General features: G+C 66.1%; 54 protein-coding genes and 1 tRNA gene (1 of these 55 only partly in view). 37 read left to right on the top strand and 18 right to left on the bottom strand.

Annotated elements, in window-relative coordinates:
• The 3 genes from ACFOD4_RS11805 to ACFOD4_RS11795 all read right to left on the bottom strand — a co-directional run.
• Positions 1-308 carry the 5' end (the start) of a 1-deoxy-D-xylulose-5-phosphate synthase N-terminal domain-containing protein gene (locus tag ACFOD4_RS11805; RefSeq protein WP_379596651.1) on the bottom strand. The gene continues 2086 nt to the left of window position 1, outside the view, so 308 of the gene's 2394 nt are visible here — the first part of the coding sequence; the start codon lies at positions 306-308; its stop codon lies beyond the left edge, outside the window.
• Positions 309-377: 69 nt separating this feature from the next.
• Positions 378-1790 (bottom strand): malonyl-CoA decarboxylase, encoded by a 1413-nt coding sequence (locus tag ACFOD4_RS11800; protein ID WP_379596650.1) that lies wholly within the window; start codon positions 1788-1790, stop codon positions 378-380.
• A gap of 53 nt (positions 1791-1843) precedes the next feature.
• Complete coding sequence (locus ACFOD4_RS11795; protein WP_379596649.1) at positions 1844-3328, bottom strand: NAD(P)H-hydrate dehydratase; 1485 nt, start codon at positions 3326-3328, stop codon at positions 1844-1846.
• Between the two features lie 184 nt (positions 3329-3512).
• Between ACFOD4_RS11795 and ACFOD4_RS11790 the strand changes: the two genes are divergently transcribed.
• Both ACFOD4_RS11790 and ACFOD4_RS11785 read left to right on the top strand, forming a co-directional pair.
• Positions 3513-4334 carry an ABC transporter ATP-binding protein gene (locus ACFOD4_RS11790; RefSeq protein WP_379596648.1) on the top strand — a complete coding sequence of 274 codons (822 nt, stop codon included), beginning with the start codon at positions 3513-3515 and terminating at the stop codon, positions 4332-4334.
• Complete coding sequence (locus tag ACFOD4_RS11785) at positions 4324-5199, top strand: ABC transporter permease (RefSeq protein ID WP_379596647.1); 876 nt, start codon at positions 4324-4326, stop codon at positions 5197-5199. The genes ACFOD4_RS11790 and ACFOD4_RS11785 overlap by 11 nt, the downstream gene beginning before the upstream one ends.
• Before the next feature lie 11 nt (positions 5200-5210).
• Here ACFOD4_RS11785 and ACFOD4_RS11780 read toward each other — a convergent pair whose 3' ends face one another.
• The gene (locus ACFOD4_RS11780) at positions 5211-6554 is read right to left on the bottom strand and encodes a methyl-accepting chemotaxis protein (protein ID WP_379596646.1); all 1344 of its coding nucleotides are present in this window, start codon (positions 6552-6554) and stop codon (positions 5211-5213) included.
• A 166-nt stretch (positions 6555-6720) separates the two neighbouring features.
• On the opposite strand from ACFOD4_RS11780, the gene ACFOD4_RS11775 reads away from it, so the two are divergent.
• The 12 genes from ACFOD4_RS11775 (at position 6721) to ACFOD4_RS11720 (ending at position 20349) form a co-directional block, all read left to right on the top strand.
• Entirely contained in the window at positions 6721-7758 is a 1038-nt protein-coding gene (locus ACFOD4_RS11775; RefSeq protein WP_379596644.1) for a TRAP transporter substrate-binding protein, read from the top strand.
• A complete protein-coding gene (locus ACFOD4_RS11770) occupies positions 7748-8284 on the top strand; it encodes a TRAP transporter small permease (RefSeq protein ID WP_379596642.1) in 537 nt (178 codons plus the stop codon). Before ACFOD4_RS11775 ends, ACFOD4_RS11770 begins: the two co-directional genes overlap by 11 nt.
• Positions 8281-9606 carry a TRAP transporter large permease gene (locus ACFOD4_RS11765; protein WP_379596641.1) on the top strand — a complete coding sequence of 442 codons (1326 nt, stop codon included), beginning with the start codon at positions 8281-8283 and terminating at the stop codon, positions 9604-9606. Before ACFOD4_RS11770 ends, ACFOD4_RS11765 begins: the two co-directional genes overlap by 4 nt.
• A 96-nt stretch (positions 9607-9702) precedes the next feature.
• On the top strand, positions 9703-10860 hold the full coding sequence (gene pcaDC, locus ACFOD4_RS11760) for a bifunctional 3-oxoadipate enol-lactonase/4-carboxymuconolactone decarboxylase PcaDC (RefSeq protein ID WP_379596640.1): 1158 nt from the start codon (positions 9703-9705) through the stop codon (positions 10858-10860).
• Positions 10861-11033: 173 nt separating this feature from the next.
• Positions 11034-12380, top strand: coding sequence for a 3-carboxy-cis,cis-muconate cycloisomerase (pcaB, locus tag ACFOD4_RS11755; protein WP_379596639.1), 1347 nt, complete (start codon positions 11034-11036; stop codon positions 12378-12380).
• 80 nt (positions 12381-12460) lie between these two features.
• Entirely contained in the window at positions 12461-12949 is a 489-nt protein-coding gene (locus tag ACFOD4_RS11750; protein WP_379596637.1) for a hypothetical protein, read from the top strand.
• On the top strand, positions 12946-13452 hold the full coding sequence (locus ACFOD4_RS11745) for a hypothetical protein (protein ID WP_379596635.1): 507 nt from the start codon (positions 12946-12948) through the stop codon (positions 13450-13452). The genes ACFOD4_RS11750 and ACFOD4_RS11745 overlap by 4 nt, the downstream gene beginning before the upstream one ends.
• A 54-nt stretch (positions 13453-13506) precedes the next feature.
• Positions 13507-16032, top strand: a complete 2526-nt coding sequence (locus ACFOD4_RS11740; protein WP_379596964.1) for a ligase-associated DNA damage response DEXH box helicase — start codon at positions 13507-13509, stop codon at positions 16030-16032.
• A 48-nt stretch (positions 16033-16080) separates the two neighbouring features.
• Positions 16081-16803 carry a ligase-associated DNA damage response endonuclease PdeM gene (gene pdeM / locus ACFOD4_RS11735; protein WP_379596633.1) on the top strand — a complete coding sequence of 241 codons (723 nt, stop codon included), beginning with the start codon at positions 16081-16083 and terminating at the stop codon, positions 16801-16803.
• Positions 16800-18251, top strand: a complete 1452-nt coding sequence (locus ACFOD4_RS11730) for a cryptochrome/photolyase family protein (protein ID WP_379596631.1) — start codon at positions 16800-16802, stop codon at positions 18249-18251. The genes pdeM and ACFOD4_RS11730 overlap by 4 nt, the downstream gene beginning before the upstream one ends.
• On the top strand, positions 18248-18985 hold the full coding sequence (locus ACFOD4_RS11725) for a metallophosphoesterase (RefSeq protein WP_379596630.1): 738 nt from the start codon (positions 18248-18250) through the stop codon (positions 18983-18985). Before ACFOD4_RS11730 ends, ACFOD4_RS11725 begins: the two co-directional genes overlap by 4 nt.
• Positions 18986-19137: 152 nt before the next feature.
• Positions 19138-20349 (top strand): alpha-hydroxy acid oxidase, encoded by a 1212-nt coding sequence (locus ACFOD4_RS11720; protein ID WP_379596629.1) that lies wholly within the window; start codon positions 19138-19140, stop codon positions 20347-20349.
• A gap of 4 nt (positions 20350-20353) precedes the next feature.
• On the opposite strand, the gene ACFOD4_RS11715 is transcribed toward ACFOD4_RS11720, so the two are convergent.
• Both ACFOD4_RS11715 and ACFOD4_RS11710 read right to left on the bottom strand, forming a co-directional pair.
• Positions 20354-21919, bottom strand: a complete 1566-nt coding sequence (locus ACFOD4_RS11715) for a cryptochrome/photolyase family protein (protein ID WP_379596628.1) — start codon at positions 21917-21919, stop codon at positions 20354-20356.
• Positions 21916-22530: a DUF6134 family protein gene (locus ACFOD4_RS11710; protein ID WP_379596626.1), complete on the bottom strand. Its 615-nt coding sequence runs from the start codon at positions 22528-22530 to the stop codon at positions 21916-21918. Before ACFOD4_RS11710 ends, ACFOD4_RS11715 begins: the two co-directional genes overlap by 4 nt.
• A 125-nt stretch (positions 22531-22655) precedes the next feature.
• On the opposite strand from ACFOD4_RS11710, the gene ACFOD4_RS11705 reads away from it, so the two are divergent.
• The 5 genes from ACFOD4_RS11705 to ACFOD4_RS11685 all read left to right on the top strand — a co-directional run bounded on the left by ACFOD4_RS11705 (position 22656) and on the right by ACFOD4_RS11685 (position 27761).
• Entirely contained in the window at positions 22656-23189 is a 534-nt protein-coding gene (locus ACFOD4_RS11705) for a SixA phosphatase family protein (protein ID WP_379596625.1), read from the top strand.
• A gap of 62 nt (positions 23190-23251) precedes the next feature.
• On the top strand, positions 23252-24715 hold the full coding sequence (locus ACFOD4_RS11700; protein WP_379596624.1) for a CHAD domain-containing protein: 1464 nt from the start codon (positions 23252-23254) through the stop codon (positions 24713-24715).
• Between the two features lie 34 nt (positions 24716-24749).
• A complete protein-coding gene (locus ACFOD4_RS11695) occupies positions 24750-25328 on the top strand; it encodes a thermonuclease family protein (RefSeq protein WP_379596622.1) in 579 nt (192 codons plus the stop codon).
• A 151-nt stretch (positions 25329-25479) separates the two neighbouring features.
• The gene (gltA, locus tag ACFOD4_RS11690; protein WP_379596621.1) at positions 25480-26787 is read left to right on the top strand and encodes a citrate synthase; all 1308 of its coding nucleotides are present in this window, start codon (positions 25480-25482) and stop codon (positions 26785-26787) included.
• A 227-nt stretch (positions 26788-27014) separates the two neighbouring features.
• Positions 27015-27761, top strand: a complete 747-nt coding sequence (locus ACFOD4_RS11685; protein WP_379596620.1) for a hypothetical protein — start codon at positions 27015-27017, stop codon at positions 27759-27761.
• A gap of 21 nt (positions 27762-27782) precedes the next feature.
• Here ACFOD4_RS11685 and ACFOD4_RS11680 read toward each other — a convergent pair whose 3' ends face one another.
• The 3 genes from ACFOD4_RS11680 to ACFOD4_RS11670 form a co-directional block, all read right to left on the bottom strand.
• Entirely contained in the window at positions 27783-28871 is a 1089-nt protein-coding gene (locus ACFOD4_RS11680) for a hypothetical protein (RefSeq protein WP_379596619.1), read from the bottom strand.
• A 321-nt stretch (positions 28872-29192) separates the two neighbouring features.
• Positions 29193-29268 (bottom strand) — tRNA-Glu (locus ACFOD4_RS11675).
• Between the two features lie 91 nt (positions 29269-29359).
• Complete coding sequence (locus ACFOD4_RS11670; RefSeq protein ID WP_379596618.1) at positions 29360-29671, bottom strand: hypothetical protein; 312 nt, start codon at positions 29669-29671, stop codon at positions 29360-29362.
• Between ACFOD4_RS11670 and ACFOD4_RS11665 the strand changes: the two genes are divergently transcribed.
• Together ACFOD4_RS11665 and rpoH are read left to right on the top strand one after the other, a co-directional pair.
• On the top strand, positions 29658-30665 hold the full coding sequence (locus ACFOD4_RS11665) for an RluA family pseudouridine synthase (RefSeq protein ID WP_379596617.1): 1008 nt from the start codon (positions 29658-29660) through the stop codon (positions 30663-30665). The genes ACFOD4_RS11670 and ACFOD4_RS11665 overlap by 14 nt on opposite strands.
• A 229-nt stretch (positions 30666-30894) precedes the next feature.
• Positions 30895-31785: an RNA polymerase sigma factor RpoH gene (rpoH, locus tag ACFOD4_RS11660; RefSeq protein WP_379596616.1), complete on the top strand. Its 891-nt coding sequence runs from the start codon at positions 30895-30897 to the stop codon at positions 31783-31785.
• A 70-nt stretch (positions 31786-31855) separates the two neighbouring features.
• Here rpoH and ACFOD4_RS11655 read toward each other — a convergent pair whose 3' ends face one another.
• Both ACFOD4_RS11655 and ACFOD4_RS11650 read right to left on the bottom strand, forming a co-directional pair.
• Positions 31856-33145 carry an adenylosuccinate synthase gene (locus ACFOD4_RS11655; RefSeq protein WP_379596614.1) on the bottom strand — a complete coding sequence of 430 codons (1290 nt, stop codon included), beginning with the start codon at positions 33143-33145 and terminating at the stop codon, positions 31856-31858.
• Between the two features lie 2 nt (positions 33146-33147).
• Positions 33148-34293, bottom strand: a complete 1146-nt coding sequence (locus ACFOD4_RS11650; protein ID WP_379596613.1) for an ATP phosphoribosyltransferase regulatory subunit — start codon at positions 34291-34293, stop codon at positions 33148-33150.
• Between the two features lie 128 nt (positions 34294-34421).
• On the opposite strand from ACFOD4_RS11650, the gene ACFOD4_RS11645 reads away from it, so the two are divergent.
• The 3 genes from ACFOD4_RS11645 (at position 34422) to ACFOD4_RS11635 (ending at position 37633) form a co-directional block, all read left to right on the top strand.
• A complete protein-coding gene (locus ACFOD4_RS11645; protein ID WP_379596612.1) occupies positions 34422-34964 on the top strand; it encodes a hypothetical protein in 543 nt (180 codons plus the stop codon).
• A gap of 729 nt (positions 34965-35693) precedes the next feature.
• Positions 35694-36854 (top strand): OpgC family protein, encoded by a 1161-nt coding sequence (locus tag ACFOD4_RS11640; RefSeq protein WP_379596610.1) that lies wholly within the window; start codon positions 35694-35696, stop codon positions 36852-36854.
• Entirely contained in the window at positions 36854-37633 is a 780-nt protein-coding gene (locus ACFOD4_RS11635; protein WP_379596608.1) for an SGNH/GDSL hydrolase family protein, read from the top strand. Before ACFOD4_RS11640 ends, ACFOD4_RS11635 begins: the two co-directional genes overlap by 1 nt.
• Positions 37634-37643: 10 nt before the next feature.
• Here the strand turns inward: ACFOD4_RS11635 and ACFOD4_RS11630 are convergent, their stop codons facing one another.
• The 5 genes from ACFOD4_RS11630 to ACFOD4_RS11610 form a co-directional block, all read right to left on the bottom strand.
• The gene (locus tag ACFOD4_RS11630; protein WP_379596606.1) at positions 37644-38852 is read right to left on the bottom strand and encodes a Zn-dependent hydrolase; all 1209 of its coding nucleotides are present in this window, start codon (positions 38850-38852) and stop codon (positions 37644-37646) included.
• Positions 38846-39292: a CorA family divalent cation transporter gene (locus tag ACFOD4_RS11625; RefSeq protein ID WP_379596604.1), complete on the bottom strand. Its 447-nt coding sequence runs from the start codon at positions 39290-39292 to the stop codon at positions 38846-38848. The genes ACFOD4_RS11630 and ACFOD4_RS11625 overlap by 7 nt, the downstream gene beginning before the upstream one ends.
• 261 nt (positions 39293-39553) lie before the next feature.
• Positions 39554-40327 (bottom strand): SDR family NAD(P)-dependent oxidoreductase, encoded by a 774-nt coding sequence (locus ACFOD4_RS11620; RefSeq protein WP_379596602.1) that lies wholly within the window; start codon positions 40325-40327, stop codon positions 39554-39556.
• A gap of 4 nt (positions 40328-40331) precedes the next feature.
• On the bottom strand, positions 40332-41294 hold the full coding sequence (locus ACFOD4_RS11615) for a 3-hydroxyacyl-CoA dehydrogenase family protein (RefSeq protein ID WP_379596600.1): 963 nt from the start codon (positions 41292-41294) through the stop codon (positions 40332-40334).
• Positions 41291-42967 (bottom strand): thiamine pyrophosphate-binding protein, encoded by a 1677-nt coding sequence (locus tag ACFOD4_RS11610; RefSeq protein ID WP_379596598.1) that lies wholly within the window; start codon positions 42965-42967, stop codon positions 41291-41293. The genes ACFOD4_RS11615 and ACFOD4_RS11610 overlap by 4 nt, the downstream gene beginning before the upstream one ends.
• Positions 42968-43107: 140 nt before the next feature.
• Here ACFOD4_RS11610 and queA point away from each other — a divergent pair, with 140 nt between their 5' ends.
• The 13 genes from queA to otnK all read left to right on the top strand — a co-directional run bounded on the left by queA (position 43108) and on the right by otnK (position 54412).
• Positions 43108-44193, top strand: a complete 1086-nt coding sequence (gene queA, locus ACFOD4_RS11605; protein WP_379596963.1) for a tRNA preQ1(34) S-adenosylmethionine ribosyltransferase-isomerase QueA — start codon at positions 43108-43110, stop codon at positions 44191-44193.
• Entirely contained in the window at positions 44190-45314 is a 1125-nt protein-coding gene (gene tgt / locus ACFOD4_RS11600) for a tRNA guanosine(34) transglycosylase Tgt (RefSeq protein WP_379596596.1), read from the top strand. The genes queA and tgt overlap by 4 nt, the downstream gene beginning before the upstream one ends.
• Positions 45311-45775, top strand: coding sequence for a preQ(1) synthase (gene queF / locus ACFOD4_RS11595; protein WP_379596594.1), 465 nt, complete (start codon positions 45311-45313; stop codon positions 45773-45775). Before tgt ends, queF begins: the two co-directional genes overlap by 4 nt.
• 118 nt (positions 45776-45893) lie before the next feature.
• Positions 45894-46952 carry a tRNA epoxyqueuosine(34) reductase QueG gene (gene queG, locus ACFOD4_RS11590; protein WP_379596593.1) on the top strand — a complete coding sequence of 353 codons (1059 nt, stop codon included), beginning with the start codon at positions 45894-45896 and terminating at the stop codon, positions 46950-46952.
• A gap of 86 nt (positions 46953-47038) precedes the next feature.
• Positions 47039-47359: a hypothetical protein gene (locus ACFOD4_RS11585; RefSeq protein ID WP_379596591.1), complete on the top strand. Its 321-nt coding sequence runs from the start codon at positions 47039-47041 to the stop codon at positions 47357-47359.
• Between the two features lie 46 nt (positions 47360-47405).
• Positions 47406-48110: a 7-cyano-7-deazaguanine synthase QueC gene (gene queC, locus ACFOD4_RS11580; protein ID WP_379596589.1), complete on the top strand. Its 705-nt coding sequence runs from the start codon at positions 47406-47408 to the stop codon at positions 48108-48110.
• Between the two features lie 59 nt (positions 48111-48169).
• Positions 48170-48724 carry a VUT family protein gene (locus ACFOD4_RS11575; RefSeq protein WP_379596587.1) on the top strand — a complete coding sequence of 185 codons (555 nt, stop codon included), beginning with the start codon at positions 48170-48172 and terminating at the stop codon, positions 48722-48724.
• A gap of 279 nt (positions 48725-49003) precedes the next feature.
• Positions 49004-49804: a RibD family protein gene (locus tag ACFOD4_RS11570; protein ID WP_379596585.1), complete on the top strand. Its 801-nt coding sequence runs from the start codon at positions 49004-49006 to the stop codon at positions 49802-49804.
• A complete protein-coding gene (locus tag ACFOD4_RS11565; protein WP_379596583.1) occupies positions 49804-50784 on the top strand; it encodes a zinc-dependent alcohol dehydrogenase in 981 nt (326 codons plus the stop codon). The genes ACFOD4_RS11570 and ACFOD4_RS11565 overlap by 1 nt, the downstream gene beginning before the upstream one ends.
• A 50-nt stretch (positions 50785-50834) precedes the next feature.
• Positions 50835-51236, top strand: a complete 402-nt coding sequence (locus ACFOD4_RS11560) for a 6-pyruvoyl trahydropterin synthase family protein (protein WP_379596581.1) — start codon at positions 50835-50837, stop codon at positions 51234-51236.
• Positions 51233-52276 carry a glycosyltransferase family 4 protein gene (locus ACFOD4_RS11555; RefSeq protein ID WP_379596579.1) on the top strand — a complete coding sequence of 348 codons (1044 nt, stop codon included), beginning with the start codon at positions 51233-51235 and terminating at the stop codon, positions 52274-52276. The genes ACFOD4_RS11560 and ACFOD4_RS11555 overlap by 4 nt, the downstream gene beginning before the upstream one ends.
• Complete coding sequence (locus ACFOD4_RS11550) at positions 52273-53154, top strand: class I SAM-dependent methyltransferase (RefSeq protein WP_379596577.1); 882 nt, start codon at positions 52273-52275, stop codon at positions 53152-53154. Before ACFOD4_RS11555 ends, ACFOD4_RS11550 begins: the two co-directional genes overlap by 4 nt.
• A 10-nt stretch (positions 53155-53164) precedes the next feature.
• The gene (gene otnK, locus ACFOD4_RS11545; RefSeq protein ID WP_379596575.1) at positions 53165-54412 is read left to right on the top strand and encodes a 3-oxo-tetronate kinase; all 1248 of its coding nucleotides are present in this window, start codon (positions 53165-53167) and stop codon (positions 54410-54412) included.
• 11 nt (positions 54413-54423) lie between these two features.
• On the opposite strand, the gene ACFOD4_RS11540 is transcribed toward otnK, so the two are convergent.
• Both ACFOD4_RS11540 and ACFOD4_RS11535 read right to left on the bottom strand, forming a co-directional pair.
• A complete protein-coding gene (locus tag ACFOD4_RS11540) occupies positions 54424-55326 on the bottom strand; it encodes a diacylglycerol/lipid kinase family protein (protein ID WP_379596574.1) in 903 nt (300 codons plus the stop codon).
• A gap of 52 nt (positions 55327-55378) precedes the next feature.
• Positions 55379-56357, bottom strand: a 979-nt coding sequence (locus ACFOD4_RS11535) for a 2-hydroxyacid dehydrogenase (protein ID WP_379596573.1), incomplete at its 5' end; no start/stop codon positions are given.

Below are 56357 nucleotides of genomic sequence, written 5' to 3'. Positions count from 1 at the left end.
CGGCTTTGTCGGCCCAGCAAATAGTTGACGGCGTGGAAAACCGGCCCGGCGTGCGGCTTCACCGCCACACGGTCCTGCGGACGCAGCAGATCAAAGTACAGCGCCGTCATGATCGCCGTGACCGAAGCAGAGGAGGCCTGATGGCCACCCACCTTCAAACCATCAAGGTTTGGCCGCACATGGTTGGCATGGTGGATCATCCAAGCCGAGAGCCAGAGGAGCTTCCGTTCCATCGCGCGCAACAGCGCCAGGTGGCGGGATGGGTCGCCGGATGGGCGGAACTTGCGCGGGTCTGGCGTGGCGTTCATGAGGGATTTCCCCTTTGCTTCGATCCTGGACGGATGAAGGCTAGGAGAAATCCGAGAAGACCACCAATCCTAGCTTGGCCCGCTTCGTGCCAATTTACGCAGCGCCGTGGTCGCGGCCCTGCTGCCTTCACCCACGTAAGCCTCGTGGTAATCTTCGATCTTGGTCGGATCGTAGAGATAATTCACCATGAAGCCCAGTGACTCACGCATCCCTTTGTCAGAGATGTCGCCCCGCCAGTTGATCCGCTCCACCCGTGCTCCATTTGACAGATGGAAATGACCGACAGGGTCCCGGGCCCGTTTGCCGCCCCTTCCGGTTTCCAGAACAAGGTAGCGCGCACAGAGACGCGTCAGCACCGGTTCCGCCTTCAGCCCCCAGCTTCCCGCCAAGGCACGCGGCCCAGCCAGCAAGGCCTTCAACGCTTCACGGCCACTTCCAAGCCCGGACCACTCCACTAGTTGCTTGTTTTCATCCTCAGTCAACAAGCGCGGCTCAGGCATGTTCGCCTGTTCCTCAAGCCAGCGCCGGAAGCCGGGAATCGGAGACAAGGTGGAGAAGCTCTTGAGGTTAGGAAGCTCATCCTGGAGCAGTGCCACCACACGCTTGATCAGGAAATTGCCGAAGGAGATGCCGTCCAGCCCGCGCTGGCAGTTATTGATGGAATAGAAAATCGCCGTATCGGCCTTGCGAAGATCCTGTACTGGAGCCTTCTCATCGAGCAACTTCTGTACCGAGGCCGAAAGCCCCTGGACCAGCGCCACTTCCACGAAGATGAGTGGCTCCTCGGGCATACGCGGATGGAAGAAGGCGTAGCAGCGGCGATCAGAATCGAGACGGTTCTTCAGGTCACGCCAGGTCTTGATGCGGTGCACCGCCTCGTATCCGACGAGCTTCTCCAGAAGGGCGGCGGGCGAGTTCCAGTCGATCCGGCGGAGATCAAGAAAGCCAAGATCGAACCAGTTCGCGAGCAATCCGCGCAGATCGGCATCCAACGCGTTCAATACCGGATCCTTGCCCATCAGTCGCTGCAGATCGGCCCGCAGATCCACCAGGAACTTCATGCCGTCAGGGATGGTGGTAAACTGCGTCAGCAACCTCAGGCGAGGCGGCTCCAGGACGCGGCGCAGCTTGGCCTTGGCCGCAGCACGGACAGCGCTGTCCCGTGCGGCGGAAACCTCCCGCATTGCGGCTTCGACCATCTGTGGGTCGGAGTCGAACCCTGCCAGAGCGTTGAAGAAATCTGCTTGGCCGCCTTCGTCCACCTTCAGGTAAGACTGAGCCAGGCTGGCAGCGCGGTTGCGTGCAGAAATTTCACCGCCCCGCGCTTCCAGGCAGGCCCGCATCCTTGCTTCCCAGGAAGCATCCTCCGCAGGCCCCGTCACGGAAGCAGCCATGTCGCGCCACAACAGAGTGACACGCTTGAGTGCTCTGTCGAACAGCCCCGCCTCAGAGCCGGCAGGAGCAATGGCGACGTCTGACATGAACCCTCCTCAGCGCCCGCAAGCGGGGTGAAATCTGCCGAAATATCTGGTGATCACCTTGCCTGAAGCCAAGCCCGGATGGAATGGGCGGTGGCGAAGGCGGCGCTGATTTCGGTCAGTAAGGCTTCGGCGATCAGAGGTCGTTCCAAGGTCGTTCCGGAGAGTGCAAGACGTGCTGCTTCGGCATGAAGCCACACGGCGGCGCAGGCAGCCTCAAAGCGTGGCATGGATTGCGCAAGAAGTCCCGCGACCAGCCCAGCCAGAACATCGCCACTTCCTGCTGTGGCGAGTGCTGGCGGGGCATCGGCGTTGATCGCCCCTCGTCCATCAGGCGCAGCGATGATGCTGTCGGATCCCTTCAGGATTACCACTGCACCTGTGTCCGCCGCTGCCGAGCGGGCCGCAGCCATGCGGTTCTCCCCTGCCGCACCGAAGACGCGGGCAAACTCTCCGGCATGCGGCGTCAGCACCGCCGCGCCCTTCAGCGCCGAGGGATTACCTGTAGCGGCGGTGAGTGCACCGCCATCAACCACCGCCTCCCGTCCGGCCTGAACAATCTGCCGCAGCATCAGCAACGTTTCCTGATCTGGAGGAAGACCAGGTCCAAGCAGCCATGCATTCCGCCGCTTGTCCTGCAGCAGTTGTTCCAGGCTGTCCTCGCGCACAAGCAGACCAGGTTCACCGCCCCGAAAGATCGTTGCGGTATCGTTATCTGGTGCCGCCAGGGTCACAAGCCCTGCTCCTGCACGCCGCGCCGCACCGGCCGCCAGTGTCGCAGCTCCGGGCATGGCTTTCCCGGCCGGGATCGTCACATGGCCCAGCGAATATTTATGGCTTTGGGATGTCCGGGCAGGCAGCGTCCATAAAGGTGGCTTGTTGGCGAAGCATTGTACGTCCAGGCCAGTCAGAACGCTCGTCGGTAGCCCGATAGGCGCCAAAACCAGTTCGCCACAAAGGTCACGTCCAGGCAGCAGCAGGTGCCCTGGCTTGAGGCGAAAGAAGGTCACCGTCAAGGTGGCCTGCAGAGCATAGCCCCGCACCACCCCGCTCTCGCCGTCCACTCCGGATGGGACGTCGATGGCCACCACGGGCACCGAAACACCGCGCAGCAGTTCCACCAGCCCTGGCGGCAGATCGCCTCGCAGCCCGGCGCCAAAAAGGGCGTCAACAATCAACCCGGAACGGGCGATTTCCGTCGGGTCCAACGGAACGATCGGACCTCGCCATTCGGCTGCCACAACCGCGGCGTCGCTCCCTTCGCGGGGCAAAGAAAGTGCCGCGACGGCGACTGGCCATCCACGGCTCTCCAAAACACGCGCCACCACATAGCCGTCGCCACCATTATGGCCTGGCCCGGTCAGAACAAGAGTGCGGCACGGTCGGAAGCGTTGGCAGATAGCACGAGCGGTCGCCATACCTGCTGCCCGCATCAGCGTCAGGCCGGCAACGCCAAATTCAGCGGCCGATAGATCCGCTTGGAGCATCTGTGCCGGGGTCAGCAACTCGATGGATTGCAACAAGGTCATGCCCTTTGACACGGATCACGCCCCCCTCCGCTACGCGGACAACGCACTCTGGAGCGATCGGGTGCGAAGCGCCGTGGCAAAAAAGTTCGGGGACCTGAACACCGGCCCCGCCATCAGCGGCATCGTCGCTTACAGGCGATCTTGCATTCCACGTCGCTTGCCGGGCAGTAGGGGCGCGCGAGCAGAGGGATGGCGCATGGCAGCCGGGCAGCCTTTCGTGGAAATCGATGACGTCGCGATGCGTTACGGCGGCGCCGATGCGACCCTCGCCCTGAGCGGAACGTCGCTGCAGGTCGAGCGTGGCGAATTCGTGGCCGTGGTTGGTCCCTCCGGTTGTGGAAAATCCACGCTGATGAAACTGGTGAGCGGGCTATGGCCGTCAAGCTCGGGGAGTGTCACGGTGGGTGGCCGTGAAGTCGATGGGCCCTTGCCCATGGTAGGCATGGCCTTCCAAAATCCTACCTTGCTGCCCTGGCGCACCATTTTAGGCAATGTCATGTTGCCGCTGGAGGTAGTGGAGCCTCATCGTCGGCAGTTGCGCGCCAAACGTGCTTACTATGCAGACAAGGCCGGCCGACTGCTGGACATGGTCGGCTTGGCAGGCTTCGGCACTCATTATCCCCATCAGCTTTCCGGAGGCATGCAGCAGCGCGCTAGCCTGTGCAGGGCGCTGATTCATGATCCTCAGCTGCTGATGTTGGACGAGCCCTTCGGCGCCCTCGACATCTTCACGCGGGAGGAGCTTTGGGCCCAGTTGCAGGATGTCTGCCTATCCCTGAAACCCACGGTGATCCTGGTCACGCATGATTTGCGGGAAGCTGTGTTTCTGGCGGACAGGGTCTTGGTGATGTCGTCCCGGCCGGGGCGCATCATCAATGAGCGGCGCATCGACCTGCCGCGCCCCCGCAGGCTCGAGAACACCTATGACCAGCATTTTCAGGAGTTGGTGCACGAATTGCGCGACCACATCCACGCGGCCCGCCAGGGCGCTGAACAAGGCGTTGCCGATGCCGCATGATCCCGCACCCATGTCGGAGCAGCGCACCAAGGGGCAGGCCGCAGCACGCCGTGTGGAAGCGATGGCCGTGAAGGCTCGTCGCCGGCGCCGGCTGGAAAAGCTGCTGCCATGGGTGATCATGCTGGGCACTTTCCTTCTATGGGAAGCGGCGGTCCATGCCCTGGCCATCGATGCCTTTATCCTGCCTGCTCCCTCCGCCATTGCCGGCAGCATGGTGCAGTGGTGGGATCCGCTACTGACGAATGCTTGGCAGACCCTGATGACCACCTTGGCCGGATTTGCCCTGGCCATCATCTTCGGGCTTGGGCTGGGGGTCGCCATTGGCAGTTCCACCCTGCTCTACCACGGCCTCTATCCCCTTCTGATCGGCTTCAACTCGATCCCCAAGGTGGCGGTGGTTCCGATCCTGGTGATCTGGTTCGGTATTGGCACGATCCCGGCCATCATCACGGCCTTCCTGATCAGCTTCTTCCCCATCGTGGTCAACGTCGCCACGGGCATCGCCACCGTGGAACCGGAACTGCGTGACGTGTTGAGGGCGCTCGGAGCACGGCCCTCGGACATCATCCGAAAAGTTGGCCTGCCACGCGCAATGCCCTATTTCTTTGCCTCCTTGAAGATCGCCATCACGGTTGCTTTTGTGGGGTCGATCTTGGCGGAAACAGTGGGCTCGAATGCGGGTATCGGCCAGTTGATGTTGTCCGCCAGCAGCCGGTTCGACGTTCCCCTGGTCTTCGCTGGCTTGGTGGTGACCGCGGTCATGGGTGTCGCCATGTACGCCGTGGCCGCCGCCATCGAACAACGCACCACAGGCTGGGCCATGCGTGGCCAGGCAGAGCAAAACGTCGCGCCGCTGGACGGCTGAGCCTTCGAGCGTCAGGCCGCCCGCACCGTCTTCAGAAAGCCGCCCACAGCCTCATTCAACGCGTGGGATTGGGTGGACAGAGCACGCACCGCATCGCCCAATTGTACGGCGACCTGCTGCGAGGCACCGGCGCTGCTCTCGAAGCCCCGCATCAAACCGGTCACCAGACGGTTGCCCTCGGCTGCCTGCTGAACGTTGCGGGCGATCGCATGCGCGGTCTGCCCTTGCTGATCCACAGCCGCGGCAATCTCGGAGGCGATCTGGTTCACTTCGCCGATGGTGCGAGCAATCGTCTCGATGGCCGCCACGGCCTCGCGTGTGGCGCCCTGTACCTGGCTGATCTGGCCGCTGATTTCCTCGGTGGCCTTGGCAGTCTGGTTGGCAAGGCTCTTCACTTCGCTCGCCACCACGGCAAAGCCCTTGCCTGCCTCGCCTGCCCGTGCCGCCTCGATGGTTGCATTGAGGGCAAGCAAATTGGTCTGCCCCGCGATGGAGCTGATCAGGCTGACCACATCATCGATCCTGCCGGCGCCCTCTGCCAGGGCCTGCACCACCGCATCGGTGCGCCGCGCATCCTCTACGGCACGGCCCGCGATCCGCGTGGCCTCCCCGAGCTGACGGCCAATCTGAGCGACAGAGCCCGCCAGCTCCTCCGCCGCGGCAGCAACCGCCTGGACATCGCTGTCGGCCCGGTTGGCGGATCGCACCGCCTCCCCTGTCATTTCGGCGCTGCGCCCGGCATTGCCGCTCAAGGCTTGTGCGGCATCCTCAATCTGGCGGCTCGACGCGCCCACGCCATCGACGACGCCCCGCATTCGCGCCTCGAACTTCGATGCCAATGCGTCTGTGGCCCTTTCCCGCGCCTTCAGTTCCGCCTCGACATAGATCGACAACAGGATCTCAAGATCCAGCCAGACCATGCGTGAGAGGGCGAGACGCTGAGCGATCCGTCGATCCCCTTCCCCACGGAAGAAACCGCGCGGCTGAACTCCGGCACCGATGCCATCCACCACCCCGTACATCACCGTCGAATGGCACAGAGCCACCGCATGCGCGGGCACGCCGTGGGCATGCAGGGCCTCAGCCAAAAGCTGCGCCGATCGAAGGAAGCCATCGTCCAGCCGACCCGCCACCATCCGCTGCCAGTGTGCGAGTCGCAGCTTGTGAACCTCGGGCTTGCGGAGCGCGGCCTGAGTGGTGGGCCAGGCAGCGAAGCGCTCGTGCAGTTGCTCCAACAGCGCGGGGAGCTTCTGCTCCGCGAAGGGCTGCAGCCCCGCCAGAGTTTCAAGGTCACTTTCCTTCAGGCCGAAGGCATGGCAGCGCTGGCGCAGTTCGGCAGGGATTATTCGCGGCATGGTTGAGCCTTTGGGGTGAGGAGACGCGGCGCAGCCACGTCCTTTCGCCGCTGAGCATGCAGCATTGGCCTTAAGCGACGATGAACCGCAGCCTGAAGTATTGCCGCCGCTTGCGCGAGGTTTCGCTGCCCGCCACGCTGCGGCTATGGCGAAGGGATTGAGAATGATGCTGCACCGCCGAAACCTACTGCGTCATGGTGCGGGCCTGGCTGCGGGGCTGGCATTTGCCCGTCCGGCCTTGGCCTGGCCGGGGCCGGTGACGCTGCGGCTGCACCATTTCCTTCCGGCCGTCTCCAACATCCACCGCAACGTCCTGGTGCCCTGGTCCAGGCAGATCGAGCAGGCCTCCGGCGGCAATCTGCGCATCCGGATTTTTCCATCCATGCAGCTCGGCGGAGCCCCGCAGCAGCTTTATGACCAGGCACGTGACGGTGTGGCGGATATTGTTTGGACCCTGCCCGGCTACACGGCAGGTCGCTTCCCCCGGATCGAAGTCATGGAGCTTCCCTTTATCGCCAACAAGGGCGGTGTGGAGAATGCCTCTGCTTGTCATGATTTTGCCGCCTCGTCCCTTGGAGACGAGTTCTCCGAGGTTCAGCCCCTCGTGTTTTGGGCGCATGATGGTGGACTGATCCATACGCGCAAGCCCGTCTCGAACCTGGAGGATCTGCGCGGCCTGAAGCTACGATTTCCAACGCGCCAGTCAGGCGAGGCCCTGCGGGCCCTGGGCGCAGCCCCCATCGGCATGCCCCTGCCGCAAGTGCCTGAAGCGCTCAGCCAGGGGGTACTCGACGGCGCCGTGGTGCCATGGGAGGTGGTGCCCACCGTCAAGCTGCACGAGTTGCTGCACAGCCATACGGCCGTCCCTGGACGGCCCACCCTTTACACTTCGACCAACATCCTGGCCATGAACAAGAACCGATATTCACAGCTACCGGCCGAGCTGCGGCAGGTTCTCGACACGCATTCCGGGACGCCGCTGGCAGAAAAGATCGGCATGAGCCTGGATGACCAGGCGACGCAGAACGCGGAACTCGTGCGCCGACGCGGCAATACTGTTTCCGAGATCAGCGCAGACGAGGCGGCGCGCTGGCGGCAAGCCACGGCACCGGTGGCCGAGGCGTGGCTGTCCCGTATGAAGCATGACGGCGGAGAGGCCCTGCTTGCCGCCGCGCGCGCGAGCTTCGCACGCCATGCCGCCTGAAGACGAAAGCAAGAATGGCGGCTCCGAAGCGCTCGGCGTACCGCATGATGGCGCCGGCATTGTTCCTCGCATGGCCAGAGCCTTGATGCTGGCTGGCGGCTTGGTCCTGCTGGGCGTTGCGCTCGTCACCAGCGTCAGCGTCGGCGCTCGCACGTTGACCGGGCAACCGGTTGCCGGAGATTTCGAACTGGTGCAGACCGGCTCCGGCCTCGCCATCCTCGGCTTTCTGGCTTACGGATCGCTGCGCAGGTCCAACATCATGGTCGACAGCATGACGAGCTGGCTGCCACGCCGCGTCAACGCGCTGGTTGACATGGCTTGGTCGGTGGTGTGGGCGGCCTGTTCAGCAGGCTTGGCCTGGGGGATGGCGCTGGGCGCGCGCGACGCGTGGATCAGCGGCACACGCACCATGGTGCTGGGCGTTGGCTTGTGGTGGCCAGTTGCGCTCGGCGCGGTGGCGTTTGTGGTGGTGGGACTGGCCGCGCTGCATGGCCTGCCGCAGCGCTGGCGGGATGGGGCACGTTGAGCGAGGAATTCCTTCTGGCCGGATGCGGCTTCGTGGCGCTGCTTCTCCTGATCGCCCTGCGCGCACCGGTGGGACTCGCCATGCTGGTGGTGGGCGCCTGCGGGTACCAGCACATTCTGGGATGGGCCGTGCTGGCCAACTATCTCAAGACCACGCCCTACCATCTCTTCGCCAACTATACCTTCTCCGTCATACCGCTCTTCATCCTGATGGGTGCGGTTGCGGAACGCGGCGGCCTGGCGAGGGATTTGTTTACTGCTGCGCAGATCCTGACGGGCCGGCGCCGCGGCGGGCTGGCCATGGGTGTCATTGGCGCCTGTGCGGCATTCGGTGCCGTTTGCGGATCGTCCGTGGCCACCACGGCGACCTTTGGTCGGGCGGCCCTGCCGGAACTTCGCCGCTGCGCCTATGATCCCGGGCTCGCGGCGGGAACCATTGCTGTCGGCGGTACGTTGGGCATCCTGATCCCGCCCAGCATCGTGCTCGTGATCTACGCGATCAGCACGGAGCAGAACATCGCGTCGCTCTTCAAGGCGGCGCTGGTGCCCGGGATCCTGGCCGCCGTGTTCTACATTCTGACCATTGCAATTCTGGCTAGGCTCCGCCCGGAAGCTCTGCCCGCGGCGTTGCCCATTCCGGCCGGGGCCCGGAGGCAGGCAATGCGGGCGGTGCTGCCCATCCTGGGTATCGCCGTGATCGTCATCGGCGGCATCTATGGTGGTTTGTTCACGCCCACGGAAAGCGCTGCCATCGGGGTGGTGGCCACACTGGGCGTCGCGCTGGCACGGCGAACGCTCAGCGCGAGGCAGTTCCTGGAAGCGCTCCAGGGAACGGCGGAAACCACCGCCATGATCTTTGTGATCCTGCTTGGTGCCGAGGTGTTCAATGCCTTTCTGGCGCTGACTCAGGCCCCGGATCTGCTGGCCATGTGGATCGCCGACCAGGCCCTGCCCGCCTATGGCGTGATGGCCCTGCTACTTCTCGTTTACCTCCTGCTCGGTGCGGTCATGGACGAGTTGGCGATGATCCTGCTGACCCTGCCCATCTTTTTTCCCGTGGTCATGGCGCTTGATTTTGGCCTTCCGCCCGATGAGGTGGCGATCTGGTTCGGCATTCTCGTTCTGGTGGTGGTCGGGATCGGCCTTACCGCTCCGCCCGTCGGGCTGAATGTCTTTGTGGTCGCAGGACTTGCGCGCGATGTACCCGTGACAAGGATCTATCGTGGCACCCTGCCCTTTCTTCTAGCCGATCTGGTTCGGCTTGCCCTTTGCACTGCTTTTCCCGCTTTGTCGCTGACCCTGCTGCGCTGGCTGGGTTCCTGATCCGGATTGCATCGATGGTTTGGCCGGGCAGGCTTGACCACTCGGCCCGCCGGGGCAACCCTTCGGCTAACGGATGGCTGGCGGGAGGCTTCGGGCATGTTCTTGCGGATTGGGGAACGCCTGGTTCATTGCGTGATCGAGGGGCCACAATCCGCTCCTCCCGTGCTCCTGCTGCACTCCATCGGCACCACAATGCATGTGTGGGATCCCCAGATCGATGCCCTGTCGCGCCGCTGGCGAGTCATCCGGCCCGACATCCGGGGTCACGGCCTCTCCGAAGCCGGTGAGGGCGAGTACAGCATGCGGAGCCTCGCCGCTGACCTGCTCGCTTTGATGGATGCCCTGGGCGTCAAGCAAGCGCATGTTGCGGGTCTTTCGATCGGTGGGCGCATCGCGCAGCAGCTTGCCGCAGATGCACCGGAACGTGTCGCCTCGCTGATCCTCGTGGACACCGCGCTGGAATTCCCGGATCCCGCCACATGGCAGGCCCGGATCGAAGCGGTAAGGGCCCAGGGCACCGCTGCGCTCGTGGAAGCCGTGATGCCTCGCTGGGTGATGGATCCCTCGACGCCGTCGGCCCATGGCCTGCGGCAGATGCTGCTGCGGACCGACCCTGCCGGCTATGCCGCCGCGGCCGCCGCGCTGCGGGACGCCCGCGCCGGGGAAGTGCTTGGCCGGATGGGCGGTCCTTGCACCGTTATTGTCGGAGAACATGATCCTGCGTCGCCCCTGGCAGCCGCCAGGGCGCTGCAAGCGGCCATCCCAGGCGCCGACCTCGTGATCCTGCCAGGCGTCAACCACATTCCGAATTACGAAGCGGCTCCGGCATTAAGCGCTGCGATGGTGCGCCACTTGGAAGCACAGCTCACGCCGGAGCCGGACGAGCTTTCTGCAGGGGTCGCCATGCGCAGGGCCATACTGGGCGACGCCCATGTGGCCCGCGCCTCCGCCGCCGTCACGGCACTTGACAAGCCCTTCCAGGACTACATCACTCGCAACGTCTGGGGACAGATCTGGACGCGGCCCGGCTTGCCGTCGCATACGCGCAGCCTTTTGACGCTGGCCATGATGGCGGCTCTGGGTCGTCATGAGGAATTTGTTCTGCATGTTCGGGCCACCCGCCAGACAGGGGTCACGCCGGAGGAGCTGTCGGAGCTACTTCTGCAGGTCGGTGCGTATGCCGGCGTTCCCGTTGCCAACCATGCCTTGAAGCTGGCCAAGGACACGCTGCGGCAGATGGAGGACGGAGCATGATCATGGCGCCAGACCATGCTCTGCTGCGCTGCCACCCCCCGCAGGAGGCAAGCAACACGCTCCTGGATAGCGTTGCATCCGCCACCGCCGGGCCGGTGCAGCCTTCGGGTAGGCGATCAGTCCGGCGCCTGCGGAACAGCTGCACAGCCGGCCTCCAGAAGGTCTGAGCCGCCATGCATTCGGTCAATCCCGCCGACGGGACCATCCTCTCCGTCCTCTATGGCACGGACGAAATGCGCGGCATCATGGGCGAGTCTGCCTTTGTGGCCCGGATGCTGGAGGTCGAGGCCGCCCTCGCACGTGCGCAGGCACGCCTCGGCATCATTCCGTCGGAAGCTGCGGAGGCCATCTCCGCCCAGGCCAGGCCGGAGCAGATCGATTTTCCTGCCCTCGCGGAGGCCACTCGCAGCACCGGCTACCCAGTGGTTGGGCTGGTAAAGCAGCTGACCGCACTGGCCGGGGCCGAGGCGGGGCGCTGGACCCATTGGGGAGCCACCACGCAGGACATCATGGACACGGCCGTGGTGCTGCAGATGCGTGAGGCCTTTGGCATCATCGCCCGCGACCTCCGGCGCATCCAGGCGGCTCTGGCGGCCCAGGCGCGCGAGCACCGGGCAACGGTCATGGCAGGCCGGACGCATCTTCAGCACGCCCTGCCCCTCACCTTCGGCTATAAATGCGCCATCTGGCTGTCCCCACTCATCACCATGAGCGACCGCCTGCGCGAATTGCTGCCGCGCCTTCTGAAGCTTCAGTTCGGCGGTGCCGCTGGAACCCTGGCCTCGCTGGGCGACCAGGGTGTCGCCGTCGCCGAGGAGCTGGCTCGCGAGCTGCGCCTCGTAGCGCCCGACGCTCCATGGCACGTGGCACGCGACACGATGGCCGAGGCCGTGTGCTTTCTCGGCCTGATGACCGGCGCCTTGTCGAAGCTCGCTACCGACATCATGCTGCTGATGCAGACTGAGGTGGCCGAGGTGGCCGAGCCGCATGCCCCGGGCCGTGGCGGCTCCTCCACCATGCCGCAGAAGCGCAATCCCATCGCCTGCGAATACATCATCGCCCAGGCACGCGGGGTTGCCGCGCTGGTGCCGCAGATGCTGAACGCCATGGCAGTGGACCAGGAACGCGGTACCGGCCCCTGGCAGGCGGAGCCGCTGGCATTGCCGCAGGCCTTCACGCTGGCGCATGGCGCGCTGCATCAGGCAGCGCTGCTCGCAGAAGGCATGACGGTGGATGCCGCCCGTATGCGACGCAACCTTGACCAGACGGGCGGGCTGATCGTTGCGGAGGCGGTGATGATGGGCCTCGCCCCTTATATTGGCCGAGGCGCGGCGCATGATGCCGTGCACCATGCCTGTGACGTGGCGCTCGCGGAGCGGGTTCCACTGGCTGCCGCGCTCGGTCGCGATCCAAGGGTGACCGCGACGCTGGATGCCGAGGCTATCGCACGGCTCACCGATCCGGCTCGCTACCTTGGAAGCACTGACGCCTTCATCGACCGCGTGCTGGCGCGGCTGTGACCGAGTTGTCACGCCTGCAGGCGCGACCTGCTCGACATCATCCAAAGGAGAGGCGCCATGAGAGCATGAGGCCGGTGGCAATGCTTGCCTTGCTTGCGCTGAGCGGGTGCAATGCGTTCCTCAGCGAAAGCACAGCGGATCTGGCAGGCCTTGGCGGCGCCGCGCTGTCCAGCGCGGTGAGCGACAATGGAGCGGTGGCGGCGGGCATCGGCATCGGCGTTCAGTCGCTGGCGCGCGCAGGTCTGCAGTACACCCAGCGCGAGTTGCAGCAGGCGGAGCAGGATAGCATCGCCGGTGCGGCCGGTCCGCTGTCCATGGGGGTGGTCGCCACCTGGTCGGTACGTCATGCCATCCCGCTGGCGTATGACAACCAGGGCCGGGTTACCGTGGCGCGCGAGATCGGTGCGCTGGGCCTGGCCTGTCGCGAGATCGTCTTCTCGGTCGAGCAGCGCGACGATGCGGCTTTGGAGACCGCGGAGTTCTACACCGCCATCATCTGCCGGGCCGGGGATCGCTGGAAATGGGCCAGTGCCGAGCCCGCAACGGAACGGTGGGGTTCGCTGCAGTGAGGCGCGGGCTGCTGATCCTTCTCCTGCTGGTTGTCGCGGGATGCGAAAGCGGCGGCAAGGGCGAGAACACGGCGGCCGCCGCAGGGGGCATCGGCGGCATCGCTGTGGGTGGCCTCACCTCGAATCCGGCGGTCGGCTATGCGGTGGGCCTGGGCATCCGGACGGTGGTGGAGGCCACGCTTTCGGGCTGGTTCCGCTCCATGACCACCGATGAGCAGAACGCCATCGCAGCACTGGCAGGGTCGCTGCCGGCCGGGCAGCCACATCCATGGCTGGTGGAGCGCGGCCTGCCCTTCGGGTGGCGGGACAGTCACGGCAAGCTGGAGGTCACGCGCGTCATGGAAACACCGCTGGCTTCCTGCCGCGAGGTGATGTTCACGCTGGAGGGCCGCGAAGGCGAGGCGCCGGAAGGCATCTTCGTCGCCACCGCCTGTCATCAGGGGCGTGGCTGGAAATGGGCGGCAGCGGAACCGGCGGTGGATCGCTGGGGCGCCCTGCAATAGGCTGAACAGCCAAGCTTGGCGCGGCGCCTGAAGCGCGGCATACCGGCTGCATCGATGGGAACATTGCCGGAACCTTTCGCCGCCTGGTTCGCTGCCCGCGGGTGGCAACCCCGCGCGCATCAGCTCGCTATGCTGGATGCGGCACGCGCGGGTGAGTCGGCCTTGCTGATCGCACCCACGGGCGGCGGCAAGACCCTCGCAGGCTTTCTGCCCACTCTGCTGGACCTTCACGCGCATCCAGCCACGGGTCTGCACACCGTCTATATCTCACCGCTCAAGGCGCTGGCCGTGGATATCGGCCGCAACTTGATGGCCCCGATACAGGAGCTCGAACTTGCCATTCGAGTGGAAGCCCGGACCGGTGACACTCCTGCCAACCGCCGTGCCCGCCAGCGCGAAGCCCCGCCTCATATCCTGCTGACCACGCCGGAAAGCCTGGCCCTGCTTTTGTCGCTCCCCTCAGCCGGCGAGATGTTCGGAGGGCTGCGGAATGTGGTGGTGGACGAAGTGCATGCCCTGGCCGGCACCAAGCGCGGCGATCAGCTTGCCTTGTGCCTGTCCCGCCTTTCTTCGCTGGCGCCGGCCATGCGGCGCGTGGGGCTTTCTGCGACCGTGGCTCATCCGGAAGCGATGGCGAGCTGGGTGGCACCCGATGCGCGGCCCGCCTCGGTGCGCCTGGTCTGGGAGAAGGGCGGCGCGGCACCGGCGCTCGACGTGATCCTGCCTCAGGGGCGGCTGCCCTGGGGCGGGCATATGGGCCTTGCCTCCATGCCGGAGGTTTACGGGCGTCTGCGTCAGGCCGGAGTCACCATTGTTTTCGTCAACACTCGTGCCCAGGCCGAACTTTGCTTCCAGGCCCTGTGGCGACTGAACGACGACAACCTCCCGATCGCCATCCATCACGGCTCCCTGACCATCGAGCAGCGGCGCAAGGTCGAGGCCGCCATGGCGGCGGGAAGGCTGCGGGCGGTGGTGGCAACGGCATCGCTTGACCTCGGCATCGATTGGGGTGCGGTGGACCAGGTCATCCAGGTGGGCGCGCCTAAAGGCGTCGCCCGGCTGCTGCAGCGCGTGGGGCGTGCCAACCACCGGATGGACGAGGCCTCGGCAGCGGCACTGGTGCCCGCCAACCGGTTCGAGGTGATCGAGTGCCGCGCCGCTATCCAGGCCGTCGCCGCCGGCGAAGTGGATGGCGACAGACCCCGGCCCGGTGGGCTGGACGTACTGGCGCAGCATATGCTCTGCATGGCCTGCCACGCACCGTTCCATCCTGACGAGCTGTATGCCGAGGTAACGCGCGCGGCGCCCTATGCCGAACTGACCCGGCGTGATTTCGACGACACGCTGCGCTTCGTGGAGGATGGCGGCTACGCGCTGACCGCCTATGAGCGCTTCCGCAAACTGTTCCGGGACGCGGAGGGGCTGGTGCATGTGCGCAACGGGCTGGTGGCGCGGCAACTTCGAATGAACCTCGGCACCATCGTCGAGACGCCGTTGATCAAGGTGCGGATGCGCGGCGGTGGCGTGCTGGGTGAGGTGGAGGAATATTTTGTTTCGACCTTGGAGGCGGGCGACAATTTCATGTTCGGCGGGCAGCTCCTTCGCTACGAGCGCATGGAACTCATGACCGTTGTGGTCTCCCCCGGGGGCGAGGGCGAGCCCCGCGTACCGGCCTATGCCGGGAGTCGCATGCCGCTCACGACCGATCTGGCCAAGCGGGTGCGCGCCATCCTCGCCGACTCACGGCAGTGGCGTGCCCTGCCCACCCCGGTTCGCGAATGGCTGCGCATGCAGCAGCGCGCTTCCGAGCTGCCCTCGCGCGAAGGCCTACTTGTGGAAAGCTTCCCGCGTGGGCAGCGCTGGTTCGTGGTTGCTTATTGCTTCGAAGGACGGTTGGCGCACCAGACGCTGGGCATGCTGCTGACCCGCAGGCTGGAGAGGATGGGCTGCGGCCCACTCGGCTTTCTCGGCACCGACTATGTTGTCGCGACGTGGTCGGCCTTTCCGCCCAGCGACATGGATGCCCTCTTTGCCGAGGACCTGCTGGGCGAGGAGTTGGAGGAGTGGATGGCCGAGAGCTCCATGCTCCGGCGATCCTTCCGAAACATCGCCACCATTGCCGGATTGCTGCAGAAGAACCACCCTGGCCAGGAGAAGTCCGGTCGTCAGATGAGCATGAGCTCCGACCTGATCTATGACGTGCTCCGCCGTCACCAGCCTGACCACATCCTGCTGCGGGCGACCCGAGCCGAAGCGGCGGCCGGGTTGACGGATGTTGCTCGCATCGGCGCCCTTCTCGGACGCATCCGCGGGAAGATCCGCCACAGGGCGCTCGACCGCGTATCGCCGCTGGCCGTCCCGGCCCTGATCGAGGAAGGCCGTGAATGGGTTTCAGGTGACGTGGGCGAAGCTCTCCTGGCTGAAGCGGAAGCCTTGGTCGAGGAAGCAACCGGTGGCGCCGAGCATTTTCAGGACATGCTCGGGCTCGATGTCCTGCCGCCCGTGCCTGATCGCGACGAAAAGCGTGGGCTTCGCAAGGATCGGCGCAACAATCGCCGGCGGCGGGCCCGCACCGCGTGATTTGCCCCCTTCCCCGCATTGTTCAGGTTCGGTAACCCGTTTGAAGCAATGATTTCCGCCCCCTTCCATCTGGCTGGCGAGCGCCTGGCCCTCGATCCGGCCGGCACCCTGTTCTGGCCCGCGCAACGCCTGCTCGCCGTGGCTGATCTGCACCTGGAGAAAGGGAGCCATTTCGCGGCTCGCGGGCAGATGGTGCCGCCCTTCGACACGCGCGATACGCTGTCCCGGCTCCAGCCCCTGCTGCGTCGCTACACACCGCAACACATCGTCTTCCTGGGCGACTCGTTCCATGACAGCGGTGGCTCAGCCCGAATGCAACTGGCCGATCGTGCGCTGCTGGCGGAGTTGCTGACAGGACGGAGGGTGACCTGGGTCCTCGGCAACCACGATCCCGCGCCGCCAGTCGGCCTGCCGGGTGAGGCGGTGGAGACACTCCGGCTGGGTCCACTGGTGTTTCGGCATCAGGGTATCCCGGACGCTGCCTCGGGCTTTGAGCTGAGCGGCCATTTTCATCCCAAGGCCAGCATGCCGACCCGCTGCGGCCCTGTGACCCGCCCCTGCTTTCTGGCCGATGCCCGGCGCATTCTGCTGCCCGCCTTCGGCAGCTATACGGGAGGGCTGGAGATCACGGCCCCTCCCGTGGCCGCCCTGTTCCCCCGCGGCGGTCGTGCCTTTCTGCTCGGCCGCGAGCGGCTGTTCAGCTTCGCTGTTGGACCGATGCGGCATCTGGCGCTGGCTGCACGGCCAGTGGCAACGACTTCCATCGGATGACAGCACGTCCCGACATCCTCTGGCTGCGCCAGGATCTCCGCCTGTCCGACCACGCAGCACTCGCCGAGGCGGCAGGTGGAACGATGCTGCCTGTCTATGTGCTGGATGATGCAGCGGCGGGCCGCTGGACGCTGGGGGGGGCGTCGCGTTGGTGGCTGCATCACAGCTTGTCAGCTCTGTCGCAGGCTCTTGCCGAGCGTGGAGCACCGCTTCTGCTGCTGAAGGGCAACGCCGAGACGCTGATCCCTGCCTTGGCGCAGGAGCTTGACGCCGGCAGGATCTTTGCCAGCCGCCTCTACAGCCCCTGGGGACGGGCACGGGATGCGGCCGTGAACACAGCGCTTCGACGCGCCGGCCGCGAGCTTACCTTGCACGATACGGGGCTTCTCTTCGGCCCCGACGCCGTGCGGACGCGCCAGGGGCGTCCCTATTCCATCTATACGCCCTTTGCCAGGGCTATGCTGGCGCTGGGCGAAGTTCCGCAACCTGGCACGGCGCCGGAAAGGCTGCGCGGCGCGACGCATCCCACGGGTGGACTGGCTCTGGAAGAGTTGACCCTGTTGCCGCCTGAGCGGCAAGGCCCCTGGGCGTCGGCGTTTACCGATCTCTGGGTGCCGGGCGAGGCTGGAGCGCAGGCGCGACTGGAGGGCTTCCTGACCGAAGCCGCAGCCGGCTATAGCAAGGGCCGCGACCTGCCGGGCCAGGACGGCACGTCCCGTCTGTCGCCGCATCTGCACTGGGGTGAAGTGTCCCCGCGGCAAGTGTGGGACGCGGTGATGCGAGGGGGCGGCCATCATGGTGGCCACGGCGTTTTCTTGCGCGAGATCCTGTGGCGCGAGTTCAGCCATCACATGCTGTGGCACCGTCCGGAATTGCCCGAGTTTCCGCTTCGAGCGGAGTTCGCCGACTTTCCATACCGGCCGGACGCCGCCTTGCTGCGAAGCTGGCAAAGAGGCCGCACCGGCTACCCCATCGTGGATGCCGGCATGCGGCAGTTGTGGAAACTTGGCTGGATGCACAACCGGGTCCGCATGATCGCGGGATCGCTGCTGGTGAAGCACCTGTTGCAGCCTTGGTGGGACGGTGCTGCCTGGTTCTGGGATACGCTGGTGGATGCGGACCTCGCCAACAACAGCCAGAACTGGCAGTGGATCGCCGGCTGTGGCACGGATTCCGCCCCTTACTTCCGGATTTTCAACCCGGTGCTTCAGGGGCGAAAATTCGATCCGACCGGCGACTATGTCCGCCGATTCGTCCCCGAGCTGGCACGGTTGCCCGATCGATGGCTGCACGAGCCCTGGGAGGCTCCCGGCACCGTGCTGGCCTCGGCCGGAATCCAGCTTGGGCGGAACTATCCCGAACCATTGATCCGCCCGGCCGCAGGTCGCGCCATCGCATTGCAGGCGTTGCAATCCCTGCGGCGGCCGGTGCAAAGAGAACATGGATGACGGGATCATCCTCCATTCTCTGGGTCAGGCTTCGCCAGGACTTCGCCGGGTTGCGGGTGGTCGGTGATGTGCATGGCGATGCCGATGCCTTCGCGGCTGCCGTTGCCGGAGCGCAGGAGAAGCGCCTCTTCGTGGTGCAACTCGGCGATTTGACCGACCGTGGCCCGGACAATCCTGGCGCCCTGCGATTGGCCTTCGCCATGCGGCAAGAGCGCCGCGGCCTTTTTATCCTGGGCAACCATGACCATAAGCTGAGGCGCGCCTTGACCGGTGCGCTGGTGCGGCCCGATCCCGAAGGGTTAGGCGAAACTCTCGCGCAGCTCGATGCAGCACCGGATGGGGAGGCACTGAAGGCCCAGGCCATCGAGGAAATCTCGCGTGCGCCGGCCTGGCTGCGGCTCGGCTCCTGGATCTTCGTGCATGGCGGCTTCCATCCCCGCATGCTGCGCGAACCCTCTCCCATGGATGCCGGTGCGCAAAAGCCGGACGGGCTGGTGCCACGGGCCCTGTTCGGCCAAGTTACCAGCCGCATGCGGGATGACGGCTATCCGCAAAGGCTGCACAACTGGGTGCATCGCATCCCCTCCGGCATCACCGTCTATTGCGGCCATGAAATGCGCAGCCTGAACGGCCGGCCCTTCGTGGCCATCTCCGCTGCGGGAGGCCGGGCGGTGTTCCTGGATACAGGAGCAGGCAAGGGCGGCCATCTGTCGTGGATTGACCTTCCGATCTGATCGGGAAACGCGGCCAGTCCGACAGGGCAGCCTCGCGGCCGCGCAACAGGATCAAGCAGGGCGCGATGCATGGCGGGCCTGCTTTCGACGCGCTAGGTATTCCCGAGCGCCCGCTGATAGATCGGCGCGATCGAGGAGGAGAAGGAACGCCCATGCCGCCGGTCACCTGCATCGAGGATCTGCGTCTACGCGCTCGCCGCCGCATTCCCCGCGCCATCTTCGATTACGCCGATCGCGGCTCCTATGACGAGGCCACCTACCGTGCCAACCGGGACGATCTGGCCGCGCTGAAGCTGCGGCAGCGCGTGATGATCGACGTTGCCGAGCGCAGCACCGCATCGACCATGCTGGGCGAGGCGGTGTCCATGCCGGTTGCCATCGCGCCAACCGGCCTCACCGGCCTGTTCCATGCTGATGGCGAGATCCATGGGTGCCGAGCTGCCCATTCCTTTGGAATCCCCTTCACCCTCTCGACCATGTCGATCTGCTCGATCGAGGATGTGGCGGCGGAGGTGAAGGACCCGTTTTGGTTCCAGCTGTATGTGATGCGGGACCGGGGTTTCAGCCGTTCCCTGGTTGAGCGTGCCATGGCGGCCGGCTGCTCGGCCCTCGTGCTCACGCTCGACCTTCAGATCCAGGGACAGCGGCACAACGATATCAAAAACGGCCTGGCCGTGCCGCCCAAGCTGACTTTGCGCAATGCCTTGGACGTCGCCACCAAGCCCGACTGGGCGCTGCGGGTGCTACGCGGGAAACGCAAGACCTTCGGCAATCTGACCGAAGCGCCTGGCGCCAAGGAAGGGCTTGCGACGCTATCCCACTGGATCGCTGGGCAGTTCGACCCGTCCTTGTCCTGGAAGGATGTGGAGTGGATCCGCTCGATCTGGCCGGGTAAGCTGATCCTGAAGGGCGTGCTGGATGTGGAAGATGCCCGCATCGCTGCTGGTCTCGGTGCCTCCGCCCTGGTGGTCTCGAACCATGGCGGCCGGCAGCTCGACGGCGCCCCCTCCTCCATCTCGGTCCTGCCCTCCATCGCCGAGGCGGTGGGCGACAAGATCGAGGTGCTGTTCGATGGCGGTGTGCGCTCGGGCCAGGATGTGATCAAGGCGCTGGCGCTGGGCGCCAAGGGCTGCATGATCGGCAAGGCTTGGCTCTACGGTCTTGCAGCAGGCGGTGGCGCCGGGGTGACCCAGGCATTGGAGATCATCCGCAAGGAAATGGACGTGACCATGGCGCTTACCGGCATGAAATCGGTCGCGGGCTTGTCGCCCGAGATCATCCATGCGCCTCGACACGGCGAGGAGGTCGTGAGGCCGCAACCTTCGATGCAGATGCAGGGTCATCGGCAGAGCATGGCCCTCTAGGTCGTCAGCGATAGGCTTCAGCCGGCGCGTGGGGGAGCGCCTCCAGGAATCGTGCCGCCTGGTGCCGGATCTGCTCGAGCTTTTCCGGCCCCAGGCGCTCGAGGTTGCTTAGCGGCATGGCCATCCGAGGGAAGTCCCGCAAACGCGGCGCATGCCGAGCCAGGAAGTCCCAGTAAAGGAAATTGAACGGACAAGCCCTCTCGCCGGCCTGCGCCTTCGGATCGTAGGAGCAGCCGGCACAGTAATCGCTCATCCGGTTGATGTATGCGCCGGAGGCCGCGTAAGGCTTGCTGCCGAGCAGGCCGCCATCGGCGAAGGTGGCCATGCCATGCGTGTTCGGCAGTTCGACCCATTCGAAGGCATCGACATACACTGCCAGATACCACTCGTTGATGGCCTCCGGCGCGATGCCGGCAAGCAAGGCGAAGTTCCCCGTCACCATCAAGCGCTGGATATGGTGGGCATGCGCATGATCCCGCGTCTGCGTCACGACATGCCGGATGCAGTTCATCTTGGTCTCGGCGCTCCAGTAGAAATCTGGTAGCGGGCGCTTCGCCGCCAGCATGTTGAGCGCCGCGTAATGCGGCATGTGCAGCCAGTAGATGCCGCGTACATATTCCCGCCACCCGAGAATCTGGCGGATAAAACCCTCTGCACTGCTCAGGGCAGCTCGCCCTGCCCGGTATTCCGCCTCTGCCGCTCGGCAAACCTCCAGCGGGTCCAGCAACCCGATATTGAGGGCCGCCGAGATGAGGCTGTGGAACAGTACCGGCTCAGCGCTGGCCATGGCATCCTGATACTGTCCGAAGGCCGGCAGTCGGTGCTGCAGGAAGTCTTGCAGCGCCACCGCGGCATCCCTTGCCCGCACCGGCCAGGCAAAGTTCTCCAGCGCGCCGAAGCGGCCGGGAAAACGGTGCCGCACCATCGACAGCACGGCCCGGGTGATGGCATCGGGTTCGAAGCGAGGCGGCGACGGCACCGCAACGTTGCGCGGCAGGCGCCTTCGGTTTTCGGCGTCGAAATTCCAGCGCCCGCCGCAGGGCTCTCCATCCGGCTCCATCAGGATGCAGTGGCGGCGTCGCATGTCCCTGTAGAAAAACTCCATCCGCAACTGCTGCCGGCCCCTGGCCCATCGCGCAAACCCAGCGCGGGTGCAAAGAAACCTGTCGTCGTCGCGGATCTCCACCGGCACACCGGTGCTGGCCTCCCAAGACTGCATCATCCGCATGACGCGCCATTCACCCGGATGCGTCGCCACGATCTTCCGCGGCCTATGCCGCCGGACGGCTCGCTCCACCTCGCCGCTGAAGCTGCCACTATTGGCCGGATCGTCGAGCGTCACATGCTCCGCCCGGACGCCACGGGCAGCCAGTGCCAGGCTGAAATGGCGCAGCGCCGAGAAGATGAGCACCATCTTCTGGCGATGATGGCGCACGGCATCGGCCTCTTCCGCCACCTCCATGGTCAGCACGACGTCCACCGCAGGATCGAGGTCACGCAGGGCGGACAGGGTGCGGCTGCATTGATCGCCCAGCACGACGCGCAGCACGCCGGCTGGGCTGTCGGTCATCCGGCCGGCTCGTATTGCACGGGAATGCCGTCATCGCCGCGCATGGTAAAGCCGACCCAGCGGCCGTTGGCGTTGTAATAGGCTGCGGCCCCGCGTTCCGGCCATAGCCAGCGGGTGCCTCCCTGGTCGCGCTGTGGCGACGGGCCACCCTGCAACGCTTCCCCCGTTGCCGTATCGAAAAGCGGCTGACGCAGATGAGCCGGCTCCCACCAGGACAGCGGCAGCGCCGCGGGTGGCAGCAAGATCTCTCCGCCAGGCCCCCGTCCCCGCAGACCCTGTGGCGTCGCAGCCAGGTCCAGCCGTGTTTCCCGCCCTTCCCGGATGGTGTGGGCGGCGAAGCTCAACAGCCGGTCATCCTGCCAACGCTCGGCATATTCATGACGCATGCGGAACACCGTGAAGGATAGCAGCTTCACTTCAAGCGACAACACGGTGCGCACGATGCCGTCCGGCTCCGCCCCTACCGTATGGGTCCCGACTGCCCTGCCGTCCCGCAGCACGCGGAAGCGATACCCATCCCGGGGCAGTACAGCCCCTGCAGGCCGCGCCAGCGACAGGCATCCTAGAGCCCCGCCGAGCCACAATCGCCGCCCCATCCCGCATCCGCCCATCCACAACACTCCCGTCCAATGCCGCCTGCAGAGGCAGCCTGGCAGAGATGGGCGCCGCACGTTCCGCTGCAACAGTGTTGTGTCACGCCCTGGCAAGCCTGCCGAAGCCGTGGCACATTGGCCCCATGCGGCAATTGCTTCTGTTGCGGCACGCGAAATCGTCATGGGACGATCCGAGCTTGCCCGACCATGCCCGCCCGCTGAACGCGCGCGGCAAACGCGCGGCCCTGGCGATGGCGGGGGTCATGCGCGGCCTCGGCCTGGCGCCGGACATCGTGCTGGTGTCCTCGGCTCGCCGGACTCTGCAAACGTTGGAGGCGCTGGCGCCACTCCCGGACAGCCCGATGATCGAACCTATGGACGATCTTTATCTGGCACCATGGGAGCGATTGCTGGACACCCTGCAGGCCGCTCCGGAAACTGCCCGAAGCCTGTTGTTGCTCGGCCATAACCCCGGCCTGCACGACTTGGCCCTGGCACTCGCCGGACCCGCGGGGATGGCCAGCAACGCACCTGGAACCCAGCGGCTTGCGGATGGGTACCCGACCGGTGCCCTCGCCGAGTTCAGCATCGCCGCGCCCTGGCGAATGCTGCAGGCCGGCGGAGCACGGCTGGTGCGCTTTGTCGCACCGAACGACCTTCCGGAGATGGCAAGCTGAGCACCCTGCTCCCGACACAGGACCCCGCCGCCGGCGAGCCGCCGCTGACGCTTGAGCTCAGCTTGCCGGCGGCCGGCGCGGCACTGGTCTGGCGGCACAAGGCGCTCGCCAGCCGCACGCGTCCACGTTCCACAGCCGAGTCCTGGATCTGGCTGGACACCCCGGATAAGCGGCTGCGCGATGCGGGCCTGGCACTGCGTGCGCCGTCCAAGGGACCTCGCCGAGTCTGCCCGCTGATGCCCGCAATCGGGTTCCGCCTGCCTGGTGAAGCGACGGGACCGCAAACCGAATTGCCGGCGGGAGCCGTTCCGGAAGCAGTGGAAGGCGCGGTTCTGGAAACAGTGGCGCGTTATGCGGGGCGTCACCAATGGTCGCGAGCCGATGCGACCGGCGTCGCGCTCCGCCTGCAGGTTGGCCGGATCGAAGGTGGCACCGGCGGCTCCGCGGTGGCTCAATTGTCTCTGACTGGTCCCCGACGGGCGGTGGTGGAACTGGCCCAGAACCTGGCAGCCGACCTTCCCCTGCTTCCTGCCCATGCAAGTCTTGACGAACTGGCACAGGCTCAGGCGCTTGGTGCGGCGCCTCGCCACCGCCGACGCGGCCCTCCGGATCTTGGCGATACCGGCAACCCGGCCGAGGCCCTGGCACTTGCCCTGGCTCACCTGACCGAGGTGCTGCTGGCGCAGGCGCCGGAGGCTCGTGCGGAAGCCGGCCCGGCCGGCGTGCATCAGCTCAGGGTCGCGGCGCGCCGGCTCCGCTCTTGTCTGAAGCAATTCCGCCGATCCTTCTCCGGCCCTGCGCTGGAGGCACTCAACAGCGGGTTGGGCGACTTGGCGCGCGGATTGACCGATGCCCGCGAATGGGACGTGTTCCTGGGAGGATTGGGCGCCGAGCTGGGCGCTGCTCTGGGCCAGGATCAGCGCTGGTCACGGCTGCTGCGGCAGGCCGAGATGCAGAGGCTCGAAGCCTACGGTGCCCTGCGGGTCCTGCTGGAGGGCCCGGCCTTCCGGCATGTTGTCTGGCAGGCAGTGCGGCTGGCGTCGCTGAGGGAATGGGATGCTTCAGCCGGATTGAACGAAGCACCTCTGCGACCCTGGGCGGCCAGCCTGCTGCAAAAGCGGCGGAAGGCTATGAAGAAGCTGGCTCGCGATATCGAGAACGCGACGGACGAGTCGCTGCACGATCTTCGTCTGGAGGCCAAGAAGCTCCGCTATGCCGCAGAGCTTTTCGCGCCACTCTGGCCAGGACGCGCCACGCGCCGGTTTCAGAAGCGCCTGGCCTTTCTTCAGGATGCGCTCGGCCTGTCCAACGATGCGGTGGTTGCCCGGGCACGGGTTGCGAGCCTGAAAGGTGCGCCGGCCTGGGCTATTGGCCTGGCGGAAGGCTGGTCATTGGCGGCGGCGCAGGACATGCGGCCTCGAGCAATCGAAGCGTGGCACGGCTTCAAGAAGCAGGACAGCTTCTGGTCCGAGGATGTATCGGACCGACGAATGAAACCTGCGGTACCCTTCGCGACTGAGACTTGAAACCACAGCCTGTGGTGGTCTAACGCTTGGCGGCGTGCCGTACCATCGTCGCCTTTTCCGCTCCGCCGCCTCTTCCCGCCGCACCTCGCGGCGCTGGAGCGGTGCCGTCCTGGGTCTGGGGGCCGCCCTCCTGGCGCTGCTGTTGGTGACCATCGGTCTGCCTGCAAACCTGCTGGGGTCCGCTCCGCGCGAGCAGGCCTGGAGCGCCGCGGCCGAGACGGTGCGCGTCGTGGATGGCGAAACCCTGCGGCTGGGCGACCGGACCCTACGGCTTGCGGGCCTGATCACGCCTGAACGTGGCCAGACCTGCAGCACGGAGGTCGGCGTCGGCTTCGACTGCGGCGCAGCCGCTGCTCAAGCCCTGTCGCGCCTGGTTCAGGGGCGCGACATGGAATGCCGCGTCCAGGGACGTGATCACTTCGGGCGAGCCCTGGCCCTCTGCGAAGCAGGCGACCGCGACGTCAATCTGGCGATGGCAGCCACTGGTTGGGCACTGGCGGGGCCTGAGGCAGTCCCGGAGATCCGGCTGGCCGAGGGCGCCGCGCGGGCGGCCGCACGAGGCTTGTGGTCCTACCCTGCCGGCGCACCGGCCGCCTGGCGCGTACGCCACTAGGCTCGCCTTCCCCAATCTCCTATCGGATTCGCAGCAAGCCATCCTGAGGCATGTCGCCGGATGGACAATGAGGGGGGGCGACGCCTAATCTTGCACTGCATCATTGGCGACACGCCCAGGCGCGTGCCGCTCCGTTTAAGAGGAAGACGCCATGAGCAGCACGGCCAAAGGGTCTGTCACCGTCACGCTCGACGGTAGTAACCGCTCTGCCACGGTGCCGCTGATCTCCGGTTCGATCGGCCCCGATGTTTTCGATATCCGCAAGCTCTACGCCGAGCTCGGTGTCTTTACCTTCGATCCCGGCTATGGTGGCACCGCCGCCTGTGAAAGCGCGATCACCTATATCGATGGCGATGAGGGCGTGCTGCTGTACCGCGGCTACCCTATCGAGCAGCTCGCGGAGAAGACCGACTTCCTGGAAGTCTCCTACCTGCTGTTGAATGGCGAGCTGCCGAACCAGGAGCAGCTCAAGAAGTTCAAGCACGACGTCACCATGCACACCATGGTGCATGAGCAGCTGAAGACCTTCTTCAGCGGCTTCCGCCGCGATGCCCATCCGATGGCGATCCTGTGCGGCGTGGTGGGTGCCCTCTCCGCCTTCTACCATGACAGCTTGGACATCACCGACGAGGCGCAGCGCGAAATCAGCGCGTTCCGCCTGATTGCCAAGGTGCCGACCATCGCGGCATGGGCCTACAAGTATTCCATCGGCCAGCCCTTCATGTATCCGCGGAATGACCTCTCCTACGCAGAGAACTTCCTGTACATGATGACTGCAGTGCCTGCTGAGGAGTGGAAGCCCAACCCGATCCTCTCGCGTGCCATGGACCGGATCCTGGTGCTGCATGCCGATCACGAGCAGAATGCCTCCACCTCGACCGTGCGACTGGCGGGCTCTACCGGTGCTAATCCCTTCGCCTGTGTCGCCGCCGGCATTGCGGCCCTCTGGGGTCCTGCCCACGGGGGCGCCAACGAGGCGGTGCTGAAGATGCTGGGGGAGATCGGCAGCGTCGAGAACATTCCCTCCTTCATCGAGAAGGTTAAGGACAAGAACTCCGGCGTGAAGCTGATGGGCTTCGGGCACCGCGTCTACAAGAACTTCGATCCACGCGCGAAGATCATGCAGGCGACGTGTCACGAGGTCCTGGCCGAGCTGGGCATCAAGGACGAGCCGCTGCTCGACCTCGCTATGGCGCTGGAGAAGATCGCGCTGGAAGACGATTACTTCGTTTCCCGCAAGCTTTACCCGAACGTCGATTTCTATTCGGGCATCATCCTGAAGGCCATGGGCATCCCGACCCACATGTTCACTGTTCTGTTCGCCGTGGCGCGCACGGTTGGCTGGGTGAGCCAGTGGAAGGAAATGATCGAGGAGCCAGGTCAGCGTATCGGGCGTCCGCGCCAGATCTATACCGGAGCAACACGCCGCGACGTCACCAAGATCGACACGCGCGGCTGATCGTCCTGCCTTCCACCCTCCCCGGCTGGCAGCTCCGGCCGGGGACAGACAGGCAATGGCCCGTCATGCGTTGGCATGGCGGGTTTTTTCATGGCTAATGGCCAAGCTTCAAAGTAACGTTAAGAAAAGAACGCAAACCTCTGTTCACAAAAAGTAAAACACAAGAATTCGTTTAGTAAGGAAAGTTCATTTCGATAGACATTAACCATACCCGCGCTGATTCGACTTTGATTTTCACCCATAAGTTACTAAAATCACTTGATCACAAAGCTGAGATGACGTTCATTGCTGATCGTCAACCGCAAGGGGTGGGCGGACTGCAAATGCGTGAATCTGCAAGAGTTAAGTTGGTGCACAATTCTCTAGACGATCTTGTGCGGCGGCGACTGAGAACATGGCCGCAACGTCCACCAGGTGCCATGGAGACGCCGAAGCAGCGCGGTGTCTGGATGCGGGCAAGGCCGGGCGAGGCTGACACCACCGTGCACCCCTTCCTCCGCCTGCCTGGCTCGAATCGTCTGCGCACCGTGCCAGATGGTCTATGGCTGCATTTCAGCCCCGATCCAGCCGACGCTTACTGCGATATCCTGTGCATCGAGGCGTGCGCCTCGTTGCAGAACCTCCTGGACAAGCGGTCACGGTTCGCGCCTTCCACAACATCACTTCTGGCGGTGTGTCCTGTGCCGTGGCTGTGCGACAACAACGCGGGAGACTCCGAACCGCGCTGGCGCCGCATCAGGCTCTTGCGCCAGGAGCCAACTGAACCCCTGGTGCTTCCTATCCGCGACGTGCGCGTGCTCTACGGCCTGAAGGAACGGCAATATGACGGCTTCGCCCGCACCCAGATGCCACAGGCACATGAATATTTCTGTCCAATGGACGCCCTGACTGATGAGGCCGGGGCCAGCAATCCCGCCATGCAGGCCTTGATCGCCCGGGCGTCAGGCGCCGCCAACTTCATGCGTCTGCCATGATGGATCAGCGGCGGATGCTTCTCAGGCCTGAAGCAATCCTTTCTCCCCGAGCCGGGCTGCAGCAGCCAACTCATCTGTGCCGGCGTCGGCATTGTTCGGCATCATATCCGTGCCGCCAACAAGTCGAATGGCGGGTGGATGGAAGGAGAAGCGTACCTCGCTCGTCTCGACGGCGATCACGCGGATCTGCCGCCGTGAGAAGGCTAGCCCTTCATCCCGCGGCTGGCTGGCATATTGCGCCCCCATGATCAGGCATCCCTGCGGGTGACGGTCAAAGGCACGCTGCAGCATGGCGAGCAGAAGATGCCAGTTGGTCCCATTGTTGGTGTCGGAGGAGCCGCCCTCCAAAAAATAGGTCCGGCCGCCGAAATCAATGCCCGAGAAACCGGCCATAGGCTGTCCCGCCACGCTCAGAATCGCCGTGAAGGCTTCCCGGTCCAAGGCCAGCATCCGCAGCGCGTAACGCAAAAGCGTCCTCGCGCCGCTGAGGTCGATCTTCTTGCGCCTCGCCATCCTGGCACGGAGGCTCCAAAGGGCCCGCCCTGAACGTAAGGCGGACAAACCCTGCCTCAGTTCCATCCCCATACCGGGAAAGCTGTCCGTCGCTCGCCGGGCGTTGCGCTTGGCATTGTTGCTCACGTTCCGCAGGTAGGCAGGCCAGTCCGGCCATTGTCGGAAATCCACCACATCCAGGGTGATGGCTTCCACTCCGGATACCTTCAGCCCGGCAATGTCACGCAGAGCGTCCTGTCGTGGGACTTCCATGTTCCATTGGGAGCCATAGTGATAATCGCCCGGTCCAAGATGCAGCAGAACTGCCTCCATGGCGATGGTCCAGCAGTGGCCATGCTCCGGCAGCAACTGGAGGCTGTCAGCGAAGACGCGATGCTTGCGGCCGATGCCAACCGCGCACTGGCCGACCTTCACCCACTCCCCTCCGACGGACTGGCCGATGTCCAGCCGCCGCATCCTGTGCAGCAGATGATGGTCTAGCTGCCAGAGCGCCAAGGCGCGCCAGGCACAGCGGAAGGAGGCCCCACATTGTTTGGCGAAGGTATTCCATTGTGTGGGCGAGCCCGTAAAGGGACGCACCTCGAGCCTTTGCGACATGACGAAGCCTCACCCACCATCTCAAAACGAACAGAATTGCTCATTCCTGAGATTATTCGAGCTACGTCTCCGCTCAAGCACAGGCTTCTTACGAAGTGTTAATGCCGCGGCACCGCTTTAACCGGGATCATGGCCAAAGCCCCAGCAATGCCGGGCGAGTTTCATGAAGGTCTCGCAAGGTGGACTGCAAGAGTTGTGCGTCACTTCGCTGTGACGATCCAGCCGCACGGCACGGAGGGAGCAACCGAGATGATGCATGAACATGAAAAAACGCCGCAGCTGATACAGCGCGGCGTCGATCTCCCTAGCCAGCCAGAGTTTTGGCGTCCCCTAGGGGATTCGAACCCCTGTTGCCGCCGTGAGAGGGCGGTGTCCTAGGCCTCTAGACGAAGGGGACTAAAGGCGTGGCGGGCTTTTATCCGGGGGTTCCGACTTGATCAAGGGCTGACGGCGGATTTTCTGCGACTATCATGCTTTTCTGTCCTTCATCATTCGCCGACGCGAATTTCCCGAACATCTTGTCCGCCTGACAGATCGACCATCAGAATGCACGGACCGTCGGCGCGTTCCACCCAGATGGCGAGCTGCCCTCCGATCTCCGCCATCTGGACAATCCGTGTGCCGGGCGGCTGCCGCAGGGCCAGATCCGTGGTAAGCCGAGCCACCGACTCAGCCGTCCCGGGTGTTGCGGGCCCGGTCGCCGCTTCGTTCATCTTCTGGACAATGGCGACCACCAGCCCCACCGTCCCCAGGACGATCAGAACTCCCATAACCCCGACAAGAATCTTGAGCCCGCGCACTGACACTCCTCCGCCGCCCGAAGCGGCCACTTCCCTCGAAATCACCGCCAGCTCCGGCGACGCGGGCAACCGGCTGGACCGGTTCCTGGCGGCGGCGATAGGCACGCTCTCGCGCTCCCGCGTCAAGGCATTGATCGAGGCCGGGCATGTCAGCCGCGACGGAGCCGCAACCACCGATCCGTCGGAAACGATCCGTGCGGGCGCCCTCTATCGGATGGTTCCGCCGGCAGCAGTGGCGGCGACGCCAGAGGCTCAGGCGATCCCGCTGGAAATCCTGTTCGAGGACCGCCACCTCATCGTCCTGAACAAGCCTGCAGGCTTGGTCGTGCACCCGGCGCCAGGGAATCCGGACGGCACGCTGGTGAATGCCCTTCTCGCCCATGCGGGTGAGGAGCTGACCGGCATCGGTGGCGAGAAGCGGCCAGGCATCGTGCATCGGCTCGACAAGGAAACATCGGGTGTGATGGTGGTGGCGAAGAGCGAGCCAGCGCATGTGGCACTCTCCTCCGCCTTTGCCAGCAGGGATCTGGAACGCTCCTACCTAGCCTTGGCCTGGGGCATGCCATCGCCCTCGTCCGGCGCCGTTGACGCGCCTGTCGGTCGCCATCCGATGGATCGCAAGCGCATGGCAGTGGTGGTCAAGGGTGGAAAGCATGCCCTCACCCACTACGCGACCGAGCGGGCCTGGGGCACCGCTTGCGCGCTGCTTCGCTGCCGCCTTTCAACCGGACGCACCCATCAGATTCGGGTGCATATGGCCCATCTGGGCCACCCTCTCGTAGGCGACCCCGTTTACCTGCGCCGTTTGCCGGCAGCTGCGCGAGGGCTGCCAGCGGAGCAGCGCGAGGTGCTGCTGGCCTTTCCACGTCAGGCTCTCCACGCGGAAACCCTGGGCTTCCGTCATCCCGAGACAGGCGAGATGCTGCGCTTCTCCGCCCCGGTTCCGGCAGACATGTCCGCCCTGCTCGCGTTGCTGGATCGTAACGGCCAGTAACCCGACTATTACAGTCGGGTTTTTCTTGCGCAACTCGCTGCAGCGCGATAGCGTTCCATTGTCGCCAACGCCGGGTGCCACTCACCAAGGCGCGGCCGCCGGACCTGTCCCCGTGTGACCGGGGAACAGGCGGCGCGTCAGGGCCCAGCGGCGGACGACCGGACCACATGCTGTTCCGGAGGCTCGCCGTCACAGGGGCTCCCGGCCGGTGCAGGAGGCAGATGCAGACATGGCTTCCACTAACGCTTTTTCAGTTCCGATGGCCCCCGAGGGCAATCTCTCCCGCTACCTGCAGGAGATCCGTAAATTCCCCATGCTTTCGCCGGAGGAGGAATTCCGCCTGGCGAAGGACTGGAAGGACAATGGCAACCAGCAGGCTGCACACCGGCTTGTGACGTCCCATCTTCGTCTCGTGGCGAAGATTGCCATGGGTTATCGCGGCTATGGCCTTCCGGTCGGCGAGCTGATCTCCGAAGGCAATGTCGGCATGATGCAGGCCGTCCGCCGGTTCGATCCGGATCGGGGCTTCCGTCTGGCCACTTATGCTATGTGGTGGATCCGCGCCGCGATCCAAGAGTACATCCTGCACTCCTGGTCGTTGGTGAAGATGGGCACGACCGCCGCGCAGAAGAAGCTCTTCTTCAATTTGCGTCGGCTGAAGGGCCAGATGGCGGCGCTGGAGGAAGGTGACCTTCAGCCTGAGCAGGTGGAAAAGATCGCCCACACGCTGCAGGTGCCGGAGCAGGACGTCGTGTCCATGAACCGTCGTCTTGCATCGCCCGACAACTCGCTGAACGCGCCGGTACGCGCCGACAGCGAGGGCGAGTGGCAGGATTGGCTGGTGGACGACAGCGAATCTCAGGAAACCGAGATTGCCGAGCGGCAGGACATGTCCAACCGCCGCCAGCTCCTCGGCGAAGCACTCAAGACGCTGAATGAGCGTGAGCGTCATATCCTGATCGAGCGCCGGCTGAAAGACGAGCCCACGACGCTGGAAGAGTTGTCGCAACAGTACAACATCAGCCGTGAGCGTGTGCGGCAGATCGAGGTCCGCGCCTTCGAGAAGCTTCAGAAGAGCATGAAGATGCAGATCACGGAGCGGCGGCTGACGGTGGACTAAGGGTCCGGCGGTCGCTTTGAGGATAGGGCGTGGCCTTGGCCACGCCCTTTTTCATGCGTCCACTGGGCTTCTATCCGGCGAAGGGATCACTCACCAGGATGGTGTCGTCGCGCTCAGGGCTGGTAGAGAGCAGCGTCACCGGCGCCTCAACCAGTTCCTCGATCCGCTTCACGTACTTGATGGCGGTGGCCGGCAGCTCGGCCCAGGACCGTGCGCCCATGGTGGACTGGGTCCAGCCTTCGAGCACCTCGTAGATCGGCTTGGCCTTGGCCTGCGCGCCCGGCGCAGCGGGCAGGCGCTTCACCACCTCGCCATCGATCTCATAGCCGGTGCAGATCTTCAGTTCGGTCAGGCCATCCAGCACGTCCAGCTTGGTCAGCGCCAGCCCCTGAACGCCGCCGACCTTCACCGCCTGCCGCACCAGGCAGGCATCGAACCAGCCGCAGCGGCGCGGACGGCCGGTGACGGTTCCGAACTCCCGCCCCCGCTCGCCCAGGCGCTTGCCGATTTCGTCATGCAGCTCGGTCGGGAACGGACCGGAACCCACACGAGTGGTGTAGGCCTTGGCGATGCCCAGCACCGTACCGATACCGTGCGGCCCGATCCCCGCGCCTGCCGCGGCGTTGCCCGCCACGGTATTGGACGAGGTGACAAAGGGGTAGGTGCCGTGATCCACGTCCAACATCACCGCCTGCGCGCCCTCGAACAGAACACGCTTGTTGCCGTGGCGGGCCTCCTCCAGCCGCTCCCAAACCGCTTCCGCATAGGGCAGCAGCTTTGGCGCCAGCGCAATCAACCCGTCCAGCAGCGCCTGCTTCTCGAAGGTCTGGGCGCCCAGGCCCTTCAGTAAGGTATTGTGGTGCAGCAGCAGCTCGTCGAGCTTGGCCGACAGAGTTTCGGGCTCGGCCAGGTCACAAAGGCGAATGGCACGGCGGGCCACCTTGTCCTCATAGGCCGGACCGATGCCACGCCCGGTGGTGCCGATCTTGCCCTCCCCGCGGGCTTCCTCGCGCGCCTTGTCGATGGCCGGGTGCAGCGGCAGGATCAGTGGCACGTTCTCGGCGATGCGGAGGTTATGCGGGCCAACATCCAGCCCCTGGCCGCGCACACGGGAAATCTCGGACAGCAGCGCCTCCGGGTCCAGCACCACGCCGTTGCCGATAACACCGAGCTTGCCCCGTACCACGCCCGAGGGCAGCAGCGACAGCTTGTAGGTCTGGTTGCCCACCACCAGCGTATGGCCGGCATTGTGGCCACCCTGGAAGCGCACGACGATATCGGCCCGGCTGGCCAGCCAGTCGACAACCTTGCCCTTGCCTTCGTCGCCCCACTGGGCGCCGATGATGGCGACATTGGCCATGGCTATGCGTTCTCCTCGATCGGCGCGGCAATGGTTCCGCGCAGGATGTGGCCGCAGCGCAGCCGTTGCGGCGTGTCGGCGGGCGAAAGCGCCGCCACCGTGATGAAGCCCTGGGTCCGCAATCCGGCCGCCACCGCCAGATCTGCGCCAAGGGGGATGAAGACGCGCGGCGGCATCGGCGGCACCGGCGCGGCGCGGCGCACTGCATCCGGGTACATGGTCATGCCGGTCGCCGCTTCCTCGCCAGACCGGTATCGTCCGCCCCGTGCCAGTTCACCGGTGCTGCCCGGCCCGTACAGGGTGAAAGCGACCCCGACATGGTACTGAAGCCCACGGAACTCCACAGGGTCCAGCGTGATGCGAAGCTCCGGCGCCCGAGCACGGATGGCGGCGACAATGGCAGCGGCATTGTCAGCGATGGCACGGGCGGCCGGCGGCAGCTCTGCCTCGCCCAGCGCCTGCAAGGCCCTGTCGGCCGGGCCGGCGGCGGTCAGCAGCGCGGTCAACCCGATGGCTGGTGGGCCTGCCTCGGCGGCCAGCGCATGCACAGCGGCGGCATCCTTGCGGTCCAGCGCACGGGCCAGCCGGCGACGCAGCTCACCCTGCACCCCTGCGGCATCCAGCAAGGCGGGTGCCATGGTCGGCAGGGTGATGTCTAGGCTGGGAGCGGTGACGCCCACCGCCGCCAACGCTTGCACTCCGAGAAGCGCCACCTCGGCATCGGCCTCAGCACAATCCGGGCCGATCAGCTCGATGCCCGCCTGGGCGATCTGCCGCTCCGGCGCCAGCTGACTGCCGCGCATCCGCAAGGCCTGCCCCGAATAGGAGAGGCGCAGCGGACGCGGCACATCGGCAAGCCGCGTTGCGGCGATGCGCGCCACCTGCGGCGTGGCATCGGCACGCACTCCCATCATGCGGTGGCTGTCGGGGTCCATCAGCCGAAAAGTCTGGTCGGCCACGGCGCCGCCGGAGCCAGCCAGCAGGCTGTCCTCGAACTCCAGCAGCGGCGGCTTTACCCGCTCATAGCCATGCGCCGCGAAGACACTCAACATGGCTTCCACCAGCGCGGCCTCACGTGCCGCCTCGGGGGGCAGAACGTCCGAAAGGCCGGATGGCAGCAGGGCAGGATTGGGCAGGTCTTCGGTCATGGTGTCCGGTGGCGCGGGCAAACGGCGCGTGTGTGGCAGCGCCGGGCCGCGACGGCAAGGGCGGATCGCGCGCGCGACCGTGATCGCCAATCCCTGAACCCACAGCCGGCCTGCTCCATTTGCTTAGCATGAGACGCCGATACTTCACCGCCGCCGCCCTGCCCTTCCTTCTGGCCGCCTGCGCCACTGATCCTGCCCGCTCTTATCTGGGCGGCGTTGGAGTTTCACTGCGGGGCGCCGCGATGAACGCACCCTTCCAGTTCGGTGACCTGTCCCGCTGGCACGGTCAGCCGGACCGCGCGGCCCTGGCCATCGTGCAGATCGAGTACCTCGCCGAAACTCTCGCCAATGACAGCTACTGGAACCAGAAGGTTTCGCCGCTGGTCACAATGCAGATGGAGCGGGCCCGTGACGAGGCGCGGGAGGCGCTCGGCATCGCCAGCGGCGCCCAGCCGGAGCTTGTGATGCGCCAGCTGCGGCAGGCGGCCCAGTCACTGCAGGACGGGCAGCGTGGGGCTGCCGTCGAGGCGCTGGGTGGTCCTGCCTTCTCCTTGGGCGGAGAAGGCACGTTGCGTGCCCTTTCCTCTCTTCCCCGCCTGCCCCGGTCGGCAGAAGCCGCGGGTGCCGTGAATGCCGAGATCACCCGGCTGGACAACGAGCGCAACCGGTAGGTGCCAGCCCATTTCCGCGGAATGGCCCATTTGCCATCGCTGTCCTTTAAGCTTGCACCTTGAGAGCCGTTTCTTCAGCCGGCAGCGGCAGGCCGTTCCTGCAGCAAAGTGCTGGACAGAAGGTGCGGAAGCCAACTTTGCTCGGCCTGTGCTGCCGGCACCGCTTCCGGCCCGCCATGCCATCAGCGGCTTCCGGCTGGGGCGGCTGCTATTGTGAAGTCTGCCATTTGGAAGGTCCTCTTCCACGACAGCTGAGGCTTTTGGTGCATCCTCGAAGGCATAGGGGTGCCCCGTGTGACCTTGGGCGGGCCGGGGGGCTTGCGGCACTCGTGGCCTGAGCCTTGGACCGCCTTGGGCTTCCGGCGTGCCGCATCTGCGGTTATATCCCCGCTTCTTGCTGGTCCTGGGCCAGAAACGGATCATCGAGCCGACGGGTCCATTCGTCACATTCCGAGCCGGCTTGCTCCTTGGCATGGCCGGCAGGGGGAACGCTTCAACAAATGGCGTTCTTGTGCGCGATGAACCTTTGTTGGGGCAGGATTCCGCGGGCCTGCCGGCTTGGCGCGGCATTGTTCCGGGAAGTGGACGGCGCAGGCTAAAGGTTGACGTCAGCTTCCGACGAGAGGCCGCAGAGGCGGAGCAACCCTTGGCGCAACGCTGCCGCTTCTGGTCCGTTGACATGTCGAAATCGACCGGTCGCCGCCGGTGCCGGAGGGGAGTGACGGAAGCGTGGGCTTAGGGTCTCAGGTCACGGCGGGCGGCGTGGTGGGCTCGGGGCGGGATACCGCCTTGGATGTCTGGCGCGGCTTCGCGCTGGCCACCATTTTCATCAACCACGTGTCCGGCAATGTGCTGGAAGCCGTGACGCATAAGAATTTCGGCTTTTCAGACGCTGCCGATCTTTTCGTCTTCTTTGCCGGCTACGCCGCCGCATGCGCCTACTTCGGCAAATACCTGTCGGGACAGCGCCTGGCCATCTCCACCAAGGTGCTGAGCCGCGCCGTCAGCCTGTACACCACCCATCTGGCCCTTGTGGTGCTGGGGGGCGCTGTGTTTTCACTGGGCGTCATCCGGACGGGCGATCTGGGGCTGTTCTCCGTGATCGCCTTGGAACCGCTGATGATGGATCCGGCGGAAGCCCTGGTTTCGGCGGCCATGCTGCTTTACCAGCCAGGCTTCCTGAACATCCTGCCCCTTTACTTCGTGCTGATCGGCAGCCTGCCGCTCCTGATGCTGGTTGCGGCGCGCTCCATTCCGGTGGCGCTGGGTCTGTCGGGCGCCATGTGGCTGCTGGCGGGGCTCGGTGGCATCAATTTTCAGACCTATCCCCTTCCTGGCGGCTGGTTCTTCAACCCGTTGTCGTGGCAGTTCCTGTTCGTCCTGGGGTTCGCGCTAGGCACCCGGCGGCTGCGGCACAGCCATGCGACATGGTACTCACGGCCTCTCTGGTGGGCATGTGCAGCCTATCTGGCCGTGGCGCTACTGCTGGTCCGCGGCACCGGCCTGCCGCCTTCCGGCTGGCTCCCCTTGCCTGACTTCCTGACCCTTCCCGAGAAGCAGTTCCTGTCGTTGCCACGGCTGCTGCATGTGCTCGCCCTGTGCTACTTCGTGGTGCATTCGCCGCTGCAAGGCTGGGTTCGCGGGTTCTCGGCCCGCAATCCGCTGGCCATGATGGGCCGGCACTCGCTGCCGGTCTTCTGCACCGGCCTTGTCGTCTCGATCAGCGGCGTGGCACTGAAGGAGACGGGTTTTGACGGGGCAGTCTTCGACATCACCTATGTCTCGGCCGGGCTGGCCGTGCAGATCGCGGTAGCGGCGTTGTTGACCGCGACCGAAAAACGGCGCGGCGGCGGCAATGCAGCTCAGCCGGTGGCGGTCCGGGCCTCCTGATGCGGCACGCTGCTCTTATTCCGGCCATGCTGATATTGTGTGGCACGGCGCTGGCGGAGCAGAGCGGGTCTCCGCCGCCGGTCGTGGCGGACAACGTTCCGGCAGCCTGCACAGTACCCGACGAGTTCCGCGATCTGCCGGGCGAGTTGCCGCGCATGGCCAGGCTGATCCGGGAACGCAAGCCGGTACGGGTCCTCGCCATCGGCTCCTCCTCCACTCAAGGCGTCGGTGCATCGAGCCCGGCCCGCGCTTACCCCCCTCGTCTCGCCGCGGCATTGCAGCGCCTGTTACCGGGCGCGGAAATCACTGTCCGGAACGAGGGCGTCGGTGGCGAGGTAGCCTCCACCACACTGGCCCGGATGGAGCGCCTGCTGGGCGAATGGCAACCGGACGTGGTGCTATGGCAGATCGGCACCAACGATGCGCTGCGGGGCGTCACCCCACAGGGCTTCGCCGGCATCCTGCGCGAAGGTGCCGATGCTGTGGCGGAGAACGGTGCCGATCTGCTGCTGATCAACCCGCAATTCTATCCCCGCATCCCGGATCAGAGCCTGTATCTGAGTGTCATCACCGCCATCGACGGAGTGGCAGAGGAACGACGGCTGCCGCAACTGCGCCGCTACGCCATCATGCGTTACTGGGACAGCCTGCCGAAACCCGCCCTGATGCTGTCAGAGGACGGGTTCCACATGAACGACCTCGGTTACCAGTGCATGGCCGAGGTGCTGGCGGGCGGCATGGCACGGCGGGTAACACAGCCGGCCCTTGCCCGCCGATGACTGGAATGGCTCAGTTCGACCCCGCCAGATAGCGCTCGACACCCTCCGCCAGCACGCGCATCCCCATTTCCAGATCCTCATCCCTGGTGTTCTCTGCCCAGTGATGGCTGATGCCGCCGATGGATGGCACGAACAGCATGGACACCGGCAGGACCTTGGCGATGTTCTGCGCGTCATGCCCGGCGCCGCTCGGCATGCTTTGCCACTTGCCGGGGGCCAGAGCCTCGGCCGCGCCTTCCAGTGCACGCATGGTACCAGGATCGCACAAGGCCGGCGTGGCCTTGTGGACCTCGATCAGTTCGGTGTGGCACCGCTCGCGCCGGTTGCTTTCCTGTACCAGGCGGCGCAGCGCAGCCTCCATCTCTTGAAGCTTGAGCATGGACACATCCCGGAACTGGAACAGCACCTCCGCCCGGCCGGGGATGATGCTGGCGGCACCTGGAGACAACTCGATGTTGCCGGTGGTCCAGGTGCTGCGCTCGCCGCAGATGCGTGGGAAATCGGCATCGATGGCGGCAAGCAGCCGCACAGCCGTCAGCCCGGCGTCGCGGCGCTCGGCCATGGTGGTGCCGCCGGCATGATCTTGCTGGCCGGCGATGCGGAGCTGCCACTGCCAGATGGCGACGATGCCAGTCACCACGCCGATCTGCAGCCCTGCGTTCTCCAGCTGTGTTCCCTGCTCGATATGCATCTCGAAGAAGCCCTTGTAGCGGGCGGGATCGATTTGCAGCCTGGGAATGCCCTCGAGCCCCGCCGCCGTCAGGGCGGTGCGCAGCGGCGTGCCGTCATAGCGGTTGGTGGAGGCGTCCATGTCGGCTTCGGAGAAGTCGCCGATGATGGAGCGGCTCCCGATGAAGCCACCCGAGAAATGCCCTTCCTCGTCCGCAAAGGCGCAAACATCGACCGGCAGGCCGGCACGCGCCAGATGGAGGGCGGAAACAACGCCCAGCGCGCCGTCGAGCCAGCCCGCTTCGTTCTGCGTCTCGATATGACTGCCGGCCAGCACATGCGGGCCCGCTCCCTTATGCCGGCCGAAGACGTTGCCGATGCCATCGATGGTCGCTTCGAGCCCGGCCTCCTCCATCTTCGTCTTCAGCCAACGGCGGGACTCCATGTCCTGCTGGCTGTAGGTCGGCCGATGCGCGCCGGTCTTGAATGCACCGATCTTGCGCAGTTCGTACAAATCCTGAAGGAAGCGCGCGGTATCAACATTCACCATGGAAGCTTGTCCGATCGGTTGCGTGTCGTGAGGAGCAAGACCTGTGCCGCCGCTGAACCGCGGTCGGGCCGTCCGGCGCTGCCCGCCAGGCGCAGCCCGCCCATCGGTGCCGGCACCAAGGCGCCCAAGGCCAGGATCGAAAGGATGGCCCACCAGAAGCCGCCTGGCGCAGCCGTATCGGGCAAGTCGGGGACGTTCATGCCAAAGATCCCGGCAACAAGGCTCGGTGGCAGGAGCACGGCCGTCAGGAACGACAGGATCGGCAGGCGGCGACTGGCTTCCTCGGCCACCCGGTCGGGGTGCAGCCACAGCCCATCGCCTTTGGGATGGCCCCGCGGCACCGCCCCGATCGCGGCTTCATCCAGAGCAGCTGCGTGGCCCGGATGCCAGGCCCAGATCAAGCCCCGGCACGGCGCCATGGCATCGTTCACGTCGGGCATGCGGATCTCCACAGGCACCGCATCTCCGGTGCAGCGGCGCCAGCACAGGATTAAGCCGCTGGCCTCGGCGCAGCAATTTGGACGGGCGCCAACACGGACCTTTGCCGCCTGATGCGGCCATAGCCACAGGGTGTCGTGGCCGCCGATAGAGGTGCCGGGCCTGGAGGTACCGGGTCCGGCTCAGGCGGAAGCCCGCGGTCCGGCGGCTCGATGAAACAGGCTCATGCCCGTCGCTCATGCAGGGGCTCGCGGTGCAGGAGGTTATCGTGCTTCCAGCGTCATCCCGCCATCCACAACCACGGTTTGGCCGGTCACCATGGCCGCCCCGCCCAGCAGGAACATGATCACCTCGGCCAAGTCCTCGGGCTGGCACCGGCGCTTCAGCAGCGCCTTCTCGGCGGATTTGGCGCGACGCTCCTCGGTCCACTCCACCATCCAGGCGCTATCCACCGCGCCGGGGGCAATGGCGTTGACCCTCACCTCCGGTGCCAGCGCCCGGGCCAGATTCTTGGTCAGCGAGATCACGCCGGCCTTGCTGGCGCCATAGGCCATGGAACTTCCGGGGCTGTCGAGCCCGGCCACTGAGGCAACATTCACCACTGCGCCGCCAGTCGCCTTCAGCGCCGGCGCCGCCGCCTTGGCGCATCGGAACAGGCCGAGCAGGTTCACCTGGATCACCGCCTGCCATAGTTCCTCGGTGATGAGGTCGAGCGCGGCGGACGGGATCAGCTTGGTCGTGCCCGGCGTGCCCGCATTGTTCACCAGGAAATCGAGCCTGTCGCCAAGATCGGAGATGGCCTGCCCAACCAGGCGAGGCCCGTCCTCCGCGTCGCCCACATTGCCGGGCACCGCCAACACATCCAGACCGCGCCCGCGCAGGCTCTCCACGACCTCAGCGCCGCGCGCATCGCCGGGCAGGTGGTTGATGGCAACGCGCGCGCCGGCCTCGGCCAGCATGGTCGCGGTGGCCAGGCCGATGCCGGAGGCGGCGCCCGTTACCAGCGCCGTCTTCCCGGACAGATCGTAGCGGATCATGCTCTCAGCTTTCCTTTCTTTGAGCGAAGCCCGCCATGGGGCCAATCTCGCGCAGCACGCGCTTCAGCGCGATGAGCCGGTTGTCGCGCTCGGCGAAGAGCGCCTCGGGGCTCTGCCCGCCCCAATCGTAGAGGCCGCGTCCGTGCATGACGCCGCCGCGCCCCTCCGCCAGGGCGCGGTCAATGGTTTCGCTGCGGCCGCGCAGCGGCGGCGGCTCGTACATCCGATTGGCCAGGGCGTGGGCGGTGAGCTGCAGTCCGGTGAAGTCACCCTTGGCCATCTGGCCCAGCAGCAATAGGCGCAGGCCAAGACCGTGGATAATGGCCTCGTCGATTTCCGCCGCCGTGGCATGGCCCTCATCCATCAGCCGGTAGCATTCGAGGTTGAGCGCGGATTGCAGCCGGTTGGCGATATAGCCGGGCAGGAAGCGGCGCATGACCAGTGGCGCCTTGCCCATCGCACGCAGCATCTCCGCCAGATCCTCCAGCAGAGCGGGGGGGCATTCCGGGCTGCCGACCACGTCAACCAGATCCACCAGATAGGGCGGCGTGTACCAGTGCATGATGACCGCGCGCGGCAGGCGTCCCGGCGGCATCAGCGGGAAAACGTCGAGGTAGGAGGTGTTGCTGGCCAGGATCGCACCGGGCGGCATGACGGCATCCAGCTCGGCATAGAGCGTCCGCTTGGCTTCGGGCTTCTCGATGATGGCTTCGATCACCAGATCGGCCTTCGCAACCGCATCGGCCAAGGCGGCATGGATGGTCACGCGCTCGCCGAGCGCCGCCTCGGTCAGACCGCCGGCTTCTCCAGCGGAGTCGAGAGTAGCACGGGCTCGCTCCATCAGGGCGGGTGCGCGCGCCAGCGTGTCGGGCTGGTTGTCGGTCAGACGCACGCGGTGGCCGCCAATGGCAAAAACCAGCGCAAGCGCGTGACCCATCAGCCCGGCGCCGATAATGGCGATGTTCATTCTGACGCCTCCGGAGTCCAGGGCTCAGGGGCACGATGGTCGATGCCGGTCATCACCTCCACCAGAACCGTTTCATCCGCTGCCATCGCCTCGCGCAGCGCCGGCCCAATCTGCTCCGGCCGCTCGACGCGAATGGAATGCAGCCCGAAGCCGCGTGCGAGGGCGCAGAAATCCGTGTGTTCACCGAAGCGCAACAGCGTCGCCGCCACCTCCGGCCGGTTGCCTGCCGCTCGGACGAGGTTGGGCCAGCCTTGGCCAAAGCCACGATTGTTGTTGACCACCAGCGTTACGGCGATGCCACGCCGTTTGGCCGTCTCCAGTTCCGTCAGATGATAGTAGAGCGCGCCATCGCCGCTGAAGCAGACTACCTTACGGTCGCCGGCCGCGCATTTCGCACCGAGCGCCGCGGGGAAGGCCCAGCCCAGCGACCCCGCGGCCCGCAGGTAACGCTGGCCGGAGCCGTTGAAATCAACCAGCGTGCCGGTCCAGATACCGGAATAACCCGTATCGGCCACCAGCACCCCATCCTGGGGCAGGGCCGCCGAAATCTCCGCGCAAAGACGCGCGGGGTCGATGGGCGCTTCGTTGTTGGTCAGACGTGGCGCCATCCCGGAGCGCCAATCCGCCATCAGCCGTGCCGCTTCCTGCGCAAAGCCGGCATCGCGTTGCGGCTGCCCGAGTGCCTCAAGCAGCAGCTTCAGCGTGCCGCGCGGATCGCCATGCAGCGACAGTTCGGCTGGCAGTCGGTCCAGCTCCAGCGCGTCGGCGTCGATCTGGATAACGGCAGCGCCGGGGTGCGGCAGGCGCCATCCATGGGTCACCTGGTCGCCGCCATCGCATCCGATCATCAGCAGCAGTTCTGCCTGGTGCACGACCTTGTTGGCAGGAGGTGCCGAATAGCTTCCTGCCACGCCGACGCAGAGCCGATGGCGGGACGGCAGCATGTCCCGCGCGCCGAGGCTCGTGGCCACCGGCGCTTGAAGGGCTTCCGCCACTGCCAGAACCTCGGCGCCGCAGCCTGACAGCGCAGCGCCATCACCTGCCAGGATAACGATGCGGCCAGCATCCCTGAGGCGTGCCGCCACCTTCTCGATCTCCGCCGCATCCGCGACAGGGCGGTGCCGCGGCGCGGTCCAGCCGGACAGATCGGCGGGCTCGGCGCCTGACGCACCCTGCTCCACGACCTCCCCCATCAGCCCGTTGAGGTCGAGATGCACCGGGCGCGGCGGCGCTGTGGTCGCTGCCGCCCAGCCCTGGCGGAACAGCCGCGGCAGGTCGGAAGCCGCCTCCACTGCAGTTCCCCATTTGGTGACGGGGGCGAAGAGCGGAGTGTGCGGCACTTCCTGGTATGCGTTGCGATGCTGGGCGGATGGCGGTTTGCGCCCCGTCATTGCGATCATCGGCACCCGGCCAAGATACGCATCCTGCAGGGCGGCCGCGAGGTTGGCTGCGCCCACCGATTGGGCCGCGACGATGCCTGGCCGGTCGGAAAGGCGTGCATAGCCATCGGCCATGTAGGCGGCACCTTTCTCGGAATGCGCCAGCACGGGCTGCACGCCCCGCTCTTCCAGCGCCATCAGCGTCGGCCGCAGCACGGCGTCAATGAAGAACACATGGCTCTGGCCCGATTGCGCGATGCTGCGCGCCAGCCAGTCAGCGCCCCTGAGGCTCATGGACCGGTTCCCTCCACTTGTTTGTTGAGGCCAAGCCTGCCCCCGTCCTGTCCAGGGAGCAACCCGTCGCGGAACCATGAAATGCCGAGATGGCGCTTGCCTTCCCCTTTCCCCTCCGCTACCCGCGCCGGCACAGCGCCATGACCAGCACCATGCCCCTTCCCGAACTCCGGGCCGAGGATTTCGACTTCGCCCTGCCCGAGGCGTTGATCGCCCAATCCCCCGCCAGACCCCGCGACGCCGCCAGGCTTCTGATCGTGGAGGCCGATGCGGAGCAGGATGGGACGGTGCGCGACCTGCCTGCCTGGCTGCGCCCCGGAGACCTCATGGTGGTGAACGACACACGGGTGATCCCGGCACGCCTTCGCGCCCGGCGCGGCGAGGCGCGGGTCGAGATCATGCTGAACCGTGCCGAAGCCGGCGCCCAGGGCAATGTCTGGCACGCGCTGGTACGCAACGCGAAGAAGCTCAGGCCGGGCGATATCTTGTCCATCGAGGGCGCCCCGGAACTTGCCCCTCGGGTGGTCGAGCGGCAGGAAGGCGGCGCGGCACTGATCGATTTTGGCCGGGATCAGGGATTGTTGGCCGCGGCGCTGGAGCGGGCGGGTGAGATCCCGCTGCCACCCTACATCGCCCGCCCTGAAGGACCGCTTCCGGAGGACCGGGACGACTATCAGCCGATCTTTGCCCGCAATCCGGGCGCCGTGGCCGCGCCCACAGCCAGCCTGCACTTCACTCCCTCGCTGCTGGAAGGCCTGCGGGATCGCGGGGTCGAACAGGTATCGCTGACGCTGCATGTCGGCGCGGGCACCTTTCTGCCCATCCGCGCCGATAACCCGCGCGAGCACAAGCTGCATGCCGAATGGGGCGAGATCTCGCCCGCGGCCGCCGCCACCATCAACGCGGCGCGCGCGAAGGGTGGCCGCATCGTGGCCATTGGCACCACGGCGCTACGCCTGTTGGAAAGCGCGGTCGATAAGCAAGGGATCATTCATCCTTTCCGGGGACTAACGGACATCTTCCTGCTGCCCGGCCATGTGTTCCGCTCGGCCGACATGCTGCTGACCAATTTTCACCTGCCGAAATCCAGCCTGTTCATGCTGGTCTCGGCGTTTGCCGGGCTGGAGCGCATGCGCGGTGCCTATGCCCGCGCCATTGCCGGCGGCTACCGCTTCTATTCCTATGGCGACGCCAGTCTGCTGTTCCGGGAGGACCGTACCCCATGACGCTTCGCTGGAGCTGCCAGTGCCAGGACGGCCACGCCCGCGCCGGCACGCTGCACACGGCGCATGGCGAGGTGCCAACGCCGGTCTTCATGCCGGTCGGCACTGCCGGCACGGTGAAGGGCATGACGGCGGATGCGGTGCGCGCGACCGGCGCGCAGATCGTGCTCGGCAACACCTACCACCTGATGCTGCGGCCGGGCGCCGAGCGCGTCGGACGGCTGGGTGGGCTGCACCGGATGATGGACTGGCAAGGCCCGATCCTGACGGATTCCGGCGGGTTTCAGGTCATGTCCTTGTCGCAGCTACGCAAGCTCGACAAGGACGGCGTCACCTTCCAGAGCCATATCAATGGCGAGCGCTTCCGCGTCACGCCCGAACGCAGCATTGAGATCCAGCACCTGCTGGATGCCGACATCACCATGTGCTTCGACGAATGCACGCCCTTCCCGGCCACCCATGAGGTCGCGGCGCAGTCGATGCGCCTGTCCATGGCCTGGGCCGCACGGTCGCGCGCCGCCTTCGTGGATCGTGAAGGCTACGGGTTGTTCGGCATTCAGCAAGGCAGCGTGTTCGAGGATCTGCGCGGCGAAAGCGCCCGCGCCCTGCGCGAGATCGGCTTCGAGGGCTATGCCATCGGCGGCCTGGCGGTGGGCGAAGGGCAAGATGAGATGTTCCGCACGCTGGATTTTTCCGTTCCCATGCTGCCGGAAACGCATCCGCGCTACCTGATGGGCGTCGGCACGCCGGGCGACATCATCGGCGCGGTACGCCGCGGCGTGGACATGTTCGATTGCGTGATCCCGACCCGGTCGGGCCGCACGGGCCGCGCCTACACCAGCGCCGGCGTGTTCAACATGCGCAACGCCCGGCACGCGGACGACCTTTCGCCGTTGGATGCCGAATGCGACTGCCCGGCCTGCACGCGGCATTCGCGCGGCTATCTGCAGCACTTGTTCAAGGCGGGCGAGATGCTGGGCCCGGTTCTGCTGACCTGGCACAACATCCGTTACTACCAGCGGCTGATGCAGCGCCTGCGTGAGGCCATTCTTGCCGGGTGCTTCGACAAGGAAGCCGCCATCATCGAGGCCGGCTGGAGCCGCGCCGGGGAGATCGCCGCATGACAACCACCGATGTCTCGGGCCTTACCATGCTGGGCCAGGCAACGCAGCAGCCACAATCACCGGAAGAGGCGGTGTTGGAGCGCGTGCCCAACCCGCATCCGGGCGAGCCCTATTGCGTGCGCTTCACCGCACCCGAATTCACCTCCCTCTGCCCGATCACCGGGCAGCCGGACTTCGCGCACCTCGTGATCGACTACATTCCGGGCGACTGGCTCGTGGAAAGCAAGAGCCTCAAGCTCTATCTCACCTCCTTCCGCAACCATGGCGCCTTCCACGAGGCGTGCACGGTGGGCATTGGGCTGAGGCTGGCGGAGCTGCTGGCGCCACAATGGCTACGCATCGGCGGCTACTGGTATCCGCGCGGCGGCATCCCGATCGACGTGTTTTGGCAGACGGGGGATGCGCCCTCCGGCGTTTGGGTGCCCGCCCAGGATGTTCCGAACTACCGCGGGCGTGGTTGAAGCACCGGGGCGCGGCGACGCTCCCCATTCTTTTTCTTCCGGAGGTTCGCAGGTGCCGCCGGTGCCCTCAGAAAGCAGGCAAGAGAGGGCGTCACACTTGCAGAAGGATGGGAGGTCCGTGGAAAAGCCTGTCCTTCCGGCAACCGATGCCATACGCAATGAAGCGCTGCGCCTCGGCTTTGATGCCGTGGGCTTCGCGCCCGCTCATCTCGGTCCCGAGGTGCGTGCGCGGCTGGATGCCTTCCTTGCCGCCGGCATGCAGGGCGAGATGGGATGGCTGGCCGACCGCGCTGAAAAGCGCGCCCATCCGCAGGCGCTATGGCCCGAAGCCATCTCGGTCATTGCCCTCGGCATGAATTACGGGCCGGAAGAGGACCCGCTTTCCATTCTTGGCCACCGGGACCGGGCGGCGATCAGCGTTTATGCTCGCAACAAGGACTACCACGACATCGTCAAGAAGCGGCTGAAGGCGCTGGCACGCTGGATGGTCGATCGGTGGAAGGGCAGCGAGCTGAAGGTGTTCGTGGACACCGCGCCAGTGGCCGAGAAGCCGCTGGCGCAGCAGGCGGGGCTGGGCTGGCAAGGCAAGCACAGCAACCTCGTCAGCCGTGCCCACGGCTCCTGGCTGTTTCTGGGCGAGATCTACACGACACTGGACCTGACACCTTCCGCGCCGGAGGTGGATCATTGCGGACGCTGCACGCGCTGCCTCGCGGCCTGCCCGACCAATGCGTTTATCGGTCCCTATCGGCTCGATGCACGGCGCTGCATCTCCTACCTCACCATCGAGCATAAGGGGTCGATCCCAGAGGAGTTCCGCGCAGCCATGGGCAACCGCATCTATGGTTGCGATGATTGCTTGGCGGTTTGTCCCTGGAACAAGTTCGCCAGCCCGGCGCAGGAGCCGGGATTGATCGCGCGGGAAGACCTGAGCGCGCCACGCCTGGCTGAGCTGGTGTCCCTGGACGATGCCCGCTTCCGGGCGCTGTTCAGCGGCTCCCCGATCAAGCGGATCGGGCGGGACCGGTTTGTTCGCAACGTGCTGATCGCGATCGGCAATTCAGGCGAGCCCTTGCTCCGCATGGCGGCCGAGGGACTCCTGAGCGATCCCAACCCCGTGGTGGCCGAGGCAGCGGCCTGGGCGACGCGGAAGCTGGCCGAAGCGCCAGCACTTTAGCGGGCCGTTTACCTTCCGCGGCGACACTGGACGCCGGGCACCGCCATCTGATTCGCGAGCCCATAGCCCTGGAGAGTGCCGCCCCGATGAGTGACAAACCGGTGATGGGTTTCGCCTGGTATGATGAGCGCAGCTTCGATGCCCTGCGCCAGGCCATGCCGGACATGAGCGAGCGCTACGATGACTGGCGGACCGGCGCCACGCGCGACGTCAAGCGCGCAGAGAAGGAAGGCTATAGGGTCATCCGCGTCGCGGTCCGTCCGGAAGAGTTCTTTGCCTGGTGCCAGAAGCGCGGCATCGGTCAGTACGGCATGGGGCTGCAGGCACGCCGGCTCTTCGCGGCCGACAGGGCGCAGCTCATCGTCCGGGCCGAACGAATGACAAAAAAGCGCTTCAGCTTCTTCTGAATGCCGTACTTGACGCCGGCCCTGCCCCGGCGCGATGCAGGGCGGCATGATGAAGAACGCCATGGATGACGGCGCGCTGGTCCTGTTCAGCGGCGGCCAGGATTCGGCGACCTGCCTGGCATGGGCGCTGGAGCGCTTCAGCCGCGTGGAAACACTGGGATTCGACTACGGCCAGCGCCACAAGGTGGAGTTGCAATGCCGCGCCGTGTTCCGCGACACGCTGAAGCCCGCCTGGCAGGCTCACCTCGGCCCTGACCACACCCTGGCGCTAGGCACGCTGGGCGCCGTCTCCGAGACTGCGCTGACGCGGGACACGGCCATCGCCCTGGACGAGGGTGGCCTGCCCAACACCTTCGTGCCGGGCCGCAACATTGTCTTCCTGACCTTTGCTGCGGCCCTCGCCTACCGCCGCGGGCTGCGCCATATCGTGGGCGGCATGTGCGAAACGGACTTCTCCGGCTATCCGGATTGCCGCGACGACACGATCAAGGCCCTCCAGGTGGCGCTGAACCTCGGCATGGACCGGCGCTTCGTCCTTCACACGCCACTGATGTGGCTCGACAAGGGGCAGACTTGGTGGCTGGCTGAGGAACTGGGTGGGTCGCGGTTGGTGGCCGATATCGTGGAACACACCCATACCTGCTATCTCGGCGAGCGCGGGGTTCGGCATGAATGGGGTTATGGCTGCGGCCAGTGCCCTGCTTGCGACTTGCGGGCCAAGGGCTGGATGGCGTATCGCTCCGCCCGCTGAGGCCGTTTCGGCTTCGGTGCGGATGCTCCCGCCCCACCCTTTTGGGAAAACTCGCAGGAATGAACGGACCTCGTGCCGAGGGCCTGGTGGCCCTTCTTGCCTTCGGGCTTACCATCCCCGCCGCCAACTGGCTGATCGGCCATGCGGGCACGGTCTGCGTGCCACAGGGACCATGCCTCATCCCGGTGGCGCCGGGCATCATGGCGCCGTCGGGCGTGCTGATGATCGGACTGGCCTTGGTGCTGCGCGACCTGGTGCAGCGTCGACTTGGCTTGCGCTGGGCCTGGAGCGCCATCCTGGCAGGGACTGCGCTTTCGGCCCTGCTGGCACCACCGGCGCTGGTGATGGCGTCGGCCGCAGCCTTTCTGGTGTCGGAAACCGCCGACCTCGCCGTCTATACTCCGCTGCAGAAGCGCAACCTTGTCCTCGCCGTGCTGGCGTCGGGCGTGGTCGGGCTGATGGTGGACAGCCTTGCTTTTCTCTGGATCGCCTTTGGCGACCTTGGCTATCTGCCGGGACAGGTACTGGGCAAGCTCTGGATGATTCTTCTGGCTCTGCCCTTCGCCGCCTGGCTGCGCCGCGCCGATGCACGGCGCGGCATACAGCCCGCCTGAAGGCTTATCCGCCGGAAAGGCAGAACTTCACGAAGCCTGAAGCTCGGTGCAAGGCTGGTTCGCGGCCCGGCTGAGGCATCGCAGGTCGTCATGCGGTTCTGCCGCCCGGTTTGTGCGGCGGGCTGCCGCAGCGTCACGCCCGGGATGCGGTCAAGCAGGGACCTGCCCCGCCCGCCTCGCTCCCGGCGGATCACCGCACCGGCCGGCGCGCCAAGGCCCGAGGATGGGCATGTAGGGCCAGGGTGGCAACCTTGGCGCTGCTGCGGCATAGAGAAGGCAATGCAAGCCCCGCCCGCCCCGCCCGCCGACGATGCCGACTGGCAGGCCCTGCTTTGCCTGCGGGACAGCGGCTCCGGCCCTTCGCCTTCTTCCCCGCTCGCCAGCCTGTTCCGTCCCATCATGGCACCGCCTCAGGGTCCGGATGGATGCATGGTGCTGGGCCGGCTGGCGCAAACGCTGGATGGCCGCATTGCAACGAACTCAGGCTCCAGCCAGTGGATTGGCGGACGCGGCGACATCCTCCATACCCACCGGCTGCGCGCGCTGTGCGATGCCGTGATCGTCGGTGCTGGAACCGTGCGGCATGACAATCCCCGCCTCACCACCCGCGAGGTCGCGGGACCGGATCCCACGCGCATCGTCCTGGACACTGACCGGCGGCTCGATGCCAGCTATGGGCTGTTCGCGGCGGGTGGCCCACCTACCCTCCTGGTCTGCGCGCCGGATGCCAGCGGCCCGGACCGGCATGGTGCGGCCGAGGTGCTCCGCGCACCTCGCTCGGCCATTGGCGGCATCGACCTTCCAGCCTTGTTGCCGATGCTGGCGAGCCGGGGCCTCAAGCGTCTTTTCGTGGAAGGCGGCGGGCTGACCGTGTCTCGGTTCCTGGCGGCGGGCTGTCTGGACCGGCTGCATGTCACGGTGGCGCCGGTGCTGCTGGGCAGCGGCATCCCGGCCTTTACCCTGCCGGAAGCGGCGCGCATCGCTGACGGGCTGCGCTTCGAATGGCAGGTGCATGTGCTGGGCCAGGACGTGCTGTTCGACATTGCCTTGCACCGCGCCCGGCCGGGTGTGTGTGCGTGATGGAAGCCAGAGCCTTCTGGATCATCGCGCCCGGCCAGGGCGAGATCCGATCCGTTGCCCTGTCGCCGCCCGCACCGGACCAGGTCCTGGTGCGCAGCCGCGCCAGCGGTATCTCGCGCGGAACGGAGCGGCTGGTGTTCGAGGGCCGAGTTCCCGCAAGCCAGTGGGACGCCATGCGGGCACCGCTGCAACGAGGCGATTTCCCCTTTCCCCTCGCTTATGGCTATGCGGCAGTCGGAATCGCCGAGGCCGCTGCCTTGGAGACGGAGTTGAAGGGGCGGCGCGTGTTCTGCCTGCATCCACACCAGGACCTTTTCCTGGCGCCCGCCGCCATGTGCATTCCCGTGCCCGACAGCGTGCCCGACCACCGCGCCGTGCTGGGCGCCAACATGGAAACCGCGCTGAACATCGTGTGGGACGCGGCACCTCTGCCCGGAGAGCGCATCCTCGTGGTGGGCGGCGGCGTGGTGGGGCTGCTGGCAGCCTATCTGCTCGCGCAGATTCCTGGCACCGTCGTCTCGGTGCTCGACACCGACCCGGCGCGGCGCGGCGCGGTGGAGGCGCTGGGGGCGCGCTTCGTCACTCCCGGAAATGGCCCGGACGGGCAGGAATTGATCATCCATGCCTCGGCCAGTGCGGAAGGTCTGCGTCAGGCTCTGCGACTTGCTGCCTTCGAGGGCCGCATATTGGAGGCGTCATGGCACGGCGACCGCGACATCGCGTTGCCGCTGGGCGAGGAGTTCCATTCCCGTCGGCTGACGCTGCGCTCCACGCAGGTAGGGGCCATGTCACCCGCCATGCGCGGACGCCGCAGCCATGCCGAGCGGCTCGCACTGGCACTCTCGCTGCTGGAGGCGCCGGTTCTTGATGCGCTGGTTGGGCCGGCCATCCCCTTTGCCGAATTGCCAGGGCGGATGCGTACGCTGCTGTCACCGCCACCCGGGGAAGCGGCTCCGCTTTGCCCTGTGGTCACTTACTGAGCGGTGGGCCTGGCCGCGTCGATGACACCACCCACGAACGAGGATTGCCGATGTTCAGCCTGACGGTTGCCGATCACATCATGATCGCCCACAGCTTCAAGGGTGAGGAATTCGGCCCCGCCCAGCGCGTGCACGGTGCCACCTTTGTGGTGGAGGCAGAGTTCCGCGCCCCCTGCCTGGATCGGGCCAATCTGCTGGTGGATATCGCGGCGGCGCGCGTGGAGCTTCGACGCATCCTGGACGCGATCGACTACCGCAACCTGGACGATGTGCAGGGCTTCGCCGGACAGAACACCAGCACCGAGTTCCTTTGCCACCACATCCATGGTGAGTTGGCCGTGGCGGTGAAGGAAGGCCGGCTCGGCGACAGCGGGCACAAGGTGGAGGCCATCAAGGTGCTGCTGCGCGAAAGCCCGCTGGCTTGGGCGGCCTATGAGGCACCGCTGGCATGAGGATCGCTCTTGTCGTTCCCGCGCCCTTCAGCACGGTCTCTGGTGGCTACGGCTATGACCGCAGGCTGGTGGAAGGCTTCCGCGGCCGCGGGCATGAGGTGGAGGTGCTCGAACTGGACGGCCGTCACCCACTGCCGGACGCGGCCGCGCAGGAATCGGCACGAATGCTGCTTGATGCCGTGCCGGGAAGCACCCGGCTGCTCATCGACGGACTCGGGTTGCCGGCCTTCGCTCCCTTTGTTGATGAGCTCGAAAGCCGCGCCGCCGTGGCATTGATCCACCATCCCACCGCCATTGAGCCGGGCTTCACCGACGAAGAGCGCGAGGAACTGCGCCAGCGCGAAACGCTGCTCTTCCCTCGCATGGCCCGGCTGGTCGCCACGTCGCGGCTCACCGCCGACCGGCTGCCGCTGGAGTTTGGCGCCGCGCCGGGAAAGATCGGCGTGGTGGAGCCGGGCACCGATGCGGCGCCGCGCAGCCACGGCTCCGGCGGGCCGGGCTGCGCCATTCTGTCCGTGGCTGTGCTGGTGCCGCGCAAGGGACATGATGTTCTGCTGCGCGCCCTGGGCAAGCTCACGGACCTCGACTGGACGCTGACCATCGCGGGGAGCCCGCGCGACCCGGTGCACGCGCAAGGCCTTGTCGCCCTGGCCGAGGAGCTGAACATCGCACGCCGCGTCACCTTTGCCGGGGAGGTCGTGCAGAAGGACCTGGAGGCGCTCTACGCCCGCAGCGACCTGTTCGCCCTGGCGACCCACTGGGAAGGCTACGGCATGGCGGCGGCCGAGGCGCTGGCGCGGGGTCTGCCGCTGGCCATCACGGCGGGTGGCGCCATTGGCGATCTGGTTCCGATCGGAGCCGGTGTGATCGCACCACCCGGCGATATCGCCTCGCTATCCCGTGCCATGCGCCGCCCGATCTACGACTTGTCCTTGCGCAAGGCCATGGCCGAGACCGCCTGGAAGGCCGGGCAATCCCTGCCGCGCTGGACCGACCGTGCCGACGCCTTCATCGCCGAGATCGAGCAGGCTGCGGCATGAGCGAGTCTTTCGCCGGTGACTGGCTGGATCTGCGCGAGCCCTTTGATGCCCGCGCCCGCCATGCGGGCCTCGCCCACGCACTGGCCGAGGCCTTGCCGCCGCGCCCGCATCTGGTGGATCTCGGCGCCGGCACGGGCTCGCTGCTGCGCTGGCTGGGCCCTCTTCTCGGACGCTCGCAATTCTGGACGCTGGTGGATGCCGACGCTGCCCTGCTCGGCCGGGCCTTCGCCACGATCGAGGAGCGCGCGGTTCTGACCGGCTGGACCACCACCTGGCCCCGTCGCGATACCCTGCTGGTGCACACGCCGGATGGCGTCTGGCGCGTCGAGGCCAAGGTGGCGGATCTGGCGGCTGACGCCGCCGCCCTGCCGCTCGACAAGGCGGATGCCGTGGTCTGCAGCGCCTTCTGCGATCTTGTTTCCCGCCGATGGGTGGAAAACATGGCGGCCTCCCTGCGAGTCCCGTTTTATGCGGCGCTGAACGTCGACGGGCGGGAGCGCTTCCTTCCAGCGCATCCCGTCGACAGGCTGGTGGCGCGCGGCTTTCTGCGCGACCAGGCGCGCGACAAAGGCTTTGGTGGAAGAGCCCTGGGACCTGCGGCACCGAAGGCGCTGCGCTCCGCCTTCACCGCGCGGGGTTTTGCCGTGATGCAGGCGCCTAGTCCCTGGGTTGTGGGTGCCGGCTTGCCGGCCATGGCTGACGCGTTGGCCGAGGGCCATGCCGGTGCCGCCCTTGCCGCGCTGCCTCGGGCCGCCCATCCCCTGCTGCGACGCTGGGAAGATGCACGCCGCGACCAGGCCCGACGCGGGCGGCTCGGTGTGCGCGTCGGCCATACCGATCTGCTCGCTCTGCCGCCACGCGGCACCGCCCATTCCTGAGGAGAGCGCCATGCTGCTTGGCTGCATTGCGGACGATAGCGGCGGCGGCACGGATCTCGCTGCCATGCTGGTGGCGCAGGGCATGTGCACGGTGCAGATGCTGGGCTTGCCGCAGGGACCGGTGCCGCCGGCTGATGCGGTGGTGATCTCGCTGAGGAGCAGGACCGCACCGGCGACGCTGGCAGTGCGCGACAGCCTGCAAGCCTGCGACGCCCTGCTGGCGGGCGGTGCACAACAGATCCTGTTCCACTACGCCGCCAGCTTCAACAGCACCGATTCGGGCAATATCGGACCGGTTGCCGATGCCCTGCTGCGCCGCCTGCAGGCCGGCTTCGCCATCGCCTGCCCCGCTTTCCCTTCCCTTGGCAGCAGCGTCTTTCAGGGGCATCTCTTTCTCGGTTCCTCCCTGCTGAACGAGAGCGGCATGGAGTGCCACCCGGCGACCCCCATGCCCGATGCCAATCTGCCGCGCGTGCTGGCGCGCCAGACGGATGGCGCGGTCGGTCTGCTGCCCTTTGCCATGGTCGAGCAGGGCGCCGTGGCCATCCGTGCCGCTTGCGCTCAGCTGGCCGAGCGCGGCCGGCGCTACGCCATCGCGGATGCCGTGACCGACGCTCATCTTCTGGCCATAAGCGAAGCCTGCGCCGCGCATGCACTGGTTACCGGCGGGTCGGGCCTTGCCATGGGCCTTCCGGAAAACTTCCGGCGTCAGGGCCTGCTACCGGACCGTGCGGATGCCGACGCGCTGCCTCCGCCGCGCGGCGCCATGGCAGTGATCTCCGGCTCCTGCGCGCGGGCCACGTTGGCGCAGATCGGCCTGGCGCGCGGTCATCTGCCGACACTGGAACTGGACCTGCTAGCCACACCGGATGCGTCGGCGCTGTGTGCCCAGGCGGCGGCGTGGATGGAAGGAAGGTTGTCGGAAGACCGGCCGGTGGTCATCGCCACCTCGGCCGGGGCGGAACGGGTTGCGGCACTGCGGACTAGGCTGGGTGTTGAGGCCAGCGACGCGCTTTTCCGCGACACCGTTGGCGGGGTGGCCGAGCTGCTGGTCGAGCGAGGCGTCGGGCGGCTGGCGGTGGCCGGCGGAGAAACCGCTGATGAAGTCACGCGGCGGCTTGGCATCCGCAGCCTGCGCGTTGGCGCTCAGATCGATCCCGGTGTGCCCTGGAGCTTCGCCGAACCCTGTGGCCTGCACATGGCGCTCAAGCCCGGTCCGGCCGGCACGCGCGACTTCTTCCTGAAGGCGTTCGAATAAGGCTCCGCGGCTCAGCGTGGCGCTTCGGAGGGCGCAAACACCGCAAGGGCCCCGGGCCGTGTACGGTAGCGCAGCGGCGCCTGCATCGTCACAACCTCGCCATCCATGGAAACGCGCAGAAGCCGGCGTGGCGAGCGGATCTCCGCTTCCCGCACCGCACGCATCTCGAAGTCCCGCTCCTGCTTGAGTCGTCCTGTGACAGCCCTGAACAACATGCGCAGGATGCCCAGGCGGCTGCCATGGCGCGTGATGCAGAGGCAAAGCTCGCCCCTGTCGATACAGGTACGCCGGCCGGCATGCGGCAGGGTGGTTTCGTAGAGGTTGTTGCCGACAAAAACCAAGGGCGTCTTCAGGCGCTCTCCCCAACCTTCTGCGCGCACCGCCAGCCGGTGCCGGGCGAAACGCGTCAGAATACGTGCGCTGGCCAGCAGCATGGCCGGCGTCTTGCGCCAGCCGCGCCGCTTTTGCTGGCGCTCTCGCTCCGTCACCATATCAGCGTAAAGGCCGACGGTGGAGTTGTTGATGAACACTCGGCCATTCACCTCGGCCAGGTCGATGCGCCGGATGTGGCCAGCGGCAATGACCGCGACCGCTCCCTCCACCTCCAACGGTACGCCCAGGTCGCGAGCGAAGTGGTTGCGCGTGCCAAGCGGCAGCACGCCGAAGGACTTGCCGGTGCCGGCCAGTATGCCGGCTACCGTCCCCAGCGTTCCATCACCGCCGCCGGCGATCACCGCATCCCAATCCTGCTCCGCCGCCGCACGGGTGGCGGCGATCAGCCCCTCGCCTTCCACTTCGGACACCGTAGCCTCGATGCCGTGCTGCGCGAAGGCCAGGGCGATCTCAGCCGTTCTGTCCTGGCCCTGGACCGAGCCTCCGCCAGCATTGATGATGACCTTGACCCGCACCGGCATACCCCCTGGTCCGACACCATAAGCCCGAGGGCGCGGCGAAGTTGCCGCTTCGTCAAAGCGGGAGAAGGTCGATCTCGTCCTGCAGCGCCTCGCCGCGGAAGAAGCGGCCGATATTGGCTGTAGCGCCGTTCACCTTGGCCTGCATGGCATCCAACGTTCCCGCCGCCACATGCGGCGTCAGCACCACGTTAGGCAGTTCAAAGAGCGGATTGTCCGGACGCGGTGGCTCAGGGTCGAACACATCAACGCCGGCAGCACGGATGGTGCCATCGCGCAGGGCGCGGGCTAGCGCGGCCTCATCCACCACTGGACCACGGGCACAGTTGATCAGCACCGCGTCGCGACGCATCTGGCGAAAGGTCGCATCGTTGAACATGTGGCGGGTTTCGTGCGTATCGGGAAGGTGCAGGGTGATGACCTCCGCGTCGCGCAGCAACTCCGGCAGCTCGACACGGCGGAAGTTCAAGGCCAGCTCCAGCCCCTCCGGCAGCCGAACATGGGGATCCACGTAAAGGCCGCGCACCTTGAAGGGCTGCAACAGGGCGGCGACGGCGGAGCCGATCCGCCCCATGCCCACGATGCCCACCGTGCGGCCACGCAGATTGCGCGTCACCGTGCGAAGGTCCGTGCCCATCCAGCGGCCGGCACGCATCGCGGCATCCACCCGTGGGATCTGCCGCAGCGCGGCGAACATCAGCGCCAGGGCATGCTCGCTGACCACGTCAGCGGTACCGGACGGATTGATGGCCAGGCGGATGCCGCGTTCACGCATGGCGGCGATCGGCGTCTCACCCTGCCAGCCGACACCCTGATGCTGCACAAGCTTCAGACGGGGCGCAAGCTGCACCCATTCGGGCCGCAGCACGGCCGGGGCGACGATAACGACATCCGCAGAGGCAAGCTTTTCCACACGCTCCGCGTCGTCGTTGGCGGAAAGGGTGAGCAGTTCACACCCTTCGGGCAATGCCGCCCTCCACATGTCGTAGACAGGCTCGGGCGCGTGGCTGAGATACAGAACGCGGCAGATATTC

The sequence above is a fragment of the Teichococcus globiformis genome, from assembly GCF_042646265.1.
Classification (GTDB): Bacteria; Pseudomonadota; Alphaproteobacteria; order Acetobacterales; family Acetobacteraceae; genus Pseudoroseomonas; species Pseudoroseomonas globiformis.
The sequence above is the reverse complement of the archived record's forward strand: the minus strand, read 5'-3'. Positions and strand labels throughout refer to the sequence as shown.

Excerpts from the sequence above, each read along its gene's own strand:
- ACFOD4_RS11730 (WP_379596631.1), top strand. The coding sequence starts at position 16,800 with ATGACAGCACGTCCCGACATCCTCTGGCTGCGCCAGGATCTCCGCCTG.
- ACFOD4_RS11610 (WP_379596598.1), bottom strand. The coding sequence starts at position 42,967 with ATGAGCCTCAGGGGCGCTGACTGGCTGGCGCGCAGCATCGCGCAATCG.
- ACFOD4_RS11620 (WP_379596602.1), bottom strand. The coding sequence starts at position 40,327 with ATGATCCGCTACGATCTGTCCGGGAAGACGGCGCTGGTAACGGGCGCC.
- ACFOD4_RS11650 (WP_379596613.1), bottom strand. The coding sequence starts at position 34,293 with ATGACCGAAGACCTGCCCAATCCTGCCCTGCTGCCATCCGGCCTTTCG.
- ACFOD4_RS11705 (WP_379596625.1), top strand. The coding sequence starts at position 22,656 with ATGCGGCAATTGCTTCTGTTGCGGCACGCGAAATCGTCATGGGACGAT.
- ACFOD4_RS11775 (WP_379596644.1), top strand. The coding sequence starts at position 6,721 with ATGCTGCACCGCCGAAACCTACTGCGTCATGGTGCGGGCCTGGCTGCG.
- queC (WP_379596589.1), top strand. The coding sequence starts at position 47,406 with ATGATGAAGAACGCCATGGATGACGGCGCGCTGGTCCTGTTCAGCGGC.
- ACFOD4_RS11630 (WP_379596606.1), bottom strand. The coding sequence starts at position 38,852 with ATGGTGAATGTTGATACCGCGCGCTTCCTTCAGGATTTGTACGAACTG.
- ACFOD4_RS11780 (WP_379596646.1), bottom strand. The coding sequence starts at position 6,554 with ATGCCGCGAATAATCCCTGCCGAACTGCGCCAGCGCTGCCATGCCTTC.
- pcaB (WP_379596639.1), top strand. The coding sequence starts at position 11,034 with ATGCATTCGGTCAATCCCGCCGACGGGACCATCCTCTCCGTCCTCTAT.
- ACFOD4_RS11720 (WP_379596629.1), top strand. The coding sequence starts at position 19,138 with ATGCCGCCGGTCACCTGCATCGAGGATCTGCGTCTACGCGCTCGCCGC.
- ACFOD4_RS11680 (WP_379596619.1), bottom strand. The coding sequence starts at position 28,871 with ATGTCGCAAAGGCTCGAGGTGCGTCCCTTTACGGGCTCGCCCACACAA.
- ACFOD4_RS11565 (WP_379596583.1), top strand. The coding sequence starts at position 49,804 with ATGGAAGCCAGAGCCTTCTGGATCATCGCGCCCGGCCAGGGCGAGATC.
- pdeM (WP_379596633.1), top strand. The coding sequence starts at position 16,081 with ATGATTTCCGCCCCCTTCCATCTGGCTGGCGAGCGCCTGGCCCTCGAT.
- ACFOD4_RS11550 (WP_379596577.1), top strand. The coding sequence starts at position 52,273 with ATGAGCGAGTCTTTCGCCGGTGACTGGCTGGATCTGCGCGAGCCCTTT.
- ACFOD4_RS11800 (WP_379596650.1), bottom strand. The coding sequence starts at position 1,790 with ATGTCAGACGTCGCCATTGCTCCTGCCGGCTCTGAGGCGGGGCTGTTC.
- ACFOD4_RS11710 (WP_379596626.1), bottom strand. The coding sequence starts at position 22,530 with ATGGGCGGATGCGGGATGGGGCGGCGATTGTGGCTCGGCGGGGCTCTA.
- ACFOD4_RS11560 (WP_379596581.1), top strand. The coding sequence starts at position 50,835 with ATGTTCAGCCTGACGGTTGCCGATCACATCATGATCGCCCACAGCTTC.
- queA (WP_379596963.1), top strand. The coding sequence starts at position 43,108 with ATGACCAGCACCATGCCCCTTCCCGAACTCCGGGCCGAGGATTTCGAC.
- ACFOD4_RS11625 (WP_379596604.1), bottom strand. The coding sequence starts at position 39,292 with ATGCCCGACGTGAACGATGCCATGGCGCCGTGCCGGGGCTTGATCTGG.
- tgt (WP_379596596.1), top strand. The coding sequence starts at position 44,190 with ATGACGCTTCGCTGGAGCTGCCAGTGCCAGGACGGCCACGCCCGCGCC.
- gltA (WP_379596621.1), top strand. The coding sequence starts at position 25,480 with ATGAGCAGCACGGCCAAAGGGTCTGTCACCGTCACGCTCGACGGTAGT.
- ACFOD4_RS11585 (WP_379596591.1), top strand. The coding sequence starts at position 47,039 with ATGAGTGACAAACCGGTGATGGGTTTCGCCTGGTATGATGAGCGCAGC.
- pcaDC (WP_379596640.1), top strand. The coding sequence starts at position 9,703 with ATGTTCTTGCGGATTGGGGAACGCCTGGTTCATTGCGTGATCGAGGGG.
- ACFOD4_RS11575 (WP_379596587.1), top strand. The coding sequence starts at position 48,170 with ATGAACGGACCTCGTGCCGAGGGCCTGGTGGCCCTTCTTGCCTTCGGG.
- ACFOD4_RS11635 (WP_379596608.1), top strand. The coding sequence starts at position 36,854 with ATGCGGCACGCTGCTCTTATTCCGGCCATGCTGATATTGTGTGGCACG.
- ACFOD4_RS11790 (WP_379596648.1), top strand. The coding sequence starts at position 3,513 with ATGGCAGCCGGGCAGCCTTTCGTGGAAATCGATGACGTCGCGATGCGT.
- ACFOD4_RS11555 (WP_379596579.1), top strand. The coding sequence starts at position 51,233 with ATGAGGATCGCTCTTGTCGTTCCCGCGCCCTTCAGCACGGTCTCTGGT.
- ACFOD4_RS11725 (WP_379596630.1), top strand. The coding sequence starts at position 18,248 with ATGACGGGATCATCCTCCATTCTCTGGGTCAGGCTTCGCCAGGACTTC.
- otnK (WP_379596575.1), top strand. The coding sequence starts at position 53,165 with ATGCTGCTTGGCTGCATTGCGGACGATAGCGGCGGCGGCACGGATCTC.
- rpoH (WP_379596616.1), top strand. The coding sequence starts at position 30,895 with ATGGCTTCCACTAACGCTTTTTCAGTTCCGATGGCCCCCGAGGGCAAT.
- ACFOD4_RS11655 (WP_379596614.1), bottom strand. The coding sequence starts at position 33,145 with ATGGCCAATGTCGCCATCATCGGCGCCCAGTGGGGCGACGAAGGCAAG.
- queF (WP_379596594.1), top strand. The coding sequence starts at position 45,311 with ATGACAACCACCGATGTCTCGGGCCTTACCATGCTGGGCCAGGCAACG.
- ACFOD4_RS11570 (WP_379596585.1), top strand. The coding sequence starts at position 49,004 with ATGCAAGCCCCGCCCGCCCCGCCCGCCGACGATGCCGACTGGCAGGCC.
- ACFOD4_RS11740 (WP_379596964.1), top strand. The coding sequence starts at position 13,507 with ATGGGAACATTGCCGGAACCTTTCGCCGCCTGGTTCGCTGCCCGCGGG.
- ACFOD4_RS11785 (WP_379596647.1), top strand. The coding sequence starts at position 4,324 with ATGCCGCATGATCCCGCACCCATGTCGGAGCAGCGCACCAAGGGGCAG.
- ACFOD4_RS11750 (WP_379596637.1), top strand. The coding sequence starts at position 12,461 with ATGCTTGCCTTGCTTGCGCTGAGCGGGTGCAATGCGTTCCTCAGCGAA.
- ACFOD4_RS11770 (WP_379596642.1), top strand. The coding sequence starts at position 7,748 with ATGCCGCCTGAAGACGAAAGCAAGAATGGCGGCTCCGAAGCGCTCGGC.
- ACFOD4_RS11615 (WP_379596600.1), bottom strand. The coding sequence starts at position 41,294 with ATGAACATCGCCATTATCGGCGCCGGGCTGATGGGTCACGCGCTTGCG.
- ACFOD4_RS11715 (WP_379596628.1), bottom strand. The coding sequence starts at position 21,919 with ATGACCGACAGCCCAGCCGGCGTGCTGCGCGTCGTGCTGGGCGATCAA.
- ACFOD4_RS11540 (WP_379596574.1), bottom strand. The coding sequence starts at position 55,326 with ATGCCGGTGCGGGTCAAGGTCATCATCAATGCTGGCGGAGGCTCGGTC.
- ACFOD4_RS11645 (WP_379596612.1), top strand. The coding sequence starts at position 34,422 with ATGAGACGCCGATACTTCACCGCCGCCGCCCTGCCCTTCCTTCTGGCC.